The organism is Streptomyces sp. NBC_00212 (genome assembly GCF_045206365.1).
In the GTDB taxonomy this organism is placed as follows: Bacteria; Actinomycetota; Actinomycetes; order Streptomycetales; family Streptomycetaceae; genus Streptomyces.
In genome coordinates, this window is record NZ_CP108115.1 from 5,045,400 (window position 1) to 5,102,324 (window position 56,925).

Annotated in this window: 51 protein-coding genes and 1 tRNA gene (2 of these 52 running past the window's edge); 34 read left to right on the forward strand and 18 right to left on the reverse strand. The window is 71.3% G+C overall.

Features of this window, described 5'->3' with window-relative positions; genetic code table 11:
• From pfkB to OHA17_RS23240, 3 genes are all read left to right on the forward strand, one after another.
• Positions 1 to 587: the 3' portion of a 1-phosphofructokinase gene (gene pfkB, locus OHA17_RS23230; protein WP_406508202.1), read on the forward strand. It extends 364 nt beyond the left edge of the window; only the last 587 of its 951 coding nucleotides appear in the window; its start codon lies beyond the left edge, outside the window; the stop codon is at positions 585 to 587.
• Positions 588 to 627: 40 nt separating this feature from the next.
• Complete coding sequence (locus OHA17_RS23235; protein WP_406508203.1) at positions 628 to 2,604, forward strand: fructose-specific PTS transporter subunit EIIC; 1,977 nt, start codon at positions 628 to 630, stop codon at positions 2,602 to 2,604.
• A 138-nt stretch (positions 2,605 to 2,742) separates the two neighbouring features.
• The gene (locus OHA17_RS23240; protein WP_053727266.1) at positions 2,743 to 2,997 is read left to right on the forward strand and encodes a hypothetical protein; all 255 of its coding nucleotides are present in this window, start codon (positions 2,743 to 2,745) and stop codon (positions 2,995 to 2,997) included.
• A gap of 73 nt (positions 2,998 to 3,070) precedes the next feature.
• Here OHA17_RS23240 and OHA17_RS23245 read toward each other — a convergent pair whose 3' ends face one another.
• The 7 genes from OHA17_RS23245 to OHA17_RS23275 form a co-directional block, all read right to left on the reverse strand.
• A complete protein-coding gene (locus tag OHA17_RS23245; protein ID WP_406510791.1) occupies positions 3,071 to 3,931 on the reverse strand; it encodes a DUF6227 family protein in 861 nt (286 codons plus the stop codon).
• A 166-nt stretch (positions 3,932 to 4,097) separates the two neighbouring features.
• Positions 4,098 to 5,399: an Ig-like domain-containing protein gene (locus OHA17_RS23250; protein ID WP_406508204.1), complete on the reverse strand. Its 1,302-nt coding sequence runs from the start codon at positions 5,397 to 5,399 to the stop codon at positions 4,098 to 4,100.
• Positions 5,400 to 5,511: 112 nt separating this feature from the next.
• Entirely contained in the window at positions 5,512 to 6,534 is a 1,023-nt protein-coding gene (locus tag OHA17_RS23255) for a P1 family peptidase (RefSeq protein ID WP_406508205.1), read from the reverse strand.
• 64 nt (positions 6,535 to 6,598) lie between these two features.
• Positions 6,599 to 7,408, reverse strand: coding sequence for an SDR family oxidoreductase (locus OHA17_RS23260; RefSeq protein WP_406508206.1), 810 nt, complete (start codon positions 7,406 to 7,408; stop codon positions 6,599 to 6,601).
• Positions 7,409 to 7,888: 480 nt separating this feature from the next.
• Entirely contained in the window at positions 7,889 to 10,489 is a 2,601-nt protein-coding gene (locus OHA17_RS23265; RefSeq protein ID WP_406508207.1) for a BTAD domain-containing putative transcriptional regulator, read from the reverse strand.
• A gap of 367 nt (positions 10,490 to 10,856) precedes the next feature.
• Entirely contained in the window at positions 10,857 to 12,020 is a 1,164-nt protein-coding gene (locus OHA17_RS23270) for a low temperature requirement protein A (RefSeq protein ID WP_406508208.1), read from the reverse strand.
• A 29-nt stretch (positions 12,021 to 12,049) separates the two neighbouring features.
• Positions 12,050 to 12,709 carry a sirohydrochlorin chelatase gene (locus OHA17_RS23275; protein ID WP_406508209.1) on the reverse strand — a complete coding sequence of 220 codons (660 nt, stop codon included), beginning with the start codon at positions 12,707 to 12,709 and terminating at the stop codon, positions 12,050 to 12,052.
• Between the two features lie 555 nt (positions 12,710 to 13,264).
• On the opposite strand from OHA17_RS23275, the gene OHA17_RS23280 reads away from it, so the two are divergent.
• Both OHA17_RS23280 and OHA17_RS23285 read left to right on the forward strand, forming a co-directional pair.
• Positions 13,265 to 13,789 (forward strand): cupin domain-containing protein, encoded by a 525-nt coding sequence (locus OHA17_RS23280; RefSeq protein ID WP_398876043.1) that lies wholly within the window; start codon positions 13,265 to 13,267, stop codon positions 13,787 to 13,789.
• Positions 13,786 to 14,184: a VOC family protein gene (locus OHA17_RS23285; RefSeq protein ID WP_406508210.1), complete on the forward strand. Its 399-nt coding sequence runs from the start codon at positions 13,786 to 13,788 to the stop codon at positions 14,182 to 14,184. Before OHA17_RS23280 ends, OHA17_RS23285 begins: the two co-directional genes overlap by 4 nt.
• A 41-nt stretch (positions 14,185 to 14,225) precedes the next feature.
• Here OHA17_RS23285 and OHA17_RS23290 read toward each other — a convergent pair whose 3' ends face one another.
• Positions 14,226 to 14,447, reverse strand: coding sequence for a hypothetical protein (locus tag OHA17_RS23290; protein ID WP_406508211.1), 222 nt, complete (start codon positions 14,445 to 14,447; stop codon positions 14,226 to 14,228).
• Between the two features lie 426 nt (positions 14,448 to 14,873).
• Between OHA17_RS23290 and OHA17_RS23295 the strand changes: the two genes are divergently transcribed.
• The 15 genes from OHA17_RS23295 to OHA17_RS23365 all read left to right on the forward strand — a co-directional run bounded on the left by OHA17_RS23295 (position 14,874) and on the right by OHA17_RS23365 (position 31,539).
• On the forward strand, positions 14,874 to 15,737 hold the full coding sequence (locus tag OHA17_RS23295) for a Scr1 family TA system antitoxin-like transcriptional regulator (protein ID WP_406508212.1): 864 nt from the start codon (positions 14,874 to 14,876) through the stop codon (positions 15,735 to 15,737).
• Positions 15,734 to 15,934 carry a DUF397 domain-containing protein gene (locus OHA17_RS23300; RefSeq protein ID WP_406508213.1) on the forward strand — a complete coding sequence of 67 codons (201 nt, stop codon included), beginning with the start codon at positions 15,734 to 15,736 and terminating at the stop codon, positions 15,932 to 15,934. The genes OHA17_RS23295 and OHA17_RS23300 overlap by 4 nt, the downstream gene beginning before the upstream one ends.
• Positions 15,935 to 15,977: 43 nt before the next feature.
• Positions 15,978 to 16,235, forward strand: coding sequence for a DUF397 domain-containing protein (locus OHA17_RS23305; protein WP_406508214.1), 258 nt, complete (start codon positions 15,978 to 15,980; stop codon positions 16,233 to 16,235).
• Positions 16,236 to 16,388: 153 nt separating this feature from the next.
• Positions 16,389 to 17,135, forward strand: a complete 747-nt coding sequence (locus OHA17_RS23310) for a DUF1838 family protein (RefSeq protein ID WP_406508215.1) — start codon at positions 16,389 to 16,391, stop codon at positions 17,133 to 17,135.
• Between the two features lie 155 nt (positions 17,136 to 17,290).
• The gene (gene nirB / locus OHA17_RS23315) at positions 17,291 to 20,056 is read left to right on the forward strand and encodes a nitrite reductase large subunit NirB (protein ID WP_406508216.1); all 2,766 of its coding nucleotides are present in this window, start codon (positions 17,291 to 17,293) and stop codon (positions 20,054 to 20,056) included.
• Between the two features lie 152 nt (positions 20,057 to 20,208).
• Positions 20,209 to 21,660 (forward strand): NarK family nitrate/nitrite MFS transporter, encoded by a 1,452-nt coding sequence (locus OHA17_RS23320; protein WP_406508217.1) that lies wholly within the window; start codon positions 20,209 to 20,211, stop codon positions 21,658 to 21,660.
• A 358-nt stretch (positions 21,661 to 22,018) separates the two neighbouring features.
• Positions 22,019 to 24,289 carry a formate C-acetyltransferase gene (pflB, locus tag OHA17_RS23325; protein WP_406508218.1) on the forward strand — a complete coding sequence of 757 codons (2,271 nt, stop codon included), beginning with the start codon at positions 22,019 to 22,021 and terminating at the stop codon, positions 24,287 to 24,289.
• A gap of 133 nt (positions 24,290 to 24,422) precedes the next feature.
• Complete coding sequence (gene pflA, locus OHA17_RS23330; RefSeq protein ID WP_406508219.1) at positions 24,423 to 25,253, forward strand: pyruvate formate-lyase-activating protein; 831 nt, start codon at positions 24,423 to 24,425, stop codon at positions 25,251 to 25,253.
• A 147-nt stretch (positions 25,254 to 25,400) separates the two neighbouring features.
• Complete coding sequence (locus tag OHA17_RS23335; protein ID WP_406508220.1) at positions 25,401 to 25,835, forward strand: ester cyclase; 435 nt, start codon at positions 25,401 to 25,403, stop codon at positions 25,833 to 25,835.
• Between the two features lie 107 nt (positions 25,836 to 25,942).
• On the forward strand, positions 25,943 to 27,091 hold the full coding sequence (locus OHA17_RS23340; protein WP_406508221.1) for an MFS transporter: 1,149 nt from the start codon (positions 25,943 to 25,945) through the stop codon (positions 27,089 to 27,091).
• Positions 27,088 to 29,388 carry a molybdopterin oxidoreductase family protein gene (locus OHA17_RS23345; protein WP_406508222.1) on the forward strand — a complete coding sequence of 767 codons (2,301 nt, stop codon included), beginning with the start codon at positions 27,088 to 27,090 and terminating at the stop codon, positions 29,386 to 29,388. The genes OHA17_RS23340 and OHA17_RS23345 overlap by 4 nt, the downstream gene beginning before the upstream one ends.
• Positions 29,389 to 29,396: 8 nt before the next feature.
• Positions 29,397 to 30,056 (forward strand): 4Fe-4S dicluster domain-containing protein, encoded by a 660-nt coding sequence (locus OHA17_RS23350; RefSeq protein ID WP_406508223.1) that lies wholly within the window; start codon positions 29,397 to 29,399, stop codon positions 30,054 to 30,056.
• Positions 30,053 to 30,706 carry a ubiquinol-cytochrome c reductase iron-sulfur subunit gene (locus OHA17_RS23355; protein ID WP_406508224.1) on the forward strand — a complete coding sequence of 218 codons (654 nt, stop codon included), beginning with the start codon at positions 30,053 to 30,055 and terminating at the stop codon, positions 30,704 to 30,706. The genes OHA17_RS23350 and OHA17_RS23355 overlap by 4 nt, the downstream gene beginning before the upstream one ends.
• Positions 30,703 to 31,128: a hypothetical protein gene (locus tag OHA17_RS23360; RefSeq protein WP_406508225.1), complete on the forward strand. Its 426-nt coding sequence runs from the start codon at positions 30,703 to 30,705 to the stop codon at positions 31,126 to 31,128. The genes OHA17_RS23355 and OHA17_RS23360 overlap by 4 nt, the downstream gene beginning before the upstream one ends.
• Before the next feature lie 207 nt (positions 31,129 to 31,335).
• Positions 31,336 to 31,539 (forward strand): hypothetical protein, encoded by a 204-nt coding sequence (locus OHA17_RS23365; protein WP_053729592.1) that lies wholly within the window; start codon positions 31,336 to 31,338, stop codon positions 31,537 to 31,539.
• Positions 31,540 to 31,555: 16 nt separating this feature from the next.
• Here OHA17_RS23365 and mscL read toward each other — a convergent pair whose 3' ends face one another.
• The 6 genes from mscL to OHA17_RS23395 all read right to left on the reverse strand — a co-directional run bounded on the left by mscL (position 31,556) and on the right by OHA17_RS23395 (position 37,361).
• Positions 31,556 to 32,005, reverse strand: coding sequence for a large conductance mechanosensitive channel protein MscL (gene mscL / locus OHA17_RS23370; RefSeq protein WP_078966825.1), 450 nt, complete (start codon positions 32,003 to 32,005; stop codon positions 31,556 to 31,558).
• A gap of 123 nt (positions 32,006 to 32,128) precedes the next feature.
• A complete protein-coding gene (locus OHA17_RS23375; protein WP_406508226.1) occupies positions 32,129 to 32,692 on the reverse strand; it encodes an RcpC/CpaB family pilus assembly protein in 564 nt (187 codons plus the stop codon).
• A gap of 230 nt (positions 32,693 to 32,922) precedes the next feature.
• Positions 32,923 to 33,756: an S-methyl-5'-thioadenosine phosphorylase gene (locus tag OHA17_RS23380; protein WP_406508227.1), complete on the reverse strand. Its 834-nt coding sequence runs from the start codon at positions 33,754 to 33,756 to the stop codon at positions 32,923 to 32,925.
• A 76-nt stretch (positions 33,757 to 33,832) separates the two neighbouring features.
• The gene (locus OHA17_RS23385; protein ID WP_053729593.1) at positions 33,833 to 34,147 is read right to left on the reverse strand and encodes an FmdB family zinc ribbon protein; all 315 of its coding nucleotides are present in this window, start codon (positions 34,145 to 34,147) and stop codon (positions 33,833 to 33,835) included.
• Positions 34,148 to 34,216: 69 nt separating this feature from the next.
• On the reverse strand, positions 34,217 to 35,488 hold the full coding sequence (locus OHA17_RS23390) for an MFS transporter (protein WP_406508228.1): 1,272 nt from the start codon (positions 35,486 to 35,488) through the stop codon (positions 34,217 to 34,219).
• 295 nt (positions 35,489 to 35,783) lie between these two features.
• Positions 35,784 to 37,361: a potassium/proton antiporter gene (locus OHA17_RS23395; protein WP_398876019.1), complete on the reverse strand. Its 1,578-nt coding sequence runs from the start codon at positions 37,359 to 37,361 to the stop codon at positions 35,784 to 35,786.
• 243 nt (positions 37,362 to 37,604) lie between these two features.
• Here OHA17_RS23395 and OHA17_RS23400 point away from each other — a divergent pair, with 243 nt between their 5' ends.
• Positions 37,605 to 40,355, forward strand: a complete 2,751-nt coding sequence (locus OHA17_RS23400; protein WP_406508229.1) for a penicillin acylase family protein — start codon at positions 37,605 to 37,607, stop codon at positions 40,353 to 40,355.
• Between the two features lie 23 nt (positions 40,356 to 40,378).
• Here OHA17_RS23400 and OHA17_RS23405 read toward each other — a convergent pair whose 3' ends face one another.
• The gene (locus OHA17_RS23405; protein WP_406508230.1) at positions 40,379 to 40,972 is read right to left on the reverse strand and encodes a 5-formyltetrahydrofolate cyclo-ligase; all 594 of its coding nucleotides are present in this window, start codon (positions 40,970 to 40,972) and stop codon (positions 40,379 to 40,381) included.
• Positions 40,973 to 41,065: 93 nt separating this feature from the next.
• Between OHA17_RS23405 and galU the strand changes: the two genes are divergently transcribed.
• From galU to OHA17_RS23440, 7 genes are all read left to right on the forward strand, one after another.
• On the forward strand, positions 41,066 to 41,968 hold the full coding sequence (gene galU, locus OHA17_RS23410) for a UTP--glucose-1-phosphate uridylyltransferase GalU (RefSeq protein ID WP_398876016.1): 903 nt from the start codon (positions 41,066 to 41,068) through the stop codon (positions 41,966 to 41,968).
• A gap of 6 nt (positions 41,969 to 41,974) precedes the next feature.
• Positions 41,975 to 43,276, forward strand: a complete 1,302-nt coding sequence (gene glp / locus OHA17_RS23415) for a gephyrin-like molybdotransferase Glp (protein ID WP_406508231.1) — start codon at positions 41,975 to 41,977, stop codon at positions 43,274 to 43,276.
• 59 nt (positions 43,277 to 43,335) lie between these two features.
• Positions 43,336 to 43,833 (forward strand): cyclic pyranopterin monophosphate synthase MoaC, encoded by a 498-nt coding sequence (moaC, locus tag OHA17_RS23420; protein ID WP_053729598.1) that lies wholly within the window; start codon positions 43,336 to 43,338, stop codon positions 43,831 to 43,833.
• Positions 43,830 to 44,429 (forward strand): molybdenum cofactor biosynthesis protein B, encoded by a 600-nt coding sequence (locus OHA17_RS23425; RefSeq protein WP_406508232.1) that lies wholly within the window; start codon positions 43,830 to 43,832, stop codon positions 44,427 to 44,429. The genes moaC and OHA17_RS23425 overlap by 4 nt, the downstream gene beginning before the upstream one ends.
• Entirely contained in the window at positions 44,426 to 45,070 is a 645-nt protein-coding gene (locus OHA17_RS23430) for a GNAT family N-acetyltransferase (RefSeq protein WP_053729600.1), read from the forward strand. Before OHA17_RS23425 ends, OHA17_RS23430 begins: the two co-directional genes overlap by 4 nt.
• 152 nt (positions 45,071 to 45,222) lie before the next feature.
• Complete coding sequence (glpR, locus tag OHA17_RS23435; RefSeq protein WP_406508233.1) at positions 45,223 to 46,320, forward strand: gephyrin-like molybdotransferase receptor GlpR; 1,098 nt, start codon at positions 45,223 to 45,225, stop codon at positions 46,318 to 46,320.
• Positions 46,321 to 46,395: 75 nt separating this feature from the next.
• Positions 46,396 to 46,469 (forward strand) — tRNA-Ala (locus OHA17_RS23440).
• A 104-nt stretch (positions 46,470 to 46,573) separates the two neighbouring features.
• Here the strand turns inward: OHA17_RS23440 and OHA17_RS23445 are convergent.
• On the reverse strand, positions 46,574 to 47,059 hold the full coding sequence (locus tag OHA17_RS23445) for a GNAT family N-acetyltransferase (RefSeq protein WP_406508234.1): 486 nt from the start codon (positions 47,057 to 47,059) through the stop codon (positions 46,574 to 46,576).
• Between the two features lie 58 nt (positions 47,060 to 47,117).
• Between OHA17_RS23445 and OHA17_RS23450 the strand changes: the two genes are divergently transcribed.
• Positions 47,118 to 47,921, forward strand: coding sequence for an exodeoxyribonuclease III (locus tag OHA17_RS23450; RefSeq protein ID WP_406508235.1), 804 nt, complete (start codon positions 47,118 to 47,120; stop codon positions 47,919 to 47,921).
• Between the two features lie 51 nt (positions 47,922 to 47,972).
• Here the strand turns inward: OHA17_RS23450 and OHA17_RS23455 are convergent, their stop codons facing one another.
• Positions 47,973 to 48,593, reverse strand: a complete 621-nt coding sequence (locus OHA17_RS23455; RefSeq protein WP_398876192.1) for a MerR family transcriptional regulator — start codon at positions 48,591 to 48,593, stop codon at positions 47,973 to 47,975.
• Between the two features lie 235 nt (positions 48,594 to 48,828).
• Here OHA17_RS23455 and OHA17_RS23460 point away from each other — a divergent pair, with 235 nt between their 5' ends.
• The 3 genes from OHA17_RS23460 to OHA17_RS23470 are packed head-to-tail and all read left to right on the forward strand — an operon-like array spanning position 48,829 to position 52,201.
• On the forward strand, positions 48,829 to 50,376 hold the full coding sequence (locus OHA17_RS23460) for a flavin-containing monooxygenase (RefSeq protein ID WP_406508236.1): 1,548 nt from the start codon (positions 48,829 to 48,831) through the stop codon (positions 50,374 to 50,376).
• Entirely contained in the window at positions 50,373 to 51,308 is a 936-nt protein-coding gene (locus tag OHA17_RS23465) for an alpha/beta fold hydrolase (protein ID WP_406508237.1), read from the forward strand. Before OHA17_RS23460 ends, OHA17_RS23465 begins: the two co-directional genes overlap by 4 nt.
• Positions 51,305 to 52,201 carry an SDR family oxidoreductase gene (locus OHA17_RS23470; RefSeq protein WP_406508238.1) on the forward strand — a complete coding sequence of 299 codons (897 nt, stop codon included), beginning with the start codon at positions 51,305 to 51,307 and terminating at the stop codon, positions 52,199 to 52,201. The genes OHA17_RS23465 and OHA17_RS23470 overlap by 4 nt, the downstream gene beginning before the upstream one ends.
• Positions 52,202 to 52,486: 285 nt before the next feature.
• Here OHA17_RS23470 and OHA17_RS23475 read toward each other — a convergent pair whose 3' ends face one another.
• Complete coding sequence (locus tag OHA17_RS23475; RefSeq protein ID WP_406508239.1) at positions 52,487 to 55,777, reverse strand: S41 family peptidase; 3,291 nt, start codon at positions 55,775 to 55,777, stop codon at positions 52,487 to 52,489.
• 190 nt (positions 55,778 to 55,967) lie between these two features.
• Between OHA17_RS23475 and OHA17_RS23480 the strand changes: the two genes are divergently transcribed.
• Together OHA17_RS23480 and OHA17_RS23485 are read left to right on the forward strand one after the other, a co-directional pair.
• A complete protein-coding gene (locus tag OHA17_RS23480; protein ID WP_406508240.1) occupies positions 55,968 to 56,543 on the forward strand; it encodes a TetR/AcrR family transcriptional regulator in 576 nt (191 codons plus the stop codon).
• Positions 56,544 to 56,655: 112 nt separating this feature from the next.
• Positions 56,656 to 56,925: the start of an MMPL family transporter gene (locus OHA17_RS23485; RefSeq protein WP_406508241.1), read on the forward strand. It continues 1,968 nt past the right edge of the window; only the first 270 of its 2,238 coding nucleotides appear in the window; its start codon is at positions 56,656 to 56,658; its stop codon lies off the right edge, out of view.

Below are 56,925 nucleotides of genomic sequence, written 5' to 3' on the forward strand. Positions count from 1 at the left end.
CCGTCCGCAAGCACTCCGGCCGTGCCGACTGGATCGCCTGCTGCGGCAGCCTCCCGCCGGGCCTCGCACCCCAGTGGTACGCCGACCTCGTCGCCCGCGCGCACGCCGCCGGAGCCAAGGTCGCCCTCGACACCTCGGGCCCCTCCCTCATCGCCGCGCTGCGCGAACGGCCCGACGTGGTCAAGCCCAACGCCGAGGAACTCGCCCAGGCCGTCGGCCGCCCCCTCGCCACCATCGGCGACGCGGTCAAGGCAGCCGAAGAGGTGCGGCAGCTGGGGGCGGGCGCCGTCCTCGCCAGCCTCGGCGCCGACGGCCAGCTCCTGGTCACCGCATCCGGTACGTACTTCGCCTCGGCGCCCGTCGCGACCGTACGCAGCAACGTGGGGGCCGGTGACGCATCGCTCGCCGGGTTCCTCGCGGCGGGCGGCGAAGGCCCCCGGGCGCTCGCCGCGGCCGTCGCCCACGGCGCGGCCGCCGTGCAGCTCCCCGGCAGCGTGATGCCGACGCCCGGCGACCTCGATCCGGCGGCGGTCACCGTCACCGACGCCGTCCCGCTGGACCGCCCCCTGACGGAACCGGCGCCATGACCCCCGTCCCCGCCCCTCACCGCCCGCAAAGGAGCCCGCGATGAGCCAGATGATCAGCGCGGAACTGGTCGACCTCCACCTCGACCTGGCCGCCGACTCCAAGGAAGCCGCCGCCCGTACGCTCGCCGAGCGGATGGTCGCGCTCGGCCGCGTCACCGACCTCGACAGCTTCCTCGCCGACGTGGCCGCCCGCGAGGCCCAGATGCCGACCGGCCTCGACGGCGGCATCGGCATCCCGCACTGCCGCAGCGCCCACGTCACCGAGCCCACCCTGGCCTTCGGGCGCAGCGCGGCCGGCATCGACTTCGGGGCGCCGGACGGCCCGGCCGACCTGATCTTCCTCATCGCGGCCCCGGCGGGCGCGGACGACGCCCACCTGTCGATCCTGTCCTCGCTGGCCCGCCAGCTGATGGACGACGGGTTCACCGCGGCACTGCGGGCGGCGGCCACGGCGGGGGAGGCGGCGGCGCTGATCGGGGGCGAGGAGGCGGCCGAGCCGCAGCCTGAAGAGGCCCCCGAGCCCGAGGCCCAGTCGCACGAAACCCAGCCCTTCCGGATCGTGGCCGTCACCTCCTGCCCCACCGGCATCGCCCACACCTACATGGCGGCCGAGTCCCTGGAGCGGGCAGGGCGGGCCGAGGGCATCGAGATCGCCGTCGAGACGCAGGGCTCGTCCGGGTTCACCCGGCTCGACCCGGCCCTCATCGCGGCCGCCGACGGCGTGATCTTCGCGCACGACGTGCCCGTACGGGACAAGGAGCGGTTCGCCGGAAAGCCCACGGTGGACGTGGGTGTGAAGGCGGGTGTCAACCGCCCCGGCGAACTGATCGCCGAAGTCCGCGACAAGGCGGCCCGCGGCGAGATCACCGAGCCGGGCGCCAAGCCGTCCCCCGTGGAGGCGGCGGGTGAGCCGGGCGAGGGCTACGGCACGAAGCTGCGCAAGTGGCTGATGTCGGGCGTCAGTTACATGGTGCCGTTCGTCGCGGCGGGCGGCCTGCTCATCGCGCTGGGCTTCGCCATCGGCGGCTACAAGGTCGACAAGGCGCCCTCCGTCATGGACCACTTCCTGTGGACCGACGCCACCAGCTGGGCCGCGCTGCTCTTCCAGATCGGCGGCCTGGCCTTCAGCTTCCTGGTCCCGGTCCTGGCGGGCTACATCGCGTACGGCATGGCCGACCGGCCGGGTCTGGTGCCCGGCTTCGTGGGCGGTGCGATCGCCGTCGCGATCAAGGCGGGTTTCCTCGGCGGGCTCGCGGCCGGTCTGATCGCGGGCGCCGTGGTCATGGCGATCCAGAAGGTCAGGATCCCGGCGCCACTGAGCGGCATCATGCCGGTGGTGGTGATCCCGCTGATCTCGTCGGCGATCGTCGGCTTCCTGATGTTCCTGGTCATAGGCGAGCCGATCGCCAAGCTCCAGTCCGCGCTGACCAGTTGGCTCAACGGTCTCTCGGGCGCCAATGCGATCGTGCTCGGCGTGATCCTGGGCCTGATGATGTGCTTCGACCTGGGCGGCCCGCTCAACAAGGTGGCCTACGCCTTCGCGGTCGGCGGGCTCGCCGACGGCACCGACGGCAGCTTCAAGGTGATGGCGGCCGTGATGGCCGCGGGCATGGTGCCGCCGCTGGCGATGGCCCTGGCCACGACCGTGCGGGGCCGCCTGTTCACCCGTACCGAGCGCGAGAACGGCAAGGCGGCCTGGGTGCTCGGGGCGTCCTTCATCACCGAGGGCGCGATCCCGTTCGCGGCGGCCGACCCGCTGCGGGTCATCCCCTCCGCGATGGCGGGCGGCGCGGTCACCGGCGCCCTGTCGATGGCCTTCGGCTGCACCCTGCGGGCACCGCACGGCGGGATCTTCGTCGTCCCGCTGATCGGCAACGCCTTCCTGTACCTGCTGGCCGTCGCGGCCGGCACGGCGGTCAGCGCGGCCCTGGTGATCCTGCTCAAGGGCCTGCGCAAGCGGCAGCCCGAGCACGCGGCCCCGGCGCTCGACGAGGAGAGGGTGACGGTCGCCGCCTGACGGGTTCACCCGATATGCCCGGCCCTTACCGTGGGGCCGGGCATCTTCGGCCGTCATGACGTGACATGTACCACTTGAGGACCAAAGTCCTTGCATCTCCCTGCCGTAAGTCCCGGCCTGTGTTGTCTACTGGGGCGCGTGGCTCAGAACATCACGATCATTCAGCAGATAGGCCTTTCCGTCCTCGCTGCGGCGAGTGTCGCCTGGGTCGTCGGCCTGGTCCGCATCCTGCGCCGGGAGCGCGCCGACCGGGCCGAGTGGCATGCGCTGCGCACCCTGCGCGCGGTGGGCCGGCAGGCCGGGCCGCCCGCCCGGGAGAAGGTGGCGCTCACCGAGGCGGAGCGGGCCGCCTTCGCGGGCCTGATCCGCCAGCTCGACCCGCGCAGCTCCTGACGCGTGCGCGTGAGGTGAGCGTACGGCCGTGAGGTGAGGGCTCGCGGGCCCTACGGGACCTGGGCAGCGGCCCTCAACTCACGTGTGCGCGGCGCTCCATGGCGGCTCTGGCGGCCCGCTCGGTCGCGTACACCTCGCACATGTGGCGGCCGTCCGGGGTCGCCGTGTGCTCGACCTCCCACAGGCTGAGCTCGCCGCCGTCGAGCAGCAGGAACGCGTGCTCGTACAGCGTGAACGCGGCATCCCGGCCGGGCGTGCGGCAGTGGCTGCCGAAGGCCTGGGTGATCCGGTGCGCGTGTGCGGCCCGCAGCCTGAGCGCGGTGCGCTCGCCGGGCCGGTCCGGGTTCTCGGCGCGGCGAAGCAGCCGGCGCGCGTGGTCCGCGGAGTCGTCCGGGGCGTACGGGTGGGGGCGCCCGGCGGCCGGGCGGTCCTGCCCGGCGAGGAAGTCGGGGCCGAAGCCGGCCTCCCAGCCGTCCTCGAAGCCCTGGAGCGGGTCGACGGCGCCGCCCCCGTACGCGCCCAACTCGGCCTCCAGCACGCCGAATTCGTCGTCCGGGTGGGTGGCCTCGTGGGGCAGGGCCCGGCGGCGCAGCCGGGCGGCGGCGATGCGGGCGTCCTCCTCGGCCGCGTACACCTCGTGCGCGTACTCGCGGCCGTCGTGGTGGGCGAGCTCCCACAGGGTGACGGTGGTGCCGTCCAGGAGCAGATAGCAGTGCCGGTACGTCTCGCGGCTCAGGCGGTGGCCGCCGGGGCCCGCCGCCGATGTGTGGAGCGAGGAGTGCAGCGAAGTGGTGTGCGCCATCGCCAGGGCGAGGCGCTCGACGAGCTCGTCCGGCAGGTCGAAGGAGTTCAGGGCCCGCCCCAGGAGTGCGGCCAGTTGTTCCTGGGCCGAGTCGTCGCCGGGGCCGCGCTCGCCGTCGAGCGGGTGGGGCACATGGAGCACCAAGGCTTCTCCTGGCCGTCGCTGTTGGTCACGTAGAAGGTGCTCAACGTAGCCCCTGAGGGCGGATCGCGCAGCGGGCATGGCCGAAACTTTTCCGGCCGGCACCCCGCAAAAGGGTTACCGGCCGGTCAAGTCTGTTGTGGAGAAAGGGAGTTGGTCAGGAGGCGCTGTCCGCCGTCCACTGCGACCACGGCATGTTCCAGCCGTTGAGGCCGTTGTCCGGGGCGATGGTCTTGTCCGGCGAGCCCTTCACGACGACCACGTCACCGATGATGCTGTGGTCGAACATCCACTTGGCCGGAGTGTCGCCTGCGGCGCCCTTCACGTCCTTCATGCCGACGCACCCGTGGCTGGTGCCGTCGTTGCCGAACACCGACGGGTCGCCCCAGTAGTTGCCGTGGATGAAGGTGCCCGAGGTGGACAGGCGCATCGCGTGCGGCACGTCCTTGATGTCGTACTCGCCGCCGAAGCCCACGCTGTCACCGTTCATGCGGGTCTGCGTGAACTTCTCGGAGATCACCATCTGCCCGTTGTAGGTGGGGTGTTCGGAGCTTCCGGTCGACACCGGAATCGTCTTGATGGTCTTGCCGTCCTCCTGGACGGTCATCTCCTGCGTCTTCACGTCGACCGTGGAGACCTGGTTGCGGCCGATGGTGAAGGTGACTTCCTTCGACTGCACGCCGTAGACGCCCTTGGCGCCCTCGACCTTGTCCAGGTTGATCTTCATGGTGACCTTGGAGCCGGCCTTCCAGTACTCCTCGGGCCGGAAGTCCAGGCGCTGGGAGTTGAACCAGTGCCCGACGACCTGCTGCCCGCTGCTGCTGGTCACCGTGATGTGCGAGAGGACGTCCTTCTTGTTGGTGATCTCCTTGTTGAAGTCGAAGGACACCGGCATGCCGACGCCGACCGTGGAGCCGTCCTCGGGGGTGTAGTTGGCGACGAAGCTGTCCTTGGCCGAAACGGTGGAGAACTGCGAGTTCTCCGTCGCGGCCCGGCCCTTGTCGTCCTTGCCGTTGGCGGCGATCTTGTACTGGGTGCCGCGCTCGACCTTGCCGGTCGGCTTCCAGGAAAGACCGTCGGCGGCGAGCGTGCCGGGCACGGCCTTGCCACCCTGCACCTCGGTCATCGTCACGTCGGAGAGCTTGCCGCCCTCGGCCTTGACGGTGACGTCGTTGATGGAGGCGTTGGTGGAGCCGTTCTTCGCCGAGATGGTGATCTTCAGCGTGGAGGCGTCCTTGGCGGCCGAGGCGTCCGCGCCCTTGCCGTTCTTGGCGTCGTCGCTCGCCTTGGCGTCGCCGCCGCAGGCGGTCAGCGCGAGCGCGCCGACCAGGAGGCCCGCCGCTCCCGCGATGAGCCGGACCCGGGGCCGGGCAAACGGACGCGCGGGGCGCGGGGTGCTGCTGAACTGCTGAGGCTGCGCTGCGTTGTCCGACGCCGGCGGTGTCACGGGCTGCTCCATGTCTGCGTGGTGTACTGCGAAATGAATCCAGTACGGACATAGAGAACCCAAATGGCCCAATGGTTGCGAGAATCGATGGTGACGGAGGTCACAATCGAGAGCCTCTCGGCCCTCAACTCCCGTATAGATCCCCATAAGAGGGGAAAGTTCCCCCCGGCCCCTCGACGCTCCCGGCGGCCCGCACGCCCCGCACGATCGCCCGCGCGACGACGTCGGCCCCCGCGGCGAGAATGTGGTTCAACTCCTCGGGACTGAGAGCCTTGTCCGTCCCGTCCGGCCCGGAATCATGCGATCCGGTGGCGAGGGCGAAGATCGTGTCCCCGTCGTGCATCAGGTGTACGGGGCGAACGGCGCGGGCCAGCCCGTCGTGGGAGGTCCCGGCGAGCTTCTGCGCCTGCGGCCGGGTCAGCCGGGCGTCGGTGGCGACGACGGCGAGGGTGGTGTTGAGGGGCGGCATCTCGACACGGGCGGCGGCGAGCCGGGCCTGGGCGGCCAAGTGCCTTTCGGAAGTGGGTAGTTGGGATGGCTGGCTCTCCCCGTACTCCCCATACAGGGCGCCGTTGTGGGGATCGACGGGGGAGCCGACGGCGTTGACGACGGCGAGGGCGGCCACCGTCACCCCGGAGGCGAGGGTGACGCTGGCGGTGCCGACGCCGCCCTTGAGGCCGCCGACCACCGCGCCGGTCCCGGCCCCCACGTTCCCCTCCGTGACCTCCGTCCCGGCCGCCTCGACGGCCGCCCGGCCCACTGCCGCGTCGGGCCTGGCCCGCCAGTCGCCGCCGCGCCCCAGGTCGAACAGGCAGGCAGCGGGCACGACCGGGACCACCTGGTGCGGCTCGGGCCCCACCCGAACGCCCCGCTGTCGCTCCTCCAGCCAGGCCATCACCCCGGCCGCCGCGTCGAGCCCGTACGCGCTGCCGCCGGTCAGCACGACGGCGTCGATGCGCTCGACGACGTTCTTCGGATCCAGGGCGTCGGTCTCCCGGGTGCCGGGGCCGCCCCCGCGCACCTCGACCGCGGCGACCGCGCCGCCGGGCGGGGCGAGCACGACGGTCGTGCCGCTCAGGGCGTTCGGTCCGGCCACGGCCGCGTGCCCGACCAGGAACCCGGCCACATCGGTGAGGGAATTGTTCATGACCCACATCCCACCACGGCAGTTGGGCCGAGGCGGGCGGAGTGGGGACACAGGCTCCCGCTTCTCAGAGCTTTGGCCCCAGGTAGGTCCCGCCCGAGGCGTCGAGGACGTGCCCGGTGATCCAGCGCGCGTCTTCAGAGGCGAGGAAGGCGACCGGGTCCGCGATGTCGGCGGGCTGCCCGATCCACGGCAGCGCCTGAGCCTGCGTCATCCGCGCCTCCATCTCGGGCGAGGACCGGAAGAAGGCACGGGTCCGGTCGGTCTCGGTCGGCCCCGGCGCGACCAGGTTGACCGTGATCCGCCGAGCCCCCACCTCGTTGGCGAGGGTCCGGGTGTACGTCTCCATCGCGCCCTTCGTCATCGTGTACGCCAACTCGCCCTCCAGCGCGATGCGGGTCACGGCGGAGCCGATGTTGATGATGCGGCCGCCGTCGCGCAGGGTCGGCAGCAGGCGCTGGGCGAGGAAGAACGGGGCGCGTACGTTGACCGCGAAGAGCCGGTCGAAGAGATCGGGGGTCGTCTCCGCGTACGCCAGGTGCTGCCCGGTGACGGCGGCGTTGTTGACGAGGATGTCGAGGAACTCCTCACCGGTGTGGGCGCGCAGCCCGCTGCGGACGGCGTCGGCGAGCTGCTCGACGCCGTCGAGGGTGGTGAGGTCGGCGCCGACGGCGAAGGCGCGGCCGCCGGCCGCGACGATGGCGTCGACGGTTTCCTGGGCGGCGGGCCCGTCGGTGCCGTAGTGGACGGCGACGAGGGCGCCTTCGGCGGCGAGCCGCTGGGCGATGCCGCGCCCGATGCCGCGGGAGGCGCCGGTGACGAGGGCGGTCTTGTTGGCGAGGGCGGCGGTGGTGCGGGCCTGCTGGTGCTGCGACATGGTGTGCTCCCTGTTCCGACCCTGCGGGCGGCGAGCCCGGCGGGGGTTTGCGCCGGGGGCGGCTCCCTCCGACACCGCCGACTCTGAGCGCGCCCGCTCACGGGGTGCGCACGGGGCGCTGACGGGGTGGGGGTGGGGTGGTGAGGGGGGCGGGGCTGGGCGAGGGGGGCTGGTTGGGTGCGGGTGCGGGTCGGGGGTGGCTGGTCGCGCAGTTCCCCGCGCCCCTGTAGGGCGCTCAGTACCGCTGGTCGCGCCCACGCGGCGGAGCCGCACAATGACACAGCCCCGCGCCCCTAGCAGCGTGGACCCTGGCCAGGACCAGCATCTTTAGCCCGTCCGGCGTTTGAGGACGAGCGCCCTTCAGGCGCGAACGGGGTCTGGGGTGGAGCCCCAGGAAACCTGGCTTCCGTTCCGCTACCCCCGGCGGGTTTCGGGAAGGGGCGGGGTGGGGCATCCCGGGGTCTGGGGCGGAGCCCCGGGTCAGCTTGGCGGGCAGGCGGCCAGGGCCGTGCGGGCCGCCGCCAGCGCCGCAGGGGTGCCGGCCCGCCGAGCCGCCGCCAGCGCCCGCTCGAAGTCGACCCGGGCGGACACCAACTGCCCGGCTCCGCGCAGCAGTTCCGCCCGTTCACGCAACAGGTCCGCGATGTCCTCCCAGCACTCCAGCTCCTCGAAGAGAGCCAGCGCCTCATCGGCGCACGCGAGCGCCGACCCTGTGTCGCCGAGAGCCCCCGACACCCCGGCAAGGCCGGTGAGCGTCGTCGCCGTCCCCCAGCGTTCGCCGAGCGAGCGAAACGCCGCGAGCGCCGCCGACAGGTCGAGGGCGGCCTCCTCCATCCGGCCGTGGAAGAGGTGCAGATGCCCCGACCCCGCCCGCGCGAGCGCCCGGGACCAGGGGTCGGCCCCCGCTAGCTCCGGCCGCTCGGCCCCCGCGGACGGCCCCGCCGAGATCGCCCAGAGGAACGCCGTGAACGGCTGCCGGAACGGCCGGTCCCGCTCGGCGACGATCCGCGCAGCCCGCGCCCGGTCCGCATCCGGAACCATCCCGCCCGCCCCCGCCGCGAGCACGCACAACACGTACGCCTCGTCGAAGTCGGGGGACCTCTCCAGTGAGCCCGGTAGCGCGCCCGGTGCGTCGCCGCCCAGCACCGCCAGCAACTCGGCCGCGACGGGCGCCACATCGGCCCGCAGGCCCCGCAGCCACCAGAACGAGGAGAGCGCGGTCAGCAGGCGCAGGGCGGACGGGCGGTCGTCGCGGGTGGCCCGCAGCAGAGCCGCCCGCAGGTTCGCGTGCTCCGCCGAGAGCCGCTCCAGCCAGCGGAGCTGGTCCGCCGAACGGAGCTCGGGGTCGGCTGCCTCGGCGAGTTCAAGGAAGTAAGCGGTGTGAGCCGTGCCCACCAACTCCCTTGAAGACGAAGGGAGTTGCTCGGACGCGTAAGCCCGGATCGTCTCCAGCATGCGGTACCGACCCGCCCCCGCCTCCACGAGCGACTTGTCGGTGAGGGAGGCAAGGAGGTCCTCCGCGTCGGGGCCCGCGCCGCAGACCCGCCCGGCGGCCTCCGCCGTGGCGCCGCCCGCGAAGACGGTCAGCCGCGCCGCGAACTCCCGCTCATCGTCGCTGAGCAGCGACCAGCTCCACTCGACCACCGCCCGCAGCGTGCGGTGCCGCTCCGGCTTGGTGCGGTCGCCGCGCGACAGGAGGCGGAACCGGTCGTCGAGCCGGTCCGCGATCTCCGCGAGCGAGAGCTGCCTCAGCCGGGCGGCGGCCAGCTCGATGGCCAGCGGAAGCCCGTCGAGAGAGCTACAAATAGCTTGAACAGTCGGGCAGTTGGGCTGACCGAGCGCGAAGTCGGGGCGTACGGCGACCGCCCGGTCCGTGAAGAGACGTACGGCCGCATCCGCATCCAGCGGGCCGACCGGACGCAGCGACTCGCCCGTGATGCCCAGGGCCTCGCGGCTGGTGGCCAGGACGCGCAGGCCGGGGCAGTGGGACAGTAGGTGGTGGGTGAGGGCGGCGGCGTCCTCGATGATCTGCTCGCAGTTGTCGAGGACCAGCAGCACGGCACGGTCCCGCAGGGCCTCGACGAGCGCCGCTTCGGGATCGTCGGCGCCGCTGTCGCGCAGGCCGAGGGCGCCGCGTACGGCCAGGGCGGTCCGGGGCGCGGCGGACAGGTCGACGAAGCACACCTCGCCGGGCAGGCGCGCGGCCGCCTCCAGGGCGAGCCGCGTCTTGCCGGTCCCGCCCGTGCCGATCAGCGTGACGAGTCGCGACGCCCCCAACAGGGCGATCAGCGCGGCCAGTTCACTGTCCCGGCCGACGAAGGAGGTGAGCTGGGCGGGCAGCCGCGACGCGGGGGCGGGCCGGGCCTCCTCGCCGCGCAGGATCGACAGGTGCACCGCCGCCAGTTCGGGGGACGGGTCCGCGCCGAGCTCCTCGGCAAGGAGCGTACGAGCCGTCTCGTACTCGGCGAGCGCCTCCGCGGCCCGCCCGCAGCGCCGCAGCGCCCGCATCAACTGGCCGCGCAGCCGCTCGCGCAGCGGGTGCGCGGCCACCGCCTCGCGCAGCCGGGGCAGGAGCTCGGACGGGTCGCCGCCGAGGGAGAGTTCGGCCTCGGCGAGCTCCTCGACGGCGCCCGCGCGCAACTCCTCCAGGCGTGCGCTCTGCGCGGCGGCGTAAGGAGCGTGGGCCACATCGACGAGCGCCGGTCCGCGCCACAGCCCCAGCGCCTCGCGCAGCAGCACGGCCGCGCGCCCGGGGTCGCCGGCCTCGCGGATGCGCGCGCCCTCCCTGGCCAGCCGCTCGAAGCGGAGTACGTCCACGTCCTCGGGGTCGGCCACGAGGCGGTAGCCGGCCGGCCCGTACTCGATGTCGACGCTCTTGCGCAGCCGGGACACCTGCGACTGAAGCGCGCCCGAGGCCCCGGCGGGCGGCTCGTCCCCGTAGAGCGCGTCCACGAGCCGCTCGGCGGGGACGGTGTGCCCGGCGTTCAGCACGAGGAAGGCGAGCAGTGAGCGCAGCCGGGGCCCTGCGGGGGCGGTTTCGGCACCGGATATGCCCATCGGGCCGAGCAGGAGGTAGCGCATGCGGCCGATTCTCGCGCAGCCCCTTGCGGGGTGAGGCGCGGGCTCCCCTGGGCTGCGCCCCGAACCCCCTGTGCCCTTCGGGTTGCGGGCCGTGTGCCCCCGGACGAATCCCCACCCCGCCCCTTCCCGAGACCCTCCGGGGGAGTTCGCCCGGCCGCGGCCCGGTGGTGCTTGCTCGCGCAGTTCCCCGCGCCCCTGGCGGGTCGGTGCTGGCCCGCACCAGGGCATTTCAGCCCGTCCGGCGTTTGAGGACGAGCGCCCTTCAGGCGCGAACGGGGTCTGGGGCGGAGCCCCAGGGGTCCAGCTCAGCCCATCCACACCCCCGGAGGGTCTCGGGAAGGGGCGGGGTGGGGAAAAGGCCCCCGGGTCAAGCCCCGGCAGGGGTCCGCTCCGCCCGGCGGCGGTTCAGCGTCCAGCCGACCGCGACCGTCACCGCCGCCACCGCCCCCGCGAGCGGCACCGCCGCGTGCCCCGCGAACGTACACCCCAAAATCACCAACGCCGAGACAGGCAAGGTCAGTTGCTGCGCCGCGCCCCGCTTGAAGTGGCGGGAGTGCAACGCCCACACCGTCAGCATGAACAGCGCCGCCGGCACCGTCACCGCGGAGGCCGCCGCGATCGCCGAGATGTGCGCCTTGCCGACGGTCTGCTCGATCGCCACCTCCATCCCCGCCCCGATCGCCGCCGCCGACGCGAGCACCACGTAATGCCCGTAACCCCACACGAAACCCTGCCGGTTGGAGGACAGGTGGTCGTGGATGGGCGCCGCGAAGTAGATCCACCACGCGGCGAACACGATGAGCAGCCCGCCCGCCGCGAGCGGCAGCAGATCGCCGAGCTCGTCGTGCTCGTCGAGGGCCTCCTGCACGGCGATGGTGGCGGCCGACACGGTCTCGCCGAGCACGATCAGCGTGAACAGGCCGTACCGCTCGGCGATGTGGTGCGGATGCCAGCTGGTGGTGTGGTGGCGTTCGGCGAGCATGGGGACGGACAGTTCGGCGAGGGCGAGCAGCGGGAACACCCAGGTGCGGGCGGAGTCCGGGACGAACAGCATGCCGACCCAGCCGAGCTGGCACACCACGAGCCCGGCCGCGTACCGCAGACACACCTGGCGTTCGGCCGGGTCCTGGCAGCTCACGGCGGCCCGCAGCCACTGGCTCGTCAGCGCGAGCCGCATCACGATGTAGCCGATCACGCTGATCGTGAAGTCACCGTCGTCGAACGCGCGCGGCACGCCCGCCGCCAGGATCAGCACGCCGGTGATCTGCACGAGCGTCACGACCCGGTACAGCGCGTCGTCGGTGTCGTACGCCGAGGCGAACCACGTGAAGTTCATCCACGCCCACCAGATCGCGAAGAACACGGCTGCGTACCCGGCGAGCCCCGTGCCCACATGGCCCTCCGCGAGCGCGTGGACGAGGCGGGCGCCGGCCTGGGCGACGGCGACCACGAAACAGAGGTCGAAGAAGAGTTCAAGCGGGGTCGAGGCGCGGTGCTCCTCGTGGCGGCTGCGTGCGGTCATGCGTGGCATGCGCACAGCACACCAGACGGCCGGGCGCGCTAGGCGGCCAACACTTCAGGGCGTACGGATTCGTACCGGTTCAGCACAAGGCGGGCGAGGAGCGGGTGGTCGGCGATCGGCGCGGACACGGCGTGCACGCCGGGGGTCGCGTCGAGGGCGCGGGTGAAGCGGCCGGGCGCGAGGAGGTGGGCGGCGACGGTGATCCGCCGGTGGCCCGCGTTCTCCAGCTGCGCCACGCGCTCGGGGACGGTGGGGGACGCGGCGCCGCAGTACGCGTCGAGTACGGGGATGTCGGGGTGCGCGGCGCTCAACTCCCCTACAACGGCGCGGGTTCCGTCGTTCCCGTGCGGGCGGGTCGAACCGGCTCCCGCGACCACGACGGCGTCCCCGGGGCCGCCGGCCGCGAGCAGCCGCTCGTGCACGGCGCGGGCGACGTCGGGCTCTCCCGCGAGCCCGTCGGTGACGGTGCAGCGGAAGCGGCGGGCGACGGCGGGGATGTCCACGTGACGGTGGAAGCCGTCGCCGAGCAGGAGGGGCACGACGGTGGCGCCCGGGTTCCCGGCGAGGACATCGGAGAGCGACGGCCGCTGTCCGTCCAGATGCCCTACGAGAGCGGGCACGCCCAGCGTCCGTACGAGGCGGCCGACGGTGGTGGCCGCCTCGGGGGCGGCGCTGCCGTGCACGGCGACGACCAGCATATTCGCGACCTCCCGTCGCGGGGGGAGTGGGTGCCGGGGTGGTGTCGTGGCACCCCGGCGCTCTTCACGCTAACGCGGCGGGCGCCGAATGCGACCCCGCCAAAGTCCCGTCCCGGGGGGACCTATTCCCCACCCCGCCCCTTCCCGAGACCCTCCGGGGGTGTGGATGGGCTGAGCTGGACTCCTGGGGCTCCGCCCCAGACCCCGTTCGCGCCTGAAGGGCGCTCGTCCTCAAACGCCGGACGGGCTGAAGATGCCGGTGCCGATCAGGACCAATCCCGCCAGGGGCGCGGGGCTGTGACATATGCGGCTCCGCCGCGTGGGCGCGACCAGCCACGCACGACCCGCAGGTCGAAGGCGGGTTTAGGGGCGCGGGGAACTGCGCAAAGAACCACGCACGGTCCGAGGCCGAAAAGGGGTTGGGGGCGCGGGGAACGCCGCAGACGGCCCCGTACGGTCCGCAAGCCGAACGGAAGCGGCGCCTCCACAATGACCCAGCTCCATCGCGCCAAATTGGCCTGTTCATAGGGCTGTTCAAGATCGTAAGGTCAGCGCATGACCCAGGAAACGACCTCCCAGGCCTCCCAGATCGCCCCGCCGTTCCCGCCCGTGCTCACGCGTCGCGGCGACGCCGAGACCTGCGCGGACCCCAGCAGCGTCATGACGCTGCTCGCCGACTCGGACCGTACGGCCGACGGCTTCACCACCTACCGGTCCACCTTCGCCAAGGGGGCCGTCGGGGCGCCCGCCCACTTCCACACCAAGGCGACCGAGCTGTTCTTCGTGATCAGCGGGTCCCTCCAGGTGCTGGTGGGCGAGGAGGTCACCGTCCTGGAGGCCGGCGACTTCCTGGCCGTGCCGCCGCACACCCCGCACGCCTTCGCCGCCGCGCCCGGCTGCGAGGCCGACGTCCTGTTCGTGTTCACCCCGGGCATGGGCCGCTTCGACTACCTGCGCCTGCTCGGCCGGGTCATGCGCGGCGAGGCCGACCCGAAGGAGATCGCCGAGTCCGCCGAGCGGTTCGACAACCACTACTGCGACAGCCCCGCCTGGCGCGCCGCCCTGGAGGCGTCCGCGTGATCGACGCCGCGACCCACGTCCGGGTGGCCCGGCCCTCGCGGGACCTCGCCGCCGCCGAACACTTCTACATCGACGGCCTCGGCCTCGACGTCCTGTGGCGCACCACCGAGCGCTTCTCCGGTGAGCACGACCTCCTGATGGTCGGCCCGGCCGGCGGCTCCTGGCACTTCGAGCTGACCAACGACCCCGAGCACCCGCTTGAGCCGACCCCGACGGTGGAAGACCTGTTCGTGGTCTACCTCGGCGCCCCCGTGGACGAGGCCCTGGTCGACCGCCTCGTCGCGGCCGGCGGAACCCGCGTCACCGCGCACAACCCGTACTGGGACGAGTACGGCGTCACCGTCGCCGACCCGGACGGCTACCGCCTGGTGCTGTGCTCCCGCACCTGGGGCTGAGCGACGCCCGGCCTACCGTGCGTCCCTGACCGTTCAACCGCTCAACCGCTCATCCCGGGCCAGCGGTGGTCCCACGGGTGGCCCAACTCGGCATGTACGTAAGCGAGTTCAACCCACTCGGCGGCCAGCTCCGGGGCGCCGATTTCAGCGGCCTCGATCCCGAGCGTCTTGACCCGGGCGCACGCGGGGCAGGTCTTCGGGTCGACTCGGCCGGGCCGCGGTTTCGTGAAGTCCGCGACGTCCCATGCGGCTGGGTCCAGCATGCTGCCCCCTCCCGAGCGCAGACCGCGCTCAGCACTCGTCTTCGCGCTCGTGGGGGTGCTGCCGGATGGTGTCGGTGGCTTGGGTTACGTCTGCGGTGTTGCCTGCCATGTGCGCGCGTGCGCGGGCAGTGCTGGCCGCCGCGCAGGTGCCGCAGCCGGGGTGAGGTACGGGTTCGAGCTGAGGCGCATGCCTCGCTGGAGATGTCATGGGTTCCAGCCGCCTTTGCAGTCCTTGCAGTCCGGTCAGTGCTGCCTTGAGTACGTCAGGGGTCGGTGGGGCGTAGGGGCCCCGCGAGACCCAGTCCGGGGCGAGCCGCCAGAAGCCGCCTTCTGCATCGAGTGGCATGGTTCGTTCCCCTCTGTAGCGAAAGCGCTACCAAGGGTGTTCAGCGTGGGCCACACTTGGGCAGCATTCAACCTGTTGGAATGGAACGAAGGGTTGGTGAACTGCCCTTGAACCGCAAGGACTTGAATCCGGATGCGTCTCCGCAGGCGGCCTACGGGGCGCGCCTGCGCAGTTTGCGGGAGGCGCGTGGCTGGACTCAGGACGACCTGGCCGAGCGCACGGACTATTCCAGCGTGCACATCTCGGCAGTTGAAACTGGGCGCAAGCCTCCAACCCTCCGCTTCTCGCGTAGCGCGGACCGGGCGCTCGGCACAGAGGGCACCGCCGAGGCGTTCGAGCTGCAATACCGCGAGATCAAGCACGGCGGCCTGCTGGAGGGGTTCCCGCAGTACGTGGAGCAGGAGGGCCGGGCGGTGGAGATCCGGCTGTACCAAATCGGGATCGTGCCGGGACTTCTCCAGACTGCGGAGTACACGCGGGTGCTGGCCTATAGTGCCGTTCGGCGGGGTGCCATCACACCCGAACAGGCCGATGAGCGCGTCTCGTTCATCGCGAGGCGCCAAGCAGCGCTGGTGCGGTCACGCCCGCCCGCGATGCTGGTGGTGATGGACGAGAGCTGCATCCGCAGGCCGATCGGCGGACCCGAGGTCATGGACGCTCAGCTCGACCGGCTGGTGGAGTTCGCCGCGCTGCCGAACACCGTGCTCCAGATCGCCCCGTACGCCATGGGGGAGCGCCGCCCGTTCGATCTCCCGGTGAACCTGCTGACGTTGGCGGACCTGTCCGTGACCGCGTACGCGGAGTCCCAGATGCGGGGCCACTTCGACCGGGACACGGCCACCGTGCTTCCCCTGCTGGCGGCCTACCATCAGCTACAGGCCGAAGCGCTGCCGCAGGCGGCGTCGGTGGACCTGATCAACGAGGCACGAAAGGGCACCCCGTGACCACGACCGACTCCCTCCACTGGATCAAGTCTTCGTACAGCAACAATGGCGGCGATTGCGTCGAGGTGGCCACCAACCTCGCCGCCTCGCACCGCGTGGCCGTCCGGGACAGCAAGAACCCCCACGGACCCACCCTCATACTCACGGCGGCCGCGTTTACCGGGCTCATCGAGTTCGCCAAGCGCGCCGACGTGTAGCGGCATCCGTACCTGTGATCGGGCAGGCAGGAAGGGGCACCCCGTGACAACCGAACCCAACCTCCGCTGGTTCAAGTCCAGTTACAGCGACAATGGCGGCCAGTGCATCGAGGTGTGTGCCTGGACCAAGTCTTCGTACAGCGACAACGGCGGCAACTGCGTCGAGGTCGCCACCAACCTCACCGACTCGCACCCCGTGGCCGTCCGGGACAGCAAGAACCCCGGCGGACCTATCCTCATACTCGCGCCGCAGGCCTTCGCCGGGCTCGTCGAGTTCGCCAAGCGCGCCGACGACGCGTAGCGGGCACCGTACGAGCTGAAGCCCCGCCCCTTCGCAGCCGCGGGGCTTCCTGCCGCTCCGGCGGCGCCCCCGGAGCGGCTGTTTCCGGCCGCCCTCGCCCCGCGCGGGGTGTTTCCCTCGCGGCCGGGGCGGCGGCCGCGCACAGTGGTCCGTATGACGACACCCGCAGAGCTGCTCCGCGACTTCGCCCGCACCCGTGCCTCGCTCGACGGCGAGGAGGTCACCTACTGGTGGTCCGGAGACGTGTACTCCTGGGCCCCCGACGAGCCCTACCAGCGCCTCTTCGGCTTCGAGGGGATCAACGTCGCCCGGCTCGTCCGGGATGAGGAGGCCGGGCCAAACGCGTATCAACTGCTCACCCGCGAGGCAGCGTTCTACCTCGACCCCGTCACTCGCGCGATCCTGGAAACCTGGCAGGACCTGCCCGTGGTGCACATCTGGAACGACCCGGCGAACCAGAAGTGGCGGCCCTTCCCGATCCCGACGACCGAGCTCGGCGGACAGGTCTGCTTCAGTCTTGAGATCCCGCTCGCCTATCCGTCGCCGCTGCCGGTGGCCCAGTACCCCCGCCACTCGGCCGGCGACACGTACAAGGCGCTGGAGCTCTTCCAGTTCTTCGCCGACCGCGCCGACCTGGCCGGATCGGCGCCCAGCGTCCCGGCCAGTATGTCGTGGACCCGGATGTCCCCGTGGCTGCCCTGGATGGCCCGGGGCCAGCGGCCCGGCGGCCTCACCTTCCACTGCCGGGGCCGCAAGCTCGGCTCGTACGCCGAGGTCCCCGAGCGTACGCGCGCCTACATAGCCGATCGCCATCCCGAGTTCGCCCAGGCCCCCGAGAAGTGGAGCGAGCCGAACGAGACCAGCTGGACCTACTTCCGCAAGCTCAACCCGCCGGCCTAGCCGGTCCCCGAAGCGGGTCCAAGTGCCCGGTCCCGAGGGCCGCAAAGCCCTGGTGGGGAGGGCTTTTTCGGCGGCACGGGCGGGCTGGGGCGGTCTAGCGTCGAAGGGGTAGACCCCCAGCGATGGGGTAGATCCCCCAGCCCCGGAGCGAAGCCATGCCGCACCCCGCGACGCAGAACCTCGTGCTGATCGGCCACGGCATGGTCGGCCACCGCCTCCTGGAGGCGCTCGCCGAGCGAGGGGCCCTGGCGGCGCCCGGCGCACCCGGCTGGCACGTCACCGTACTCGCCGAGGAAGACGTCCCCGCCTACGACCGCGTACATCTGTCGTCCGCCTTCACGGGAGCCACGACGGAGCAACTCGCCCTGACTGATGGGGAGTTCATGCGGCGGCACGGCATCGACCTGCGGCTCGGCGACCCCGCCGAAGTCGTCGACCCGGCCGCCCGCACCGTCACCACCACCTCCGGCGCGGTCGTCACGTACGACGCGCTCGTGCTCGCCACCGGCTCCTACCCCTTCGTGCCGCCCATCCCCGGCGCCGACGCCACCGGCTGCTTCACCTACCGCACGCTCTACGACGTCGAACAGCTCACCCAGTACGTCCGCGAAGGCGCCCGCACCGGTGTCGTCATCGGCGGCGGGCTGCTCGGCCTGGAGGCGGCCGGCGCGCTGCGCACCCTCGGGCTCCAGACGCACGTCGTCGAGTTCGCGCCCCGCCTCATGCCGCTCCAGGTCGACGACGGGGGCGCGGCCGCCCTGCGCACCACCATCGAGTCGATGGGCGTCGCCGTGCACACCGGCGTCGGCGCGCACGAGGTCGAGCTGGACGACGCCGGACGGGTCCGCGAGCTGCGGCTCAGCGACGGGCGGCACATCGGCGCCGACGTCGTGGTCTTCTCCGCCGGAGTGCGGCCCCGCGACCGGCTCGCCCGCGAGTGCGGGCTCGCCGTCGGCGACCGGGGCGGCGTCGCCGTCGACGCCCACTGCCGCACCACTGACCCGTACATCTACGCCATCGGCGAATGCGCCCAGAGCGTCGACGGGCGGGTCTACGGCCTGGTCGCGCCCGGCTACCAGATGGCCGAGACCGTCGCCGAGCGCCTCGCGGGCGACGGCGCCCTCACCTTCACCGGCGCCGACACCTCCACCAAACTCAAGCTGATGGGCGCCGACGTCGCCTCCTTCGGCGACCCCTTCGCCACCTCGGAGACCGGCGCCGTCGAGGTGCTGTTCTCCGACGGCCGCGAAGGCGTCTACAAGAAGCTCCTGCTCGGGCCCGACGGGCGCCTCCTCGGCGGCATCCTCGTCGGCGACGCCGACGCGTACGGCTCGCTCAAGCCGCACACCGGACACCAACTCCCTGGCCCTGCCGAGGCGTTCATCGCCCCCAACGGCGGCGAGACGCCCGGCGCCGACACCCTGCCCGACGACGCCGTCGTCTGCTCCTGCCACAACGTCACCAAGGGGGACGTGCGCGGCGCCGTCGCCGAGCACGGGCTCACCGACATCGGCGGCATCAAGCGGTGCACCAAGGCCGGCACAGGCTGCGGCGGCTGCATCGGGTCGCTCCAGGCCGTCCTCGACGCCGAGCTCGCCGCCGCCGGCCACGCCAAGGCGCGCGGACTCTGCGAACACTTCGAGCTGTCGCGGTCCGAGATCTACGCCCTCGTGAAGGACCAACACATCAGGTCTTTCAGGGAGTTGATGGAGCGTCATGGGGTGGGAGGGGAAGGGTGTGCTGTTTGTAAGCCCGTCGTCGGGAATGTGCTGGGCACGCTCGCGCCCGAGCTCGGCCTCCGGCACGTCCTCGACGGGGAGCAGGCCACCCTCCAGGACTCCAACGACCTCTTCCTCGCCAACCTCCAAAAGGACGGCACGTACTCCGTCATCCCGCGCGTCCCCGGCGGCGAGGTCACCCCCGAGCAGGTCATCGCGCTCGGCGAGGCCGCCCGCGACTACGGGCTCTACACCAAGATCACCGGCGCCCAGCGCATCGGCCTCTTCGGCGCCCGCGCCGACCAGCTCCCCGACATCTGGCGCCGCCTGGGCACGGCAGGCTTCGAGTCCGGGCAGGCGTACGGAAAGTCGCTGCGCGCCGTCAAATCCTGTGTGGGCGCCCGGTTCTGCCGGTTCGGGCAGGGCGACTCCATCCAGCTCGCCATCGACCTGGAACAGCGTTACAGAGGCCTGCGCACCCCGCACAAGTTCAAGGGCGGCGTCTCCGGCTGCCTGCGCGAATGCGCCGAGGCGCGCGGCAAGGACATCGGCGTCATCGCCACCGCCTGCGGCTGGAACCTGTACGTCTGCGGCAATGGCGGCGCCAACCCCCGCCACGCCGACCTCCTCGCCTCCGACCTGTCCACCGCCGACCTCTTCAAGACCGTCGACAGGTTCCTCATGTACTACGTGCGCACCGCCGAACGCCTGGAGCGCACCGCCGCCTGGATCGAGCGCATCGACGGCGGACTCGACCACCTCAAGGACGTCCTCCTCGCCGACTCCCTCGGGATCTGCGCCGAGCTCGAAGCCCAGATGGACCGCCACGTCGCCGCCTACCGGGACGAATGGCAGGCCGTCCTCGCCGACCCCGCCGCCCTCGACCGCTTCGGCCGCGTCGACTTCGGCGCCGTCGACGACCTGGAACCCGGCCGCGGCCGCCCCGCCCAGCTCCCCGACGGCACCGAGGCCGCCCTGTTCAAGTCCCGTACGGGTCAGGTGTACGCGCTGTCCAACCGCGACCCGTTCTCCGGCGCCGACGTCATCGCGGGCGGCATCATGGGCAGCCGCGACGGCATCCCCGTCGTCACCTCGCCCATGCACAAGCAGGACTTCGACCTGCGCACCGGGCAGTGCCTCGACGACCCGGACGTCAGCCTGCCCGTCGTCGACCTCGCCGACATGCCCGCCACCCGGTTCTAGAAGCCCGGCGGCCTTTGTCTGCGGGGGCCGGACGGCAGTCCCCTCGGGGACCTACGGCCGCCCGCAGTCGTGGCATTCGCCTCTCGCCCCCACCCCAGCCGGAGGCGCAACGTGGATATGTCAGGACTCGTCTCAACCCCCTGGGAAGCACCATGAGTTCCGCGCTCCAGCCGTCCCCCCGGCCAACCGCCGGCCCCGACGCCACCGTCACGTACGACGACGCCACCGTCACGTACGACCCGGAGAACTACCGGCCCGGCCGCACCATCACCGAATGGGAACCGGAGAACGAGGTCTTCTGGCGCTCGGTCGGCCGGAAGGTCGCCAACCGGAACCTGTGGATCGCCGTCCCCGCCCTGCTCGTCGCCTTCGTGGTCTGGCAGGTGTGGTCCGTCACCGCGACGAACCTCAAGGACGTCGGCTTCTCCTTCTCCACCTCGCAGCTGTTCTGGCTCACCGCCATCCCCGGCCTGACCGGCGGCACGGCCCGCATCCTCTACACCTTCCTCGGCCCGATGATCGGCCAGCGCCGCTTCACCGCACTGTCGACGGTGATCCTCATCGTCCCGCTGATCTGGCTCGGCATCGCCATCCAGGACACCTCCACCCCGTACGGCGTCATGGTGATCATCGCCGCGCTGTGCGGCATCGGCGGCGCCAACTTCGCCTCCTCGCTCGCCAACATCGGCTTCTTCTTCCCGAAGAAGGAGAAGGGCAACGCCACCGGCATCAACGGCGGCCTCGGCAACCTCGGCGTCTCCGTCGTCCAGCTGCTCACCCCGATCGTCATCACCTTCTCGACCATCGCGATCGGCACCGCCCAGCACAAGAAGGACGGCACCCCCGTCTACCTGCAGAACGCCGCGTTCCTCTGGGTCCCGGTCCTGATCGTGCTCGCCCTGATCGCCTGGTTCGGCCAGAACGACCTGAAGGTCGCCTCCACCCCCTTCAGCCGTCAGAAGATCATCTTCAAGCGCAAGCACAACTGGCTGATGACCTGGCTCTACGTCGGCACCTTCGGCTCCTTCATCGGCTTCGCCGCCGCCCTGCCGCTGCTGATCAAGACGACCTTTCCCGCCTACTCGGTCGCCACCTACGCCTGGATGGGCCCGGCGCTCGGCGCACTGGCCCGCTGGGCCGGCGGCTGGATCGCCGACAAGCTCGGCGGCGCGAAGGTCACCATCATCTCGTTCGTCGGCATGGCCCTCGCGATCATCGGCGTCATCAACTTCCTTCCGGCGGGCGGCGATTCGGGCAACTTCTACGGGTTCTTCGGCTGCTTCCTGGCCGCGTTCTTCTTCTCCGGGGTCGGCAACGGCTCGACCTTCCGGCAGATCCCGGTGATCTTCCGCAACCAGCACCTGAAGGGCCTGAGCGAGGGCACCCCCGAGTACGCCAAGGCGCTCAAGCAGGCCGAGATGGAGGCGGGCGCCGTCACCGGCTTCACCTCCGCGATCGCCGCCTACGGCTTCTTCTTCATCCCGGCGATGTTCGCCAACTTCGCGGTGACCAGCGCGATGTGGGGCTTCGTGGCCTTCTACGTCAGCTGCATCGTGGTGGCGTGGTGGTTCTACGCCCGCAAGAGCGCGGAGGCGCCCAGCTAGGGCAGGCCCCAGGTCGCATCCGCTGCCGTGAAGGAGGCCCGCGCATGCTGCGCGGGCCTCCTTCACGTTTTTCCCGGAGGCGTTCGGTGGAATGCCTGGTGGAATTTCCGGCGGAATGGCCGGTGAATTCTTGTGAATGCGTTCACAAGCGAACTATGGGCCAAAGTCCCGACGGAATGCGCAGGTCAGGGGTGCTGTCTAGAAATGATGGAGGGGGAGAAGGGGGCTTTCGGCCCGGATCTGGTGACCTATGCCGCCGCAATTGATCGATCAAAAGGAGTGGAATGGAAGCAGTCGAAGAGCTTCGGCTCAACGGCACGAAGTACGACGTCAACGGTGATTCGGAAGGGTGCCTGCCATGACTGCGACTCCTGCAGAGGCAACGAGGAACGGCGGAGCCTGGGACGGCTTCAAGGGCGGACTCTGGCGCGACGCCATCGACGTCCGCGACTTCGTCCAGCAGAACTACACGCCCTACGAAGGCGACGCCGACTTCCTCACCGGCCCCACCCAGCGCACCACCACCGTATGGAACAAGCTCCTGTCGATGTTCCCCCAGGAAATCGAGCAGGGCATCCACGACGTGGACGTGAAGACGCCCTCCCGCATCGACGCCTTCAAGCCCGGCTACATCGACGGCGACGCCAAGAACCACAGCGACCTCATCGTCGGCCTCCAGACCGACGCCGCCCTCAAGCGCGCCATCATGCCCAACGGCGGCTGGCGCATGGTCGAAGGCGCCCTCAACGCCTACGGCTACGAAGCCGACCCCGACGTACGCGACGTCTACACCCACCTCCGCAAGACCCACAACGAAGGCGTCTTCGACGCCTACACCCCCGAAATCCGCGCCTGCCGCTCCTCCGGCATCATCACCGGCCTCCCCGACGCCTACGGACGCGGCCGCATCATCGGCGACTACCGTCGCGTCGCCCTCTACGGCGTCGACCGCCTCATCGCCGCCAAGGAAGCCGACAAGACCCGCCTCGGCGAGGACTGGGCCACCGAAACCGTCATCCGCGACCGCGAAGAGGTCTCCGAGCAGATCAAGGCCCTGAACGAACTCAAGGCCATGGCCCTCTCCTACGGCTACGACATCTCCGGCCCCGCCACCACCGGCCGCGAAGCCCTCCAGTGGCTGTACTTCGCCTACCTCGCCGCCGTGAAGGAGCAGAACGGCGCCGCCATGTCGATCGGCCGCATCGACAACTTCCTCGACATCTACCTCCAGCGCGACATCGAAACCGGCCTCATCACCGAGGAACAGGCCCAGGAATTCATCGACGACTTCGTCATCAAGCTCCGCATCGTCCGCTTCCTGCGCACCCCCGAATACAACGAGCTGTACTCCGGCGACCCCACCTGGGTCACCTGGTCCATGGCCGGCATCGGCGAGGACGGCCGCCCCCTCGTCTCCCGCACCACCTTCCGCGCCCTGCAGACCCTCTACAACCTCGGCCCCGCCCCCGAGCCCAACCTCACCGTCTTCTGGGACCGCGAACTCCCCGCAGGATTCAAGGACTTCGCCGCCAAGGCCGCCATCGACACCTCGGCCATCCAGTTCGAGTCCGACGAGCTGATGCGCCCCAAGTACGGCGACGACACCGCCATCGCCTGCTGCGTCTCCGCCATGGCCGTCGGCAAGCAGATGCAGTTCTTCGGCGCCCGCGTCAACGTCGCCAAGGCACTGCTCTACGCCATCAACGGCGGCCGCGACGAGAAGACCGGCAAGCTGGTCGTCGAGGGCTTCGCACCCGTCGACGGCGAGTACCTCGACTACGAGACCGTCGCCGCCCGGTACGACGCCATGCTGGACTGGCTCGCCAAGACGTACGTCCACGCCCTCAACGTCATCCACTACATGCACGACAAGTACGCCTACGAGCGCATCGAAATGGCGCTCCACGACCAGCAGATCCTGCGCACCATGGCCTGCGGCATCGCCGGCCTCTCGGTCGCCGCCGACTCGCTGTCCGCCATCAAGCACGCCAAGGTCAAGGTCGTCCGCGACGAGACCGGCCTCGCCGTCGACTACGAGATCGAGGGCGACTACCCCGCCTACGGCAACAACGACGACCGCGCGGACGCCCTCGCCACCCGGATCGTGCACGACTTCATGGAGAAGGTCCGCAAGCACCCCACCTACCGCGACGCCGTCCACACCCAGTCCGTGCTGACCATCACCTCCAACGTCGTCTACGGCAAGAAGACCGGCAACACCCCCGACGGCCGCCGCGCCGGCACCCCCTTCGCGCCCGGCGCCAACCCCATGAACGGCCGCGACGAGCACGGCTACATCGCCTCCGCCCTCTCCGTCGCCAAGCTGCCCTACGACGACGCCGAGGACGGCATTTCGCTGACCAACACCATCACGCCGGACGCCCTCGGCCGCACCCCCAAGGAGCGCATCGACAACCTCTCCGGCGTCCTCGACGGCTTCATCGCCAGCAACGGCTTCCACATGAACGTCAACGTCCTCGACAAGGCCACCCTGGAAGACGCCATGCACCACCCGGAGAACTACCCCCAGCTCACCATCCGGGTCTCCGGCTACGCGGTGAACTTCGTCCGCCTCACACGGGAGCAGCAGCTGGACGTCATCAACCGGACGTTCCATGGGGCGCTTTGAGGGGTGAGGGTCTGGGCTCCGGGGGGTGGGGCCCCCTCCCCCCCCACCCCCCTCGCCCACCCCCCTCGCCCACCCACCCCGCCCCACCCGCCCCCACCCCTCCCCGCACTCCACCCCCAGGAAGGTCCCTGCCATGGCCGTTCTGCTCAGCCCCGAGTTCCCCGTCGGCCGGCCGGCCCGCGTCGGCGGGGATGAGGACGCCACGACGCTCGCCGGGGCGGCCACCCGGCGGCCGATCGTCGGCTCGGTGCACTCCTGGGACCTGTCGACCGGCGTCGACGGTCCGGGCACGCGCTTCGTCACCTTTGTCTCGGGCTGCCCGCTGACCTGCCTGTACTGCCACAACCCCGACACCTGGCGGATGCGCAACGGCAAGCGCACCACCGCGGACGACGTGGTCGCCGAGGCCGCGAAGTACACGACGTTCATCCGCGCGGCGGGCGGCGGCGCCACGGTGAGCGGCGGCGAACCGCTGCTCCAGCCCGTCTTCGCCGGTGAGCTGCTGCACCGCTACAAGCACGAGCTGGGTCTGCACACCGCCCTGGACACCTCCGGTTTCCTCGGCACCCGGGCCACCGACGCGCTGCTGCGCGACGTGGACCTGGTGCTGCTCGACATCAAGTCCTGGGACCGTGAGACGTACAGGAAGGTCACGGGCCGGCCGTTGCAGCCGACGCTGGATTTCGCCCGTCGTCTCGCGGACCTCGGCAAGGAGGTCCATGTCCGCTTCGTTCTGGTGCCGGGTCTGACCGACGGCCCCGCCAACATCGAGGGCGTCGCCTCCTTCGCCGCCTCCCTCGGCAATGTGTCCCGCGTCGACGTCCTCCCGTTCCACAAGCTGGGCGAGGGCAAGTGGCAGGCCCTCGGCATGAACTTCACCCTCCACGACACCCCGTCCCCCACGGCCGACCGGGTGGCGGCGGCCCGGGAGGCCTTCACCGCGCACGGGTTGTACGCGGTCTGAAGCGGTCGCGGCATGCGTGGCTGCGTCCGAGTGAACCTCTGTGATCGCCTGGCTCGTCGCGGTGGTGGACGGGGAACCCCAGTGGTGACGCTTCGGGCCCTGTGCGCCGTTCCGGCGTCACCAAGCGACCGCGACGAGAGGTTCCGGGTGTCAACCGAAGAGAACAAGAAGCTGGTACGCCGCTTCTACCAGGAGATCGACGCGGGCAACATCGATGCCTTGGACGAGCTCGTGGTCGAGGACTACCAGGACCATTCGCCGCCGCCCTTTCCCGGGTTCGGACCGGGTCGTGAGGGGCTCAAGGAGGCGTTCCGTCTGTTCTGGGAGGCCACGCCCGGCACCCACACGATCGAGGACCAGATCGCGGAGGGCGACAAGGTCGTGACCCGGCTGACGGCTCGTGGAGTCCAGGAGGGGGACCTCCCGGGCATTCCGCGCACCGGCAAGCAGATGGAGATGACGGCGGTGGTGATCCATCGCATCGAGAACGGGCGGCTGGCCGAAAAGTGGTCGGAGAAGGACCTCCTTCGCCTTCTTCAGGAACTTGATGTCGTGCCGACGCCCGACGGGGCGGTGGGCTAGCGAGTGCGGTTGGCTGCGCCGTTCTGGAGCCCGGCCGTTGTCGGCTCGGCTCCGGCGCGGCAAAGGCCGAGCGGACTCACCCTGTTGATCGCTAAAACAGGTAGTTGATGCCGGAATATCCCTACCGTGATGGGGTGACCGAGCCACCCGCACCCCCCGCCGCACCTCCGGACGCCTCCTCCCCGGGTGTGCCACCGCCACCGGTGCCGGCCGTCGCCCCCGCGCCCGCCCCGCGTTCCGTGGCGCTGCGCGCGACGCTGGCCGGTACGGCCGTCTCCGTTCTGCTCATCCTGGCCATCGTGTTCGGCAGCCGGCTGCTCCAGGACTTCGACTCCGCGCTCCTTCCGTACGCGGTCGCCACCGTCTTCCTGGCCTTCGGTGTCGCCTACCGCTACACCGTGTGGATCTCCTCTCCGGGCGCCCGCCGCCTGTTCAAGCAGGGCTGGCGGAGCCTGTTCTCGGCGGCCAACTTCCGCAGGGCGCCCACCGCCCTGCCGAAGATGATCGCCACCTATCTCGGCTTCCAGAAGTTCCTGGGCGCCCGCTCGCACGCCCGCTGGGCCGCGCACCAGCTGATCTTCTGGGGCTGCATCCTGGCCGCCGCGATCACGTTTCCCCTGACCTGGGGCTGGTTCACGTTCACCTCGGGGTCCGGCTCGGGCCCCGGGTACGAGATGCGGATCTGGGGGTTCAAGATCCTCGGCTTCGACTCGCTGAGCGTTGCCGGCTGGCTGATGTTCCACGGCCTGGACATCGCCGCCGTCCTGGTGATCCCCGGCGCCTCGTACTTCCTGTGGCGGCGGATGAAGGACCGCGGCGCCATCACCGGCCAGCGCTTCGCCTACGACCTCGTCCCGCTGATCGCGCTGATCGTCATCTCCGTGACGGGGCTCCTCCTCACCTTCTCGTCGATCTTCCTGCACGGCGGTGGCTATCAGTTCCTGGCGGTCCTGCACATGGTCTCGGTCGTTTTCACCCTCATCTACATCCCGTTCGGGAAGTTCTTCCACATCGTGCAGCGGCCGGCCGCGGTCGGCATGCAGCTCTTCAAGTACACGGCCTGCCAGGACGAGCAGGTCTTCCCGTGCAAGCGCTGCGGCGAGCCGATCGACACCGCCCCGTACGTCGAGAACCTGCGGGGCACCATGCGCGATCTGAACCTCGACTTCGACGCCTGGGCCCAGTACTGCCCGCGCTGCAAGCGGGTGCTGCGCGGCAGCGCCTACCTCAGTCACGTCAAGAAGGGTTTCAAGTGAGCAGCCGGCCCATTCCGCTCGACCCTTCGATCGCGCCGCCCGGCACCCGCAACTTCCGGGACGCGGGCGGCATCCCGGCCGACCAGTGGCACGCCGACCAGAACGGCGAGACCCTCGTCCCCACCCACTGCTGCTTCTGCGGGGTGCAGTGCGGCATGTATCTGCGGGTCGACCGGGCGGGCAAGGTGTTCGGGGTCGAGCCCCGCAACCACGACATCAACCGGATGCGCCTCTGCCCGAAGGGCATCAACGCCTACCAGCAGGTCAACCACCCCGACCGGCTGACCTCGCCGCTGATGCGCCGCTCTCGCGACGAGCCGTTCCGCGAGGTCTCCTGGGAGGAGGCGCTCGACTTCACGGTCGCCGAGATCCGCCGTATCCAGTCCGCCCACGGCAACGACGCGTTCGGGCTGCTCGGCGGGGCGAGCCTGTTCTCCGAGAAGACGTACCTGGTCGGCAAGTTCGGCCGGGTCGCCCTCAAGACGCGGCACGTCGACTACAACGGCCGGCTGTGCATGGTCTCCGCCGCCGGCGCCAACAAGCTGGCCTTCGGCATCGACCGGGCGGGCAACCCGTTCTCCGACATCCTGCTCACCGACTGCCTGCTGATCGCCGGGTCCAATGTGGGGGAGTGCTTCCCCGTCATGACCCAGTACCTGTGGGGCGCCCGGGACCGCGGGGCCGGTCTCATCGTGGTCGACCCGCGCGAGACGGCCATCGCGCGCACCGCCGACATCCACGTCGCGCTGCGGCCCGGCACCGACGCGGCTTTCTTCAACGCCGTACTGAACGTGGTCATCCAGGAGGACCTCGTCGACAAGGAGTTCCTCGCCGAGCACACCACCGGCTGGGACGAGGTGTGCGCGGCGGTCGCCTCCGTCACCCCCGATGTGGCCGCCGAGATCTGCGGGATTCCCGCCTCCCAGGTGGTCCAGGTCGCCCGGGCCTTCGCGGGCGCCGACCGGGCGATGGCCTGGCACGCGCGGGGCATCGAGCATCATTCGCAGGGTGTCGAGAACTGCCTGACCGTCATCAATCTCTGTACGGCCACCGGCAACCTCGGCAAGCCCGGCGCCGGTTACGGCACCATCACCGGCCAGGGCAACGGCCAGGGCGGGCGGGAGCACGGGCAGAAGTCCGATCTGCTGCCCGGCGGGCGTTCCATCTCGAATCCGGAGCACCGGCGGCAGATCTGTGAGATCTGGGGCATCGAGGAGTCCGAACTGCCGCCCGCGGGCACCTCGATGATGGAAATGGTCTGGCAGATGCAGCGCGAGGAGATCCGCGGTCTGATCGGCATCTGCAACAACCCGTTCGTCTCCCTTCCCAACTACACGACGGTGAAGGCGGGTTACGACACTCTGGAGTTCCACGCTCAATTCGATTTCTTCCTTTCGGAGACCGCGGCCAACGCGCATGTCGTCTTCCCCGTCACCACCTGGGCCGAGGACGAGGGCGTGATGGCGAACGCCGAGGCCAGGGTGGTCAAGCACAACAAGGCGCAGGAGCCGCCCGGGGGCGTACGCACCGACACCTGGGTGATGTGCCAGCTGGCCGCGCGCCTGGGCGTGGGTGACAAGTTCGCCTATCCGGGCTCCCGCGAGGTGTTCGAGGAGCTGCGGATCGCGTCGGCCGGAACGGTGAACGACTACTACGGCATCACCTACGAGCGTCTGGAGGAGACCGGCGGTATCGCCTGGCCCTGCCCCGCCACGGACCATCCGGGCACGCCCCGCCTGTTCGAGGGCGGGAGAACCTTCCACCCGGACGGCAAGGTCCACATGCAGGTCGTCGAGTGGCATCCGCCGATGGATCCGTACGACGAGGAGCATCCGATGTCGCTGACCACGGGCCGTACCGTGGCGCACTTCCTGTCCGGCAACCAGACGCGGAGGCTCGGCGCGCTCGTCGAGCAGACCCCGCGCCCCTGGGTGGAGGTCCATCCTTCGCACGGGTTCCGCAACGGCGATCCGGTGCGGGTGGTGACCCGGCGCGGCAGCGAGGTCTTCCCGGCGCTGGTGACCGAGGCGATCCGGCCCGACACGGTGTTCATCCCGTACCACTGGCCGGTCCCGACGGCCGCGAACGCGCTCACCATCGATGCCCTCGACCCCCGTTCCAAGATCCCCGAGTACAAGGTGTGTGCCTGCCGCATCGAGGCCGCCGATCGGATCGACGAGGTGCCGGCGCCGCCGACCGCGCCGGGCCACGAGGCGTACCCGGCGACGCAGGTCTCGCGCACCGACCCCCTGCCGCCCACGTCCCCACAGGGCCGTGGCACCTCGGAGAGGAGCTGACGCCCGCCATGATGGGCAGAACGATCTTCATCGACCCGGGGCGCTGCATCGGCTGCCAGGCCTGTGTGTCCGCCTGCCGCGAGTGCGACTCGCACCGCGGCAAGTCCATGATCCATCTCGACTATCCCGACGAGGGTCATTCCGTCGCCTCCCTTCCGACCGTCTGCATGCACTGCGAGGACCCGGTCGCCCCGTGTGCGGAGGTGTGTCCCGCCGACGCGATCCTGGTGACCGCGGACGGTGTGGTGCAGCAGGCCGACACCACCCGCTGCATCGGCTGCGCGAACTGCGTGAACGCCTGCCCCTTCGGCGTACCGAAGATCGACCTCCAGGCGAAGCTGCAGATGAAGTGCAACCTCTGCTACGACCGCACCGCGTACGGCCTGGCCCCCATGTGCGCCACGGTCTGCCCGACCGGTGCGCTGTTCTACGGGACGGTCGAGGAGCTCCTCGCGGAGCGCCCCGGCGTCCAGGTCGCCGACTCCTTCACGTTCGGCGACGTCGTCGTCTCCACCGGCGTGGCCATGGTGGTGCCCGCCGACAAGGTCCAGTGGCCGGTGCCCGGCGGCCTCCCGATCGTCGAGGTGAATGGAAGAGCCGTGAACGCAGCCAACTCCGACCCGGGTGGCGGCGGGCGACGGGCGGGCGGCAAGGACGTCCGCCGATGAGCGTCACCGACCGGTCGCCCGCCGCTCCCGATCCCGGCGCGGATCCCGCCCGGGCCGCCCTCCACGACCGCATCGCCGCCGACTCCCTCACCACCCGCCGCGACTACCTCCGCATCGTCGCCACCGTCTCGGGCGGCCTCGCCGTCGGCGGCGTCGCCGTGGCGGGGGGAGTGCTGCACCGGCACGGCGACAGCGACGATCCGCCCGACCCCAAGCGCGTCGCGGCCGTGCTCCCGCCGGGCGAGTCCGTCGCCTTCCGCTTCCCCGGCGAGGACGACCGCGCGGTCGCCGTCCGCCTCACCGACGGCACCCTCGTCGGCTACTCCGCCGTGTGTACGCACCTGGCCTGCGGGGTGCTGTGGCGCGAGGACCGCGGCGCCGAGGGCGAGCTGTACTGCCCGTGCCACGAAGGGGTCTTCGACGCCCGCACCGGCGAGGTCACCGCAGGGCCGCCGCCGCGCCCGCTGCCCAAGGTGCTCCTCATCGAGGAGGCCGACGGCAGCGTCTGGGCGGTGGCCACGGCGCGCTCCGGTGAGAGCGTCAAGGACGCCATGTGCCGCCAGTTCGCCGACAAGCGGCCCGACATGGCGGCCCGCATGGGCTGCCCCGCCGCGAACGCGAAGTCGGACGAGAGGAGCGAGCGGACATGAGCACCGACGGCGACGCCGCCCCCGGCCGGTCCCCCGATGGCGGGCCCGGCCCGGGCAAGGGCCTCCCGGTCCCCCCGCGGCCCCCGTACACCCCGGGCTCCGCACAGCCCCGGCTCAACCGGCCGGTCCACGAGCGCTACCCGCAGATCCGCGCCACCAGCGGCTACGGCGACCCGCGGATCCGGCACACCGGGCCCGGCCCGGGCGCCGGCAGCGAGCAGGAGCCGGAACGCTCCTCGAAGCTGACGGCCCGCCTCACCCTGGCGATCACCGTGGTCATCGGCCAGCTGTGGGGTCTGACCGTGGTGGTCAACGAGTGGATGCGCGGCAACACCGGCACCGCCTGGTGGGGCGCGGGGTTCCTCTGTCTGTCGTTCCTGGTGGTCCTCGGCCTCTGGCTGCTCGACCCGAAGGACCGCTGAGCGCAGGCCGGTGAGGCGCAGTTCCGCCGACCGCAAGACCTCTGAGCGGGGGCTACCGCATCGCGGTGCCGCCGACCGGAAGGCCGCTGCCCGGGCCCCGTACGCCACTGCCCGGAGGGACGCTGAGGCCATCGTCCGCAGGAGGGGCTGCACGGGGGCCGCCGACCGGCCCGCGTACGCCGTCCCGGCCCGCCGTACCCTTGACGTATGAGCACCGCCCCCGCCCCCGGACCGCGCGACCGGGAATCAGCGCCCAAGGAGCAGTCCAAGCCGACGCTGGTCTTCGACGATCCGCTGGACCAGCAATCGGCGGACGACACGGACCGCGGGTGGGGCGAGCGGCCCGCGTCCGCGGGCAGCGCCGCCGACCTGGCACGCTTCCTCGACGAGAAGCCGCCCCACCACATCTGAGCCGTACGAGACGGCGCTACGACTCGCTGGGGCCGCGCTGGGCGACCAGGGCGTCGCGGATCTCCTTCAGCACCTCCAGCTCGCTGACCTCCATCGTCTCGCGCACCCCTTCCTTCGCCTTGTCCTGCCGGGCCCGCCGGGCCAGGAACTTGGCCATGGGCAGCACCATCAGGAAGTAGACGACGGCGGCGGTGATGATGAAGCTCAGCAGGGCGCTGAGCACCCCGCCCCAGGCGATCTGGATCCCCGAGCCGGCGGTGCAGGGGCCCTTCAGGCAGGACGTGTAGCTCTCCAGGTCCTTGGTGCCGAACGCGCCGACCAGCGGGTTGATCACGCCCTTCACGACCGAGTTCACGACGTTGGTGAACGCGGCGCCGATCACCACGGCGACGGCCAGGTCGATCACATTCCCGCGCATCAGGAAGGCCTTGAAGCCTGCCAGCACGCCTGTCTTCTCCTCGCTCACCAATGAGCCTTTCTTCGCATGTGCAGGGGGCGGAGCAAACTCCTGCGCCACCTTGGACAGCGCGGCACCGCGCTGTCCAATCCATGCACGCGAACGGGGGACTTGACCGTTCGCCCGTGCTAATCAGCACAACGTCACCGCCAGCCGGGACGTCGTACTCGCGCCGACCAGCGCCCCGGCCGCCTCGCGCGGCACGGCGAGGACGACGAGCGCCCCGGCGTCGGAAGAAGCCCCGCGTGCTCCCGGAACTTCCGTGACCCTGGCGCCCGTTGCCACCACACGGGCCTGATCGCCGCCCGCCGAGGGCGAGTTGGGGGACGCGATCACATCGACCCGGTCGCCGGGCTTCAGCAGCCGTACGGTCTCCGCGTCCGCGATCCGTACCGGCGCCGACACCAGCGCGGCCGCCCGCGCGAGCCCGCGTTCGCGTGGCGCGGGGGCCGCCGGCGGGTGCGCGCGCTCCGCCGCCTGCGGGCTGGAGACGGCGAGGGCCGCCGCCGTGACGGCGAGCCCCGCGGCCATGGCGCGCCGTCGCCTGCGCATCGCGCGCCGCAGCCGGTGCTTTCCGCCGCGCACCCGCAGCGGCGGGAAGAACGGCACGCCGCCGGGCTCGGGCGCGGGCACGGGAGGCAGGAAGGGGAGCGGGCGGGGCGCGGGCGAGGCGGGTGACGCGGAACCTGCGGACATGGTGATCACTGCCGATCGTGAGGAGCCTGTGCTGCTCGGACGTTCCTCACGATCCCCTGCCCCGCGGGATTTCGCCGGGGCCTGTGGACCACCACCCGCCTGTGGACAACTCGCTCACCCGGAAGGGGAGTTCAGGACCGAATCCTGATCGCGGGCCGGCCCGCCAAGCCGGCCTGCCAACCCGGCCCGGCGCCCGCCGACAATCGCCCGGCGCCGGGCCCGCGCCACGCTTACGGCAGCTCGATGCCCAGGTCCCAGCCGTCGTGCGCGTGCATGCACAGGCAGTCGCGGTCCTCGGTGGCCGGAAGGGCCGCGACCGCGTCGAAGAGCACCTCGCGCAGGCGCGCCACGTTCTCGCCGAACACCCGCAGGACCTCGGCGTGCGAGACGCCCTCACCGGTCTCGGCGCCCGCATCCAGGTCGGTGACCAGCGACAACGAGGTGTAGCAGAGCTCCAGTTCGCGGGCGAGGTAGGCCTCGGGGTGCCCGGTCATGCCGACCACCGACCAGCCCATCGAAGCGTGCCACTTCGATTCGGCACGGGTCGAGAAGCGGGGGCCCTCGACGACGACCATGGTGCCGCCGTCCACGGCCTGCCAGCCGCGTCCGTCGGCCGCGCCCAGGGCCGCCTTGCGGCCGCTCGGACAGTACGGGTCGGCGAACGTGGTGTGCACGACGTTCGGGACCGCGCCGTCGGGCAGCGGAAGGCCGTCGAAGAAGGTCTGGACGCGCGCCTTCGTACGGTCCACCAGCTGGTCCGGTACGAGCAGCGTGCCCGGCCCGTACTCCTCGCGCAGGCCGCCCACCGCGCACGGCCCGAGCACCTGGCGCACCCCGACCGAACGCAGCGCCCACAGGTTGGCGCGGTAGTTGATGCGGTGCGGGGGCAGGTGGTGGCCGCGGCCGTGGCGGGGCAGGAAGGCCACCTTCCGGCCGGCGATCTCGCCGAGGAAGAGCGAGTCGCTGGGGGAGCCGTAGGGAGTGTCCACCTGGACCTCGGTGACGTCCTCCAGGAACGAGTAGAACCCCGAGCCGCCGATGACGCCGATCTCTGCGTTAACCATGCCGGTCACACTAACCGTGGCCGAGAACGGCAGAACCCCCGCCGTAGTACGGCGGGGGTTCTGTACCGAGGTGGGGTCAGGCAGCGCTCGACGAGGACGAGCCGGAGCTCGACGACGACGCGGCCGGCTTGGAGTCCGAGCTCGACGACGTCGAAGTCTTCGACGCGGACGAGCCGGAACTCGACGACGACGCGGGCGAGCTGCTCGACGACGCGCCGCGACTGTCGTTGCGGTAGAAGCCGGAGCCCTTGAAGACGATGCCGACCGCCGAGAACACCTTCTTCAGGCGTCCGTCGCAGTTCGGGCATACGGTCAGGGCGTCATCGGTGAACTTCTGCACCGCCTCGAGGCCCTCGCCGCACTCGGTGCACTGATACTGGTAGGTCGGCACTGTGTCTTCCTCCTGGCACTCTCACTCATTGAGTGCTAACGACGGTCCATAGTGACGTATTCCCCGGGATCAGTCCACCGTGACGGGGACACGGTGACCGACGCCACGCGCCACGGTACGTGCCGCCGGGCGCGGCGAGAGCCGGGAGCGCAGTGCCAGCAGCGTGACCAGGGCCAGCGCCGTGCCCGCCATCGGCACCAGGAATCCGGCGGTCGAACCGTGGGCGTCGGTCAGCCGTCCGGCGACGGTGACGGCGGCGGCCTGGCCCAGCGCGACCGCGCCGGTCAGCCAGGTGAACGCCTCGGTGCGGGAGGTCGCCGGGACCAGCGTCTCGACCAGCGTGTAGCCGGTGATCAGGGCCGGGGCGATGCACAGGCCGACGATCAGGCCGAGGCCGCCGAGCAGCAGCGCGGAGTGCGCCGCCCACAGTCCTGAGGCCGCCAGGGTGAGCGCCGCGTAGCCGGCGATCAGCCGGGTGCGGGGCGCGGACTTCCAGGCGATGGCGCCGCAGGCGATGCCCGCCAGCATGTTTCCGGCGGCGAAGATGCCGTACAGGACGCCGTTGATGCCGGGGTTGCCGATCTCTTCCGCGAAGGCGGTCAGCGAGACCTGCATGCCGCCGAAGACCGCGCCGATGCCGAGGAAGGCCATCGCCAGGACGCGGACGCCCGGGATGGACAGCGCGGAGGTGTGCTCGGCCGCCTCGTGTTCGGCGGCGCTGCGCACCGGCGGCTGGGTGCGGTGCTGGGCCGCGAACAGGAGGCCGCCGACGAGGGTCAGCGACGCCTCGGCGATGAGCCCTGCGGCCGGGTGGACGCCGGTGCACAGGGCGGTCGCCAGGACCGGGCCGATGACGAAGGTGAACTCGTCGGTGACCGACTCGAAGGCGGCGGCGGTCGCCATCAGGGGCGAGCCGTCGAGCTTGCTGGCCCAGCGGGCCCGCACCATGGGGCCGACCTGCGGGACGGAGGCGCCGGTGGGCACGGCCGCGATGAACAGCGCCCACAGGGGCGCGCCGGCCAGTGCGAGGGCGGTCAGCGCGGACACCGACGCCGCGTGGACGAGGACGCCGGGCACCAGGACCGCGCGCTGTCCGAAGCGGTCCGCGAGCTTGCCGCTCTGCGGGGCGAACAGCGCCATGGCCACGCCGGTGAAGGCGGCGACCGCGCCCGCGCCCCCGTAGGAGCCGGTGGTGTGCTGGACGAGCAGGAGGATGCCGATGGTGAGCATCGCGAAGGGCTGCCGGGCGGCGAAGCCGGGCAGGAGGAAGGACAGTGCGCCAGGTGTGCGCAGAAGCTGCCCGTAACCGGGCCGCTTGTCAGAAGTGACCGTGGATGCCACGGCCCCTTGCCTTTCTGCCGCCTGGTAGCGCGCCCCATGCACAGATCTGTGGGTGCGGGCGTTGCCGAGAGCTGTCCTCTTGCGCGGAACTGCGGTAGATGCCGGGGGCTACTGCGGGGAGCTCCCGACCGCCATACGGTCGCGCCAGCTCTGCGTCAGGCAGAGTTGGTCGATCAGTGGTGTGCCTTCATGATACAGAGGTTTGGCACTCCGTGCCTACGAATCCGCACGGAGTGCCAAGTTTCGGCCTGTGTTTATTCGGCCGACACGCGGCTTAACGGCGGCGCCACCTGCCTTAATGAGCCGTTCGCCTGGGCTTCGCCTTCCTGGGAGGCTCGCTCGCCTCGCCCCCGGTGCCCAGCCAGCCCGCCAGCTTGCCGCCCTGGCCGACCGCCCGCAGCCGGTTCTCGGCCGCGTCCCGTACCGGATCGGTGGCGACCACCAGGAGCTCGTCGCCGTGCCGCAGCACGGTGGTCGGCCCCGGCACGAAGCTCTTGCCGTCGCGTACGACCAGGGTGACGGCGGCGCCCGGTGGCAGCCTCAGTTCGTGCACCTCGACGCCGTGCATCCTCGACTTCGGGGGGATCGCCACGGAGAGCAGATGGCCGCGCAGCCGCTCCAGGGGGGCCGATTCGACGCCCAGGTCGGCGGCCTCGTCGGAGTCGGAGAGCTGGAGCTTGCGGGCCAGCCACGGCAGCGTCGGACCCTGGATCAGGGTGTAGACGACGACCAGGATGAAGACGATGTTGAAGACCTTCTCGCTGCCGTCGATCCCGGAGACCATGGGGATCGTGGCGAGGATGATCGGTACGGCGCCGCGCAGGCCCGCCCACGACATCAGGGCCTTCTCCTGCCACGGCAGCTTGAACGGCAGCAGGCTGAGCAGCACTTCCAGGGGCCGCGCCACCATGGTGAGGACGAGGCCGATGATGACGGCGGGCCAGAAGTCGGCACCCAGGTTGTGCGGGGTGACCAGGAGGCCGAGCAGGACGAACATGCCGATCTGGGCGATCCAGCCGAGCCCGTCGGCGAAGCCGCGGGTGGCGGGCCAGTGCGGCAGCTTGGCGTTGCCGAGCACCATGGAGGCGAGGTAGACCGCGAGGAAGCCGGAGCCGTGGGCCATCGCGCCGGCCGCGTAGGCGGTCACGGCGATCGCCATCACCGCGATCGGGTAGAGGCCGGAGGCGGGCAGCGCCACGTGGCGCAGTCCGTACGATCCGAGCCAGCCCACCGCGAGCCCGATCGAGGCGCCGATGGCGAGCTCCAGGGCTATCTTCCCGACCAGCAGGTACCAGGAGTCGACCGGTCCGGGCGTCGAGAAGGCGACGACCAGGATCACCACGGGGGCGTCGTTGAAGCCGGACTCGGCCTCCAGGACGCCGGTGATGCGCGACGGCAGGGGCACCTTGCGCAGGACCGAGAAGACGGCCGCGGCGTCCGTGGACGACACCACCGCGCCGATGATCAGTGCCTGCCGCCACTCCAGGCCCACCAGATAGTGCGCGCCCGCCGCCGTGACGCCCACGCTCACCGCGACGCCGACGAGCGACAGTACGACGGCCGCCGGCAATGCCGGTCTGATCTCCTTCCACTTGGTGCCCAGACCGCCCTCGGCCAGGATCACCACCAGTGCGGCATAGCCGATCACCTGCGTCAGTTCGGCGTCGTTGAACTTGACGTTGAAGATGCCGTCCTGCCCGATCGCGATCCCGATGCCGAGATACAGGAGCAGGCTGGGGAGCCCGCTGCGGGAGGAGATGCGCACCGCCGCGACGGCGATGAGCAGGACGAGCGAGCAGATGAGCAGGAGTTCGTTGAGCTGGTGGACAGTCAGTGGCCGATCCTTCCCCTCAGGCGCCGCCGGGCACCCCATGAAAATCGTGCATCCCCAAGTGACTGGTGCGCATCCGGGGACTCCTGGAACGCACCTGGTGAAACGTTCCGTCACTCAAGGTACTTCGTTACCTTACCTAATCTTTGACGCTTTCTTTACGCGAGGGCTCCTCTGCGCGACGCCTCGGTGCGCGAACTCAGACACCGCGTCGGGCGCTGTCAGCGGCTGCGCCTATGGTTGCTCCCAGCACTCCTGGACCACCCTGCCCCTCGAAGGACAGCGATGCCCGCCACCACAACCGCCCCTTCCGCCGGTACGACGGCCGGCAAGACGAGCAGGAAGAGGGGACGCCGCCTGAGGCTGTTCGTCCTCGTCCTGGTGCTGGCGCTGGTCGCGGGCGTCGCCTACGGCGCGTACTGGTCGGTGAGTACCGTCCGCGCCTCGTTCCCGCAGACCACCGGCACCATCAAGCTCCCGGGTCTGACCGGCCAGGTCGAGGTCAAGCGCGACGACTACGGCGTCCCGCAGATCTACGCCGACAGCGACGCCGACCTGTTCATGGCGCAGGGCTACGTCCAGGCGCAGGACCGGTTCTACGAGATGGACGTCCGGCGCCACATGACGTCGGGCCGGCTCTCGGAGATGTTCGGCAGCGGCCAGGTCGACACCGACGCCTTCCTGCGCACCCTGGGCTGGCACAAGGTCGCGCAGCAGGAGTACGACACCAAGCTGTCGCCCGCCACCAAGCAGTACCTCCAGGCGTACGCGGCGGGGGTGAACGCGTACCTGAAGGGCAAGGACGGCAAGGACATCTCCGTCGAGTACGCGGCCCTCGGCTTCACCAACGACTACAAGCCCGAGGCCTGGTCTCCGGTCGACTCGGTGGCCTGGCTCAAGGCGATGGCCTGGGACCTGCGCGGCAACATGCAGGACGAGATCGACCGTTCGCTGATGACCAGCAGGCTCAGCCCGAAGCAGATCAACGACCTGTACCCGGCGTACCCCTCCGCCACCCACCGCCCCATCGTCGACGAGGGCTCGTACAACAAGGCCACCGGGAAGTTCGACCCCCAGCGCCCCGCGACGAGCTCGGACGGGACCTCGGGGACCGCCCAGGGCGCCCTCCAGGGCATGCAGAGCCAGCTCTCGGCGCTCTCCGACACGCTGGACAAGATCCCGGCGCTGCTCGGCCCCAACGGCAGCGGCATCGGCTCCAACTCCTGGGTGGTGTCGGGCCAGTACACGACGACCGGCATGCCGCTGCTCGCCAACGACCCGCACCTCGCGCCGATGATGCCCTCGCTCTGGTACCAGATGGGCCTGCACTGCCGGACCGTCTCCAGCAAGTGCTCCTACGACGTCGCCGGCTACACCTTCTCCGGCATGCCCGGCGTCGTCATCGGCCACAACCAGGACGTCTCCTGGGGCTTCACCAACCTCGGCGCCGACGTGACCGACCTGTACCTGGAGAAGATCAACGGCTCCAGCTACCTCTACGACAACCAGGAGAAGCCCCTCGCCACGCGCGAGGAGGTCATCAAGGTGGCCGGCGGAGCCAGCAAGACCATCACGATCCGCGAGACCAACAACGGCCCCCTGGTCTCCGACCGCGACGACGAGCTGGAGAAGGTCGGCCAGAAGGCGCCCGTCAACTCCGCGGCCCCCGACCGGGGCACCGGCTACGCGGTCTCCCTGAAGTGGACGGCCCTGGAGCCCGGTAAGTCCATGGACGCGGTGTTCGCGCTGAACCGGGCCACCGACTTCAAGTCCTTCCGGGCCGCCGCCAAGGACTTCGACGTCCCCTCCCAGAACCTGATCTACGCCGACACCAAGGGCCACATCGGCTACCAGGCGCCGGGCAGGATCCCGGTGCGCGCGGACGGTGTCGACGGCACCATGCCGGCGCCCGGCTGGGACTCCAAGTACACGTGGAAGAAGTACATCCCCTTCGACGCGCTGCCCTACGAGTACGACCCCAAGCGCGGCTTCATCGTCACCGCCAACCAGGCCGTGATCGACGACAAGAAGTACCCGTACCTGATCACCAAGGACTGGGGATACGGCACCCGCAGCCAGCGGATCAACGACCTCATCGAGTCGAAGATCAAGGGCGGCGGGAAGATCTCCACCGAGGACATGCAGAAGATGCAGATGGACAACAGCAGCGAGATCGCCGCGCTGCTGACGCCCGCCCTGCTGAAGATCAACGTGTCGGACCCCTCGGTCCGCGAGGCGCAGAAGCTCCTTGAGGGCTGGGACTACACCCAGGAGAACGACTCGGCGGCCGCCGCCTACTTCAACTCGGTGTGGCGCAACGTCCTGAAGCTGGCGTTCGGCAACAAGCTGCCCAAGGAGCTGCGCCCCAAGGGCGAGTGCCTGTACGTGACTCCGCCGGCCGGCACCGGGCCGGTCGACGACCCCAACCAGAAGGTCCAGGAGTGCGGCGAGCGCGACGGCGACTCGACGCAGCCCGACGGCGGCGACCGCTGGTTCGAGGTCGTCCGCAAGATCTTCAACGACCAGAACAACACCTGGTGGCAGTCGCCCGCGACCCGTCTCGACAAGGCCACCACGACCCGCGACCAGCTGCTCGCCCGGGCCATGAAGGACGCCCGCTGGGAGCTGACCGCCAAGCTCGGCAAGGACACCACGACCTGGAGCTGGGGCCGACTGCACCAGATGATCCTGAAGAACCAGACCCTCGGCAAGGAGGGCCCGGGCTTCCTGCAGTACATCCTCAACCGCGGCCCGTGGAACCTGGGCGGCGGCGAGGCCGCGGTCAACGCCACCGGCTGGAACGCGGCGAGCGGCGACTACGGCGTCACCTGGGTCCCCTCGATGCGGATGGTCGTCAACCTCAAGGACTTCGACAAGTCCAAGTGGATCAACCTCACCGGCGCCTCGGGCCACGCCTACAGCGCGCACTACTCGGACCAGACCGGGAAGTGGGCCAAGGGCGAGCTCCTGGACTGGTCGTTCAGCGGCAAGGCGGTCGACGGGTCAACCGTGGACACGCTGAAGCTCACGCCGTAGTACGGGCCTTGTGACACGGGCCTTCAGGCGGTGAAGCGGGTCACCCCGTCGGGGGTGACGACAGCCTGCACGGGGTGGTCGTGCGGTTCCTCCGGGACCCGCGCGACCACCTCGTCCGCGTAGAGGAGCACCACCAGCGCGGGCGCTCGGCCGGACGCCTCGATACGGGCCAGGACCCGGTCGTAGGAGCCGCCGCCCCGGCCGAGCCGCATCCCGCGCGCGTCCACGGCGAGGCCGGGCAGCAGCACGGTGTCCGCGGCCGTCACGGCGTCCGGGCCCAGCCGTTCGCCGTCCGGTTCGAGCAGCCCGCGCCCGGCCGCCACGAGGCGCTCGGGCCCGGCGTAGGCGGCCCAGTCCAGGTCGTTGTCCGCGAGGAGCACCGGAAGCAGCACCCGAACCCCCCGAGCGTGCAGCGCGTGGACGAGGGCGCGGGTGCCCGGCTCGCGGCCCACCGAGACGTACGCGGCCACCGTGGTGGCCGCCGCGAGTTCGGGCAGGGCCAGGGCCCGGTCGGCGAGCGCCAAGGAGGAGGCGAGCAGCTCGTCGTCGCCCAGCTGCTTCCTGGCGGCGAGGAGGCTGCGCCGCAAGAGGGCCTTTTCGGACGTGTCATCACTCACCGTGTTTCTGCAATCCCCTCAAATGCGTGGGTAAGAGAGCGAATTCACCGACGGATCATCTTCCGCACATACGCAGCGGATAGGGTGCCCGGCATGACTCAGTCGCCCCCACGGATCACCAAGGCTGTCATCCCCGCGGCCGGGCTCGGTACCCGGTTCCTTCCGGCCACCAAGGCCACCCCGAAGGAAATGCTGCCGGTGGTGGACAAGCCGGCCATTCAGTACGTGGTGGAGGAGGCGGTGGCGGCGGGCCTGTCGGACATCCTGATGGTGACCGGCCGCAACAAGCGTCCTCTGGAGGACCACTTCGACCGGAACTACGAGCTGGAGTCCGCGCTGACCCGCAAGGGCGACGCGGACCGGCTCGCCAAGGTGCAGGAGTCCAGCGACCTGGCGACCATGCACTACGTACGCCAGGGGGACCCGCGCGGTCTCGGCCACGCGGTGCTGTGCGCGGCCCCGCACGTGGGCAGCCAGCCCTTCGCGGTGCTCCTCGGCGACGACCTGATCGACGCCCGCGACCAGCTCCTTTCGCGGATGGTGGAGATCCAGGAGCACGAGGGCGGCAGCGTGATCGCGCTCATGGAGGTCGATCCCGAACAGATCCACCTCTACGGCTGTGCGGCCGTCGAAACCACCGCGGAGAGTGACGTCGTGCGCGTCACCGGGCTCGTCGAGAAGCCGGAGGCGGCCGAGGCGCCCTCCAATCTCGCCGTCATCGGCCGCTACGTCCTGGACCCGGCCGTCTTCGACGTGCTGCGCACCACCGAGCCGGGCCGCGGCGGCGAGATCCAGCTCACCGACGCCCTCCAGCAGCTGGCCGCCGACGAGTCGATCGGCGGCCCCGTGCACGGCGTCGTCTTCAAGGGCCGTCGCTATGACACCGGCGATCGCGGAGACTATCTGCGAGCCATTGTCAGACTGGCGTGCGAACGTGAAGACCTGGGTCCGGACTTCAAGGCCTGGCTTCGCCGGTACGTCACCGAGGAGATGTAGGCACCCGTGAGCAACACGATCTGGTCGGTGGACGAGCACCTGGACGACATCCTCGCCGCGGTCAGGCCGCTCGAACCGATCGAGCTGCAACTGCCCGACGCCCAGGGCTGCGTCCTGGTCGAGGACGTCACGGTGTCCGTCGCCCTGCCGCCCTTCGACAACAGCTCGATGGACGGGTACGCGGTGCGGGTCGCCGATGTCGCGGGCGCCAGCGAGGAGTTCCCCGCGGTGCTCACCGTCATCGGCGACGTCGCGGCGGGCAGTGGTGAACTGCCCACCGTGGGCCCCGGCCAGGCCGCCCGGATCATGACCGGCGCCCCGCTGCCGCCCGGCGCCGAGGCCGTCGTCCCCGTCGAGTGGACCGACGGCGGGACCGGCCGGGGAGCCGCCACCACCATGCGCCCCGCGGGAGACGCCCCCGAAGGGGCCAGAGGTGAAGTGCGGGTGAACCGCCCGGCCGAGGCCCGCGCCCACGTCCGCGAGCGCGGCAGCGACGTCCAGGTGGGCGACCTCGCCCTGACGGCGGGCACCGTGCTCGGCCCGCCCCAGATCGGCCTGCTCGCAGCCATCGGCCGCGGCACGGTCACCGTACGGCCGCGCCCGCGCGTGGTCGTGCTCTCCACCGGCAGTGAACTGGTGCAGCCCGGCGAGGAGTTGGGCGCGGGCCAGATCTACGACTCCAACAGCTTCGCGCTGGCGGCCGCCGCCCGGGACGCGGGCGCCATCTCCTACCGGGTCGGCGCGGTCACCGACGACGCGGCCGTCCTGCGCGACACCATCGAGGACCAACTGATCCGCGCCGACCTCTTGGTCACCACCGGCGGGGTCAGCGTCGGCGCGTACGACGTCGTCAAGGAGGCGCTGTCCTCCGTGGGAGACGAGGACGAGCCGGGCAGCGGCATCGACTTCCGCAAGCTGAAGATGCAGCCCGGCAAGCCCCAGGGCTTCGGCTCCATCGGCCCCGACCACACCCCGCTGCTCGCCCTGCCCGGCAACCCGGTGTCCTCGTACGTCTCCTTCGAACTGTTCGTACGCCCCGCGATCCGCACCCTGATGGGCCTCCACGACGTCCACCGGCCGACCGCGCGCGCCGTCCTGAAGGCCGACAAGGCGCTGTCCTCGCCCGCGGACCGGCGCCAGTTCCTGCGCGGCACCTACGACGCCGAGGCGGGCACCGTGCGCCCGGTCGGCGGCTCCGGATCGCATCTGATCGCGGCGCTCGCGCAGGCCGACTGCCTGATCGTGCTGCCCGAGGACACCACGTCGGCGGAGCCCGACAGCGAGGTGGACGTGGTCCTGCTCGGCTGAGTGTCAGTCGGTGGGGGTACGGTGTCTGCCCACAGAAGCCGTACCGGGAGCGCCACCGAATGAGTACGACGCAAGGCAGGCTCACGCACATCGACGAGGCGGGGGCGGCCCGCATGGTCGACGTCTCCGAGAAGGACGTCACCGCACGCACCGCCCGCGCGAGCGGCCGCGTGCTCGTCTCGCCGCGTGTCGTGGAGCTCCTGCGCGGCGAGGGCGTCCCCAAGGGCGACGCCCTGGCCACCGCCCGCATCGCCGGGATCATGGGCGCCAAGCGCACCCCCGACCTCATCCCGCTGTGCCACCCCCTCGCGGTCTCGGGCGTGAAGCTCGACCTGTCGGTGGCCGACGACGCGGTGGAGATCCTCGCGACGGTGAAGACCACCGACCGCACCGGCGTCGAGATGGAGGCGCTGACCGCGGTGTCGGTGGCCGCGCTCACCGTCGTCGACATGGTCAAGGCGGTCGACAAGGCCGCCGTGATCACCGACATCCGGGTCGAGGAGAAGACCGGCGGCAAGTCCGGCGACTGGAACCGGCCCGAGGCGGCCGGAGCATGACGCCCCCTCAGCCCGCTACGACCCCGCCGAGGCCCGGCCCGCAGGCCGCGGTGCCCTTCCCCCCGGGCGGCGAAGGGCTCGGCGAGGCGCTTCGGGCTCCGTACGCGGCCCTCGTCGTCACCGCCTCCAACCGGGCGGCCGCCGGGGTGTACGCGGACACCGGCGGCCCGCTGCTCGCCGAGGGCCTCGCCGCGATCGGCTTCACCGTGGACGGCCCGCTCGTGGTGCCCGACGGCGACCCGGTCGAGCAGGCGCTGCGCGCGGGAGCGGCCGCCGGGTACGACGTGATCGTCACGACCGGCGGCACCGGCGTCTCGCCCACCGACCGCACCCCCGACGCCACCCGCCGGGTCATCGGCTACGACGTGCCCGGCATCCCCGAGGCCATCCGCGCCGAGGGCCTGGCCAAGGTCCCCACCGCCGCCCTTTCGCGGGGCCTGGCCGGAGTGGCCGGCGGGCGCACCCTGATCGTCAACCTGCCGGGCTCCACCGGCGGCGTACGCGACGGACTCGCCGTCCTGGAGCGGATCCTGCGGCACGCCGTGGACCAGATCCGCGGCGGCGACCACCCGAGACCCGCGGGGAGCCCGAGCTGAACGTTCCTTCCTGGCCGGTCGAGCTCGCGGAGGGCGATGTGGTCCTCCGCCCCATAAAGCTGCGCGACCAACGGGCCTGGCGCGAGGTCAACCGGCGCAACCGCGACTGGCTGCGGCCCTGGGAGGCGACGATCCCGCCGCCCGCGGCCGGCGTGCCCTTCGCCCAGCGCCCCACCTACCGCCAGATGGTCCGCCACCTGCGCGCCGAGGCCAACGCGGGCCGCATGCTGCCGTTCGTCATCGAGTACCAGGGCCGCCTGGTGGGCCAGTTGACGGTCGCCGGGATCACCTGGGGCTCGATGTGCTCGGGCCACGTCGGGTACTGGGTGGACCGTGACGTGGCGGGCCGGGGCGTGATGCCGACGGCCGTCGCGCTCGTCACCGACCACTGCTTCCGCACGGTCGGGCTGCACCGCATGGAGGTCTGCATTCGCCCCGAGAACGCGCCGAGCCGTCGGGTGGTGGAAAAGCTCGGTTTCCGCGAGGAAGGGCTGCGCCCGCGCTATCTGCACATCGACGGCGCGTGGCGCGATCACCTGGTGTACGCGCTCACCGCGGAGGAAGTCCCCGACGGGCTCCTCGCCCGGTGGCGGCGGGCCCGCGAGTCGCAGCACGGGAACACGGGAAACACCGGGAAATGAAATAAACGTTCGAATTCGATCGGGATCTGATCCCTCTCTCCCGTCGAACGATCCGAGAAATCACAAAAAAAGCCGGTGATATCAGCCAGATCGTGCGACACACCGGCTCAATTGGCGTATCCCCGCGCGCCCGTCCCTCTACGGTGTGGTGTGTGAGCAGCAGCGGCCTCATTTACGCAGTCATCGTCGGGGCCTGGGCCGCCTACTTGGTGCCGATGTGGCTCCGCAGGCAGGACGAGCTCAACGAGGCCCGTCCGACGGAACGCTTCAGCACCGCCATCCGGCTGCTGTCCGGACGGTCGGCCATGGAGCGCCGGTACGCCAAGGAGCTGAGCCAGCGGGCAACCGACGAGGCAGCGTCCGAGGCGCCCCCCGCGACCCCTCCGGACGCCCTGACGGAACCCCTCGCCACCCCGGGGGAGTCCACCGGCGCCCGGGAATTCGGCGTGCCCCCGGTCCGCGCGGCCCGACCCGAGCGGCCGGAGCGGCGCGAGCGGCCGGAACCCCCGGAGCCGCGGCGTGAGCGCCCCGCGAACTTCACCTCGGCGGAGCGGGCCCGGCGCGCCCAGCGCAGCGCGGTGCTCGCCCGGCGTCGGCGCACCACCGTCCTCCTCTTCCTCGCCTTCACGCTGGGCGCGGTCGTCGCGGCGGTCGGCGGACTCGGCTTCCTGTGGGCGCCGGCCGCCCCGGCCGCCCTGCTGAGCGCGTACATCGTGCACCTGCGGATCCAGGAGCGGCGGCGCTTCGCCTTCACCATGGACCGCCGCCGCGCCGAGGCCGCCGCCCAGCGGCTGCGCGAGAGCCGGCCGCGCGCCAGGGCCACGGCGCCGGGCATCGAGGCCGACGACGACGCGGAGTCCCACCACCCGGCCCCCGTGCCCGAGCCCGCGCCCGCCCCGGCCCTCTCCCCGCAGGAGGCCGGCCGGCGCGCCCTGGTCGAGCAGACCGACCATCAGGAGTGGGTCGACCAGCAGCGCGAGCGCGGCCCCGAACGCGGCGCCAGCTGGGACCCGGTCCCGGTCCCGCTGCCCACCTACGTCACCGCGCCGGTCGCCCCGCGCGCCACCGGCAGCATCGACCTGGGCGCCCCCGACACGTGGTCCTCGGCCCGCTCCTCGACCGCCGATCCCACCCCGGCGCCGCCCGCCGCCGACCCGCCCCCGAGGCAGCGCACGGGCCCAAGTCGCCACCGCACCCCGCTCTTCGACCAGTACGCGGACGACGACCGCCCCCGCGCCGCCAACGAATGACCCCGCTCTCGCTGACCAGCGGGGAACGGATTTCCAAGCACTCCCATCCGGGTGCTAAGGTTTCACTCGTTGCAAGGGCCTGTGGCGCAGTCCGGTAGCGCACCTCGTTCGCATCGAGGGGGTCAGGGGTTCGAATCCCCTCAGGTCCACAACAGCAACGAGATCCCGTCCGATCATCACGATCGGGCGGGATCTCGTCGTTTCCGGGGGCAGGTTGGGCGGGGGCGGTTGAACGGAGCCCCCCGGGCCGGGGTCAGGAACCCGTGAGCGGCTTCGCGAAGCAGCGGCTCGTGTCGTACGTGCGGTAGTGGCCGAACTTTTCGCAGGGTTCGTAGCCCGTCGAGGCGTACAGGGTGATCGCCTCGGGTTGCTTGATGCCGGTCTCCAGGACCATGCGGGTGCGGCCGGCCGCGCGGGCGTCGGCCTCCAGGGCGGCCAGTATGCGGCGGGCCAGGCCCAGGCCCCGGGCCTCGGGGACGACGTACATGCGCTTCAGCTCGGCGTCCCCGTCGCGGTAGTTCTCCTCGTTGGCCTCCTGGCTGCGCCAGCCGCCGGTGGCCACCGGGCGCCCCTCGGTGTCGTACGCGATCAGGTACAGGCCGCGCGGGGGCAGGAACATCGCGGCGTCCAGGAGTGTGACGTCGCCCTCGTCCCCGTACCGCTCGGCGTATTCGAGCTGGACCTGGTCGTTGAGCTTCGCGGCGTCGGGGTGGTCGTAGCCGAGCTGGTGGATATTCATGCGTTCTAGCGTACTTCTATGCGATGGGTGGGCGGTGTCGGGTGGGTAGGGTGCCGGGATGCTCACTGTTACCTCTGTGAATGTAAACGGGCTGCGGGCCGCCGCCAAGAAGGGCTTCGTGGAGTGGCTCGGGGGGACCGGGGCCGACGTGATCTGCCTGCAGGAAGTGCGGGCCGAGCCCCACCAGCTGCCCGCCGAGGCCGGCGCGCCCGAGGGCTGGTTCGCCGCGCACGCGCCGGCCGCCGCCAAGGGCCGGGCCGGTGTGTCCCTGCTCACCCGGCGCGAGCCGGACCGGGTGCGGACCGGGTTCGGGAGCGCGGAGTTCGACGGCAGCGGGCGCTACATCGAGGCGGACCTGCCCGGCGTGACCGTCGCCTCGCTGTACCTGCCCTCCGGCGAGGTCGGCACCGAGCGGCAGGACGAGAAGATCCGCTTCATGGCGGAGTTCCTGGAGTACCTCAAGGACCTGAGGGCGCGGGCCGCCGCCGACGGACGCGAGGTCGTGGTCTGCGGCGACTGGAACATCGCCCACCAGGAGGCCGACCTCAAGAACTGGAAGGGCAACAAGAAGAACTCCGGCTTCCTGCCCGAGGAGCGGGAGTGGCTGACGCGGGTCTTCGACACCGCGGACGGCGGCTACGTCGACGTGGTGCGCGCCCTGCACCCGGACGTCGAGGGCCCGTACTCGTGGTGGTCGTACCGCGGCCGCGCCTTCGACAACGACGCGGGCTGGCGCATCGACTACCAGGTCACGACCCCCGGCCTCGCCGAGCGCGCCGTGAAGGGCTTCGTCGAGCGGGCCGCGACGCACGGGGAGCGGTGGAGCGATCATGCGCCTGTGACGGTGGTCTACGACCTGTAGGACCCCGGAAGGGGACCGGCCCGGCGCCCAAGGGGTGGGATCTCGGCCCCCTCAGGGCTCCTGCGAAAGCCGCCGGTCCAGGGCCAGGGACAGCTCCGCGTCCACCACCGCCTTGGCCAGGGGGCGCAGGCGTTTGGTGTCTTCCGGGGCCGCGTGGGTGTGCAGGAGGTCGGCGAACAGGGCGGCCAGGGCGTCGGCGTGGTCGCGGACTTCGCGGCCGGCCGCCAGGACCGCCGCCAGCGGGACGCCCTCGCGGACCAGGGAGGCCGAGACGTCCAGGAGGCGGCGGCTGATGTGGACGATCTCCTCGCCCGAGACGGCCAGGTAGCCCAGGTCCAGCGCGGCCGCCAGGTTCTCGGGGGTGACCTCGCCCGCGAAGTGGTCGGCCAGCGCCTCCGGGGTCAGGCGCACCGGGGTCTCCTCGGTCGGCTCCACCAGGCCCAGCGCCTCGCCCGCGTCCCGGCCCGACTCGAAGGCCGAGGTCAGGTCCGCGATGCCGGACAGGGTGTGGCCGCGCTCCAGGAGTGCGGAGATCGTGCGCAGGCGGGCCAGGTGGTGGTCGTCGTACCAGGCGATGCGGCCCTCCCGGCGCGGCGGCGGGATCAGGCCGCGCTCGCGGTAGAAGCGCAGGGTGCGTTCGGTGATGCCGGCCTTCTGGGCCAGCTCCGCCATGCGGTACTCGCGGACGCCGTCGGCCGGCTCGCCCCGCCCCGACGCCCTGCCGCCGCCGACGCCCTCACTTGCCTGGTCTTCTGCCACCACGTCAGCCTATGCGGTGGGCCGGCGCCCCACACCGACGAGTTGTACCGGCGGTAACTTTCCCCGCCCGTACCCCTACCGCTCGGTATGCGACTGCTCTACCCTCCCAACAGTGCCAGTGATTACTGGCGGAATTGGAGGCGGTGGCATGGGCCAGCACGAGCACGAGCACGAGCACGAGCACGAGCACGAGCACGAGCATGTGCGTGTGGCGGTGATCGGGTCGGGGTTCGGCGGGCTCGGGGCGGCGGTTCGGCTGCGGCGCGAGGGGATCACCGACTTCGTCGTCCTGGAGCGGGCCGGCTCCGTCGGCGGCACCTGGCGCGACAACAGCTACCCGGGGTGCGCCTGCGACGTGCCCTCGCACCTCTACTCCTTCTCCTTCGCGCCCAACCCCGACTGGCCCCGCACCTTCTCCGGGCAGGAGCACATCCGCGCCTATCTGGAGCACGTCGCCGACGTCTTCCGGCTGCGGCCCCACATCCGTCTCGATCATGAAGTCACCATGATGCGGTGGGACGCGCAGGAGTTGTGGTGGGAGATCGAGGTGGCCAATGGGGTCACGCTGACCGCTGACGTCGTCGTCTCCGCCACCGGGCCGCTCTCCGATCCCAAGACGCCGGAGATTCCGGGGCTCGCCTCCTTCCCCGGCAAGGTGTTCCACTCCGCCCGCTGGGACCACGACTACGACCTGCGCGGCAAGCGGGTCGCCATGGTCGGCACGGGGGCCTCGGCGATCCAGATCGTGCCGTCCATTCAGCCCGACGTCGCCCGGCTCACGCTCTTCCAGCGCACACCGCCCTGGGTGATGCCGCGAATGGACCGCGAAATCACGGGAGTCGAGCGCTGGCTGCACCGTCAGCTGCCGTTCACCGGGGCCGCCCGGCGCGGACTCCTGTGGGGCATACGGGAGTTGCAGGTCAGCGCGTTCACCAAGAGGCCCAACGAACTCGGCCTCATCGAGTCGCTCGCCAAGTCCAACATGGCCCGCGCCATCAAGGACCCTGCCACCCGGGCCAAGCTGACCCCGGACTATCGCATCGGCTGCAAGCGGATCCTGCTCTCCAGCTCGTACTATCCGGCGCTCGCCGAGCCCAATGTCGACCTCGTCGCCTCCGGGCTCGCCGAGGTGCGCGGGTCCACCGTCGTCGCCGCCGACGGCACCGGGGCCGAGGTCGACGCGATCATCTTCGGCACCGGGTTCCACGTCACCGACATGCCGATCGCCGACCGTGTCGTCGGCGCCGAGGGGCACACGCTCGCCGAGTCGTGGAAGGACGGCATGCAGTCGCTGCGCGGCGCGACCGCCGCCGGGTTCCCCAACTGGATGACCATCATCGGGCCCAACACCGGCCTCGGGAACTCCTCCATGATTTTGATGATCGAGTCCCAGCTCAACTACATGGCCGACTACCTGCGGCAGCTGAACGTGCTCGGCGGGCGGGCCGCGCTCGCCGCCCGGCCGTCCGCCGTCGGCGCCTGGAACCGGCGGGTGCAGGAACGCATGAAGCGGACCGTGTGGAACACCGGCGGCTGCACCAGCTGGTACCTCGACGCGACCGGCCGCAACACCACCGTCTGGCCGGGCACCACCGGCGAGTTCCGCCGCGCGACCCGCGAGGTGGACCTGGGGGAGTACGAGGTCGTACGCGCCCCGGTGCGGGAGTCCGCGGACGTTCCGGCGGTGTCCGCGTGAGCCGGGTCGGGGCCGTGCGGGCCGGGGTGTACGCGCCGCCCGTCGCCGAGCACGAGCTCACCGCCCGCTCCGCCGACGGCACCCCGCTGCACGTAGAGGTGCACGGGCCCGCGGACGCGCCCGCCGTCGTCCTCGCGCACGGCTGGACCTGCTCGACCGCGTTCTGGGCGGCGCAGATCCGGGCGCTGTCCGGCGAGTGCCGGGTCATCGCGTACGACCAGCGCGGGCACGGGCGTACGCCCGCCGGCTCCTCCTGCACCACCGAGGCGCTCGCCGACGATCTCGAAGCGGTGCTCGCCGCGACGCTCGCGCCGGGTGAACGAGCCGTGCTCGCCGGGCACTCCATGGGCGGCATGACCCTCATGGCGGCCGCCGGACGAGCCGGCCTTCGCGAGCACGCGGCGGCGGTCCTGCTGTGCAGCACGGGCGCCTCGCGGCTTGTGGCCGAGTCGCGGGTGGTGCCGATGCGGGCGGGGAGGATACGTACCGGGCTCACCCGGCGCGTCCTCGGCTCGGGGGCGCCGCTCGGTCCGGTCACGCCGCTCGCCAAGAAGGTCCTGCGGTACGCGACGATGGGGCCCGGGGCCGCGCCCGACAAGATCGAGGCGTGCGCCCGCATCGTGCACGCCTGCCCGCGCGATGTGCGCCAGGACTGGTCCCATGTGCTGGCCGAGCTCGAACTCTGTCTGCTCGTACGGGAGTTGAGGGCGCCCACCGCTGTCGTGGTCGGCCGCGTGGACCGGCTCACGCCGCCCGTGCACGCGGAGCGGATCGCGGCCGGGCTGCCCGACTGCCGCTCGCTCGACGTCCTCACCGGCGTCGGGCACATGACGCCCATCGAGGCGCCCGAATTCATCACCGAGAAGATCCGCGCACTGGTGGCCGCGCATCTCGTGGCCCCCGCCGCCGACGCCGAGGAGCGTGCCGTATGAGCAGGGTCAGTCTGGAAGGGCAGGTCGCGGTCGTCACCGGAGCCGCGCGCGGCGTCGGTGAGCTCCTCGCGCGCAAGCTGTCGGCGCGCGGCGCCAAGGTCGCGCTCGTCGGGCTCGAACCCGACGAGCTGAAGCGGGTCGCGGCGCGGCTGCACACCGAGGCCGAGTCCTGGTACGCGGACGTCACCGACCACGCGGCGATGGCGCGGGTCGCGGGCGAGGTCAAGGAGCGGTTCGGGAAGGTCGACATCGTCGTCGCCAACGCGGGGGTCGCCTCCGGGGGGCCGTTCGTCGACTCCGACCCGGGCGCGTGGCGCCGCGTCATCGAGGTCAATCTCATCGGCGGGGCCGTGACGGCTCGCGCCTTCCTGCCCGTACTGATGGAGTCGCGCGGGTACTTCCTGCAGATCGCCTCCCTCGCGGCGATCACCCCGGCGCCGATGATGACGGCGTACTGCGCCTCCAAGTCCGGGGTCGAGGCGTTCGCGCACAGCCTGCGGGCGGAGGTGGGCTACAAGGGGGTGCGGGTCGGGGTCGGGTATCTGTCGTGGACGGATACGGACATGGTGCGGGGCGCCGACCAGGACGAGGTGATGCGGGAGCTGCGGTCCCGGCTGCCGTGGCCGTCCAACCGGACGTATCCGCTGGGGCCCGCCGTCGATCGCATCGTCGCGGGGATCGAGCGGCGGTCCTCGCACGTGTACGCGCAGTGGTGGTTGCGGGGGATGCAGTCCGTGCGGGGGTATTTGCCGGGGGTGATCGGGGCGGTGGGGGCTCGGGAGATGCGGCGCTTCGAGCCGCGGCTCAAGGGGGTTGGGCGGGGGCTGGTCGGTGCGGGCGGGGCGGCGGACGAGGAGGCCCGGGGGACTTTCCCCACCCCGCCCCTTCCCTAGACCCTCCGGGGGCGAATCGTTCTGGCTGCGGCCCGGTGGTCGTTCCTGGGGCTCTGCCCCAGACCCCGTTCGCGCCTTGAGGGCGCTCGTCCTCAAACGCCGGACGGGCTGAAGATGCCGGTGCTGGCCAGGATCGATGCGGTTAGGGGCGCGGGGAACTGCGCGAGCACCACGTACGGTCCGCGGGCGAAGGCGGGTTTAGGGGCGCGGGGAACTGCGCAACCCCGCGCCCCCGGTCCGCAGGCCGGGAACGCTGCGGGGTTGGGGGGCACCCCCAAGGCACCCTCAGCCCCCCACCCTCCGCGGTGGCAGCTTGGGGCGCTGGAGGTTCGGTGTCGTCGCATAGCCCGGTGGTGCCGACGCCGGGTGGAGGGTCAGGAGGTCCAGGGCCAGGCGGACCGCGTCGTCCAGTTGGGCGTGGCGGCCCTCCGCCCAGTCCAGGGGGGTGCGCAGGATCTCCAGGTCCGGTTCCACCCCGTGGTTCTCCACGGACCACCCGTACTCGTCGAACCACGCCGCGTTCATCGGCACCGTGATGACCGTTCCGTCGCCCAGGGTGTGACGGCCCGTCATGCCGACCACCCCGCCCCAGGTGCGCTGGCCCACCACCGGGCCGAGCTTGAGGAGGCGGAACGCCGCCGTGATCATGTCGCCGTCCGAGGACGTGGCCTCGTCGGCCAGCGCGACCACCGGGCCCCGCGGCGCGTTCGACGCGTACGACACCGCCTGGGCGTTCCTCGTCAGGTCCCAGCCCAGGATTCTGCGGGTCAGTTTTTCCACCACCAGTTCGCTGATGTGGCCTCCCGCGTTTCCCCGTACGTCCACGATCAGGGCCGGGCGGCTCACCTCCAGGCGCAGGTCCCGGTTGAACTGGGCCCAGCCCGAGCCGCCCATGTCGGGGATGTGCAGGTAGCCGCACTTGCCGCCGCTCAGCTCCCGTACCACCTCGCGGCGCTTGGCCACCCAGTCCTGGTAGCGCAGGGGGCGTTCGTCGACCAGGGGGACCACGGCCACTCTGCGTGATCTTCCCTCGCCCTCGGCAGGTTGGAAGGTCAGCTCCACCGTCGTGCCGCCCGCGCCCGCCAGCAGGGGGTAGGGGCCCGCGACCGGGTCGACCGGGCGGCCGTCCACGTGGGTCAGGACCGCGCCCTCACGGATGCCCGCGCCCGCCAGGGGGGAACGCGCCTTGGAGTCGGAGGAGTCGCCCGGCAGGATGCGCCGGATCTGCCAACTCCCGTCCCTGCAAACCAAGTTGGCGCCGAGGAGGCCTTGCGCGCGCTGGTAGTGCGGGGGGCCTTCGTTGCGGCGGGCGGCGGTGACGTACGCGTGTGAGGTGCCCAGTTCGCCGAGCACTTCGCGCAGCAGGTCCGCGAACTCGTCCGGGGAGGCCACGCGTTCCACCAGCGGGCGGTACTGGTCCAGGATCGTCGACCAGTCGATGCCGCACATCTTCGGCTCCCAGAAGTAGGAGCGGATGATGCGGCCCGCCTCGTCGTAGGCCTGGCGCCATTCCAGGGCCGGGTCGACGTCGTGCAGGATGCGGCGCAGGTCCAGGTAGACCGTGGAGTCGTTGTCGCCGGGCTCGGTGGCCGGGACCGCTCGCAGCTCGCCCTCGTCCACCACGACGAGTCGGCTGGCGTCGCCGCTGACCGCGAAGTAGTCGAGGTGGTCGACCAGTTCGGTCTTGCGGGCCTTGGAGATGTTGAAGTGTTCCAGGGTGGGGCGGCCCGAGGTGTCGGCCGGGTTGGCGAAGGTCTCGCCGAGCGCGCCCGAGATGGGCCAGCGCAGCCAGACCAGGCCGCCGCCCGATACCGGGTGGAGCGCGGAGTACTTCGATGCTGAGACCGGGAACGGGGTGACCCGGCTCTCCAGGCCCTCCACCTCCACCGTCACCGTGCCGTCGCCCGAGTCGTCGAGCGGGTCCAGGCCCCCCGCCGCGGGCCGCCCGTCCGGCGAGAGCGCGAACGGCGAGGGCGTCGCCGAGGACAGCGGCACCAGGTAGGGGCGGCAGCCGAGCGGGAAGGACAGGTCGCCGGTGTGGACGTCGTACACCGGGTCGAAGCCGCGCCAGGACAGGAACGCCAGATAGCGGCCGTCGCTGGTGAACACCGGGTTCTCGTCCTCGAAGCGGCCGTTGGTGACGTCCACGACGGTGCGGGCGCCGGGCCCCGAGATGCGGGCCATCTTGATCTGGCGCAGCGAGCGGCCGATCCCCGGGTGCGACCAGGTAACCCAGGCCCCGTCGGGCGAGAAGGCGAGGTCGCGGACCGGGCCGTTGACGGAGCGGATGAGTTCGGTGACCTCGCCTCCCCCAGACTCCGTCCGGGAGGTGCCCCCAGACTCCTCCGTGACGTCGATGAGCAGCAGGCGCCCGTCGTTCGCGGCGATCGCCAGGCGTTCGCCGTCGGGGTCGGACACCATCTCCTGCACCCGGCCGAGCTCGCCGGCCGCGAGGCGGCGCGGCTCGCGCTCGCCGCTGGCGCGCGGCAGGAAGGCGATCTCGACGGCGTCCTCGCCGTCCGCGTCGGTGATGTAGGCGACCTGGCCGCCGCTGCCCAGCATCACGGGCAGCCGGACCCGTACGCCCGGGGTGTCGGCGATGGTGCGGGCCGGGCCGTCGCGGTGGGTGAGCCAGTACAGGCTGCCGCGCACCACGACGGCGCTGGCCCGGCCCGTGGTGTCGACGGACAGCGCGTCCACGTGGTTGGCGGCCGGCACCTGGTAGCTGCGCCGCCCGGCGCGGGGCCCGCCGAGCCGTACGTCCAGCTTGCGCGGCACCGAGTCGGGGGTGAGGTCGTCCACGACCCACAGGTCGCCCGCGCACTGGTAGACGACCCGGCGGCCGTCGCTGGAGGCGTGCCGGGCGTAGAAGGCGTCGTGGTCGGTGTGCCGGGTCAGGTCGCTGCCGTCGGGGAGGCAGGAGTACAGGTTGCCGACGCCCTCGTGGTCGGAGAGGAAGGCGATGCGGCCCTCGACGAACATCGGCGAGTCGAGGTGGCCGCCGATGTCGGGGAGCAGCCGTCTGCCGTGCAGCCACAGGCGGCCGGTGGCGCCGCCGCGGTAGCGCTTCCAGGCGGCCGGCTCGTGCGGCGGCTTTCCGGTGAGCAGCAGGGTGCGGCGTTCGCCGTCGACGTCGGTGACGGCGATGTCGGAGACCGGGCCCCAGGGGAGCTTTCCGCCGGGGGAGTCGTCGGTGGGCACGCTGTAGGCCCAGGAGAAGTACGAGAACGGCTGGCTGTGGGAGGACACCGCGAGGATGTCGCCGTCGGGCGTCCAGCCGCACACCCGGGTGTCGGAGGACCCCCAGTACCCGATCCGGCGGGCCGGGCCGCCGGTCACCGGGGCCAGATGGATCTCCGGGTCGAGGCTGCGCCAGGTCGTGTACGCGATCTGGCTGCCGTCGGGCGAGAAGCGGGGGTGGCCGACCTTGGTGCGGTCGACGGTGACCCGCCAGGCGCGGGACGGGCTGTGCCCGGCCGGCACGAGGGGGGCGACCCACAGGTCGTCCTCGGCGGCGAAGCACAGCAAGTCGTCGTGCAGATGCGGGAACCGGAGGTACGCGGCGTCGTCACTCACCCCCCAATGCTTTCCGCGCGAGGTGCCCGCGGCAACTCGTAGGAGCGCTTTATTCCGTTCCGACACCTGTGGTCGACGACACAAGCGAAACGGTTCCGTTTCGCTTCGGGGCGGGGTTACCTTCGTACGGTACGCACAGTTCGTACGCGAAGTTCGTACGTGCAATACGTGCAAGGAGAGGAGGTCGATCATGGCGGGCAGGCTCACCCCGGAACGCGAGGCAGAGCTCTACGAGGCCGTGCTCGACCTGCTGCGCGAAGTCGGTTACGACGCCCTCACCATGGACGCCGTCGCCACCCGCACCCGCTCCAGCAAGGCCACCCTCTACCGCCAGTGGGGGAGCAAGCCGAAGCTGGTCGCGCGCGCTCTGCGGCACGACAAGCCGGTCAGTCTCGCCGAGATCGACACCGGGTCGCTGCGTGGCGACTTCCGCGAGCTGGTCTCCCGCGAGGACGACTGCAAGATGGAGAAGGACTCCGCGCTGATGCGGGGTCTGATGCGGGCCGTCCACGACAACCCCGATCTCCATCAGGCGCTGCGGGAACTGCTCATCGAGCCGGAGATCACCGGTCTCGACGCGGTGCTGCGACGCGCCGTGGACCGCGGTGAGGTCCGCGGGGACAACCCCGCGTTGTCCTATGTTGTACACATGTTGGTCGGCGCGTTCGTCGCCCGGCAGCTCATCGAGGACCGCCCGGTCGACCGGGCCTTCCTCGGCCATTACATCGACGCCGTGGTCCTCCCCGCCCTCGGCGACCCCTGCTAGACACCCCCCTCCCCGCGCACCACCCGCCCCACCTGACGCACGCCGCTCTCGTCGTCGGGCTGGTTCCCCATGCCCTGCTGGTTCCATACGACTTGACCGGGAGTACGCCCTCGTGGCCACGTTCCTCTACCGCCTAGGCAGGTTCGCCTTCCGGCGCCGCCGCTATGTCGCCCTGGTGTGGGTGGCGCTGCTCGCCCTCGCCGGGTTCGGCGCCGCCTCAGCCGCCACCGCCACCTCCTCCTCTTTCTCGATCCCGGGCACCGAGGCGCAGCGCGCGTTCGACCTGCTCAAGGAGCGGAACCCGAACGCGACCGCCGACGGCGCCACCGCCCGGATCGTCTTCAAGGCGCCCGAAGGCCAGAAGATGGCCGACCAGGCCAAC

What these genes read in the sequence shown, in the direction of transcription:
- OHA17_RS23235 (WP_406508203.1), top strand. Translation starts at nt 628, where the DNA reads ATGAGCCAGATGATCAGCGCGGAACTGGTCGACCTCCACCTCGACCTG.
- OHA17_RS23250 (WP_406508204.1), bottom strand. Translation starts at nt 5,399, where the DNA reads ATGGAGCAGCCCGTGACACCGCCGGCGTCGGACAACGCAGCGCAGCCT.
- OHA17_RS23255 (WP_406508205.1), bottom strand. Translation starts at nt 6,534, where the DNA reads ATGAACAATTCCCTCACCGATGTGGCCGGGTTCCTGGTCGGGCACGCG.
- OHA17_RS23260 (WP_406508206.1), bottom strand. Translation starts at nt 7,408, where the DNA reads ATGTCGCAGCACCAGCAGGCCCGCACCACCGCCGCCCTCGCCAACAAG.
- OHA17_RS23265 (WP_406508207.1), bottom strand. Translation starts at nt 10,489, where the DNA reads ATGCGCTACCTCCTGCTCGGCCCGATGGGCATATCCGGTGCCGAAACC.
- OHA17_RS23270 (WP_406508208.1), bottom strand. Translation starts at nt 12,020, where the DNA reads ATGCCACGCATGACCGCACGCAGCCGCCACGAGGAGCACCGCGCCTCG.
- OHA17_RS23275 (WP_406508209.1), bottom strand. Translation starts at nt 12,709, where the DNA reads ATGCTGGTCGTCGCCGTGCACGGCAGCGCCGCCCCCGAGGCGGCCACC.
- OHA17_RS23280 (WP_398876043.1), top strand. Translation starts at nt 13,265, where the DNA reads ATGACCCAGGAAACGACCTCCCAGGCCTCCCAGATCGCCCCGCCGTTC.
- OHA17_RS23290 (WP_406508211.1), bottom strand. Translation starts at nt 14,447, where the DNA reads ATGCTGGACCCAGCCGCATGGGACGTCGCGGACTTCACGAAACCGCGG.
- OHA17_RS23295 (WP_406508212.1), top strand. Translation starts at nt 14,874, where the DNA reads ATGGAACGAAGGGTTGGTGAACTGCCCTTGAACCGCAAGGACTTGAAT.
- OHA17_RS23310 (WP_406508215.1), top strand. Translation starts at nt 16,389, where the DNA reads ATGACGACACCCGCAGAGCTGCTCCGCGACTTCGCCCGCACCCGTGCC.
- nirB (WP_406508216.1), top strand. Translation starts at nt 17,291, where the DNA reads ATGCCGCACCCCGCGACGCAGAACCTCGTGCTGATCGGCCACGGCATG.
- OHA17_RS23320 (WP_406508217.1), top strand. Translation starts at nt 20,209, where the DNA reads ATGAGTTCCGCGCTCCAGCCGTCCCCCCGGCCAACCGCCGGCCCCGAC.
- pflB (WP_406508218.1), top strand. Translation starts at nt 22,019, where the DNA reads ATGACTGCGACTCCTGCAGAGGCAACGAGGAACGGCGGAGCCTGGGAC.
- pflA (WP_406508219.1), top strand. Translation starts at nt 24,423, where the DNA reads ATGGCCGTTCTGCTCAGCCCCGAGTTCCCCGTCGGCCGGCCGGCCCGC.
- OHA17_RS23340 (WP_406508221.1), top strand. Translation starts at nt 25,943, where the DNA reads ATGCCGGAATATCCCTACCGTGATGGGGTGACCGAGCCACCCGCACCC.
- OHA17_RS23350 (WP_406508223.1), top strand. Translation starts at nt 29,397, where the DNA reads ATGATGGGCAGAACGATCTTCATCGACCCGGGGCGCTGCATCGGCTGC.
- OHA17_RS23355 (WP_406508224.1), top strand. Translation starts at nt 30,053, where the DNA reads ATGAGCGTCACCGACCGGTCGCCCGCCGCTCCCGATCCCGGCGCGGAT.
- OHA17_RS23360 (WP_406508225.1), top strand. Translation starts at nt 30,703, where the DNA reads ATGAGCACCGACGGCGACGCCGCCCCCGGCCGGTCCCCCGATGGCGGG.
- OHA17_RS23365 (WP_053729592.1), top strand. Translation starts at nt 31,336, where the DNA reads ATGAGCACCGCCCCCGCCCCCGGACCGCGCGACCGGGAATCAGCGCCC.
- OHA17_RS23375 (WP_406508226.1), bottom strand. Translation starts at nt 32,692, where the DNA reads ATGTCCGCAGGTTCCGCGTCACCCGCCTCGCCCGCGCCCCGCCCGCTC.
- OHA17_RS23380 (WP_406508227.1), bottom strand. Translation starts at nt 33,756, where the DNA reads ATGGTTAACGCAGAGATCGGCGTCATCGGCGGCTCGGGGTTCTACTCG.
- OHA17_RS23395 (WP_398876019.1), bottom strand. Translation starts at nt 37,361, where the DNA reads ATGGGGTGCCCGGCGGCGCCTGAGGGGAAGGATCGGCCACTGACTGTC.
- OHA17_RS23400 (WP_406508229.1), top strand. Translation starts at nt 37,605, where the DNA reads ATGCCCGCCACCACAACCGCCCCTTCCGCCGGTACGACGGCCGGCAAG.
- galU (WP_398876016.1), top strand. Translation starts at nt 41,066, where the DNA reads ATGACTCAGTCGCCCCCACGGATCACCAAGGCTGTCATCCCCGCGGCC.
- moaC (WP_053729598.1), top strand. Translation starts at nt 43,336, where the DNA reads ATGAGTACGACGCAAGGCAGGCTCACGCACATCGACGAGGCGGGGGCG.
- OHA17_RS23425 (WP_406508232.1), top strand. Translation starts at nt 43,830, where the DNA reads ATGACGCCCCCTCAGCCCGCTACGACCCCGCCGAGGCCCGGCCCGCAG.
- OHA17_RS23445 (WP_406508234.1), bottom strand. Translation starts at nt 47,059, where the DNA reads ATGAATATCCACCAGCTCGGCTACGACCACCCCGACGCCGCGAAGCTC.
- OHA17_RS23450 (WP_406508235.1), top strand. Translation starts at nt 47,118, where the DNA reads ATGCTCACTGTTACCTCTGTGAATGTAAACGGGCTGCGGGCCGCCGCC.
- OHA17_RS23455 (WP_398876192.1), bottom strand. Translation starts at nt 48,593, where the DNA reads ATGGCGGAGCTGGCCCAGAAGGCCGGCATCACCGAACGCACCCTGCGC.
- OHA17_RS23460 (WP_406508236.1), top strand. Translation starts at nt 48,829, where the DNA reads ATGGGCCAGCACGAGCACGAGCACGAGCACGAGCACGAGCACGAGCAC.
- OHA17_RS23470 (WP_406508238.1), top strand. Translation starts at nt 51,305, where the DNA reads ATGAGCAGGGTCAGTCTGGAAGGGCAGGTCGCGGTCGTCACCGGAGCC.
- OHA17_RS23480 (WP_406508240.1), top strand. Translation starts at nt 55,968, where the DNA reads ATGGCGGGCAGGCTCACCCCGGAACGCGAGGCAGAGCTCTACGAGGCC.